43 protein-coding genes and 4 tRNA genes (1 of these 47 cut by a window edge) are annotated in these 44,543 nt (G+C 74.5%); 28 read left to right on the forward strand and 19 right to left on the reverse strand.

Going from position 1 to position 44,543, the window contains the following annotated elements; genetic code table 11:
• Both purF and ABD299_RS18070 read right to left on the reverse strand, forming a co-directional pair.
• On the reverse strand, positions 1–1,189 hold the 5' portion of the coding sequence (purF, locus tag ABD299_RS18065) for an amidophosphoribosyltransferase (RefSeq protein WP_344263650.1). It extends 434 nt beyond the left edge of the window; only the first 1,189 of its 1,623 coding nucleotides appear in the window; the start codon lies at positions 1,187–1,189; the stop codon falls past the left edge of the window.
• 37 nt (positions 1,190–1,226) lie between these two features.
• A complete protein-coding gene (locus ABD299_RS18070; RefSeq protein WP_344263651.1) occupies positions 1,227–2,036 on the reverse strand; it encodes a maleylpyruvate isomerase family mycothiol-dependent enzyme in 810 nt (269 codons plus the stop codon).
• A 140-nt stretch (positions 2,037–2,176) separates the two neighbouring features.
• Here ABD299_RS18070 and ABD299_RS18075 point away from each other — a divergent pair, with 140 nt between their 5' ends.
• Positions 2,177–2,689: a PH domain-containing protein gene (locus ABD299_RS18075; protein ID WP_344263652.1), complete on the forward strand. Its 513-nt coding sequence runs from the start codon at positions 2,177–2,179 to the stop codon at positions 2,687–2,689.
• Between the two features lie 82 nt (positions 2,690–2,771).
• Here the strand turns inward: ABD299_RS18075 and purL are convergent, their stop codons facing one another.
• From purL to purS, 3 genes are read right to left on the reverse strand one after another with little or no spacing between them, the layout of a single operon-like run.
• A complete protein-coding gene (purL, locus tag ABD299_RS18080; protein WP_344263653.1) occupies positions 2,772–5,051 on the reverse strand; it encodes a phosphoribosylformylglycinamidine synthase subunit PurL in 2,280 nt (759 codons plus the stop codon).
• Positions 5,048–5,728 carry a phosphoribosylformylglycinamidine synthase subunit PurQ gene (gene purQ / locus ABD299_RS18085; protein WP_344263654.1) on the reverse strand — a complete coding sequence of 227 codons (681 nt, stop codon included), beginning with the start codon at positions 5,726–5,728 and terminating at the stop codon, positions 5,048–5,050. The genes purL and purQ overlap by 4 nt, the downstream gene beginning before the upstream one ends.
• Positions 5,725–5,988 carry a phosphoribosylformylglycinamidine synthase subunit PurS gene (purS, locus tag ABD299_RS18090; RefSeq protein WP_344263656.1) on the reverse strand — a complete coding sequence of 88 codons (264 nt, stop codon included), beginning with the start codon at positions 5,986–5,988 and terminating at the stop codon, positions 5,725–5,727. The genes purQ and purS overlap by 4 nt, the downstream gene beginning before the upstream one ends.
• A gap of 320 nt (positions 5,989–6,308) precedes the next feature.
• Here purS and ABD299_RS18095 point away from each other — a divergent pair, with 320 nt between their 5' ends.
• From ABD299_RS18095 to ABD299_RS18140, 10 genes are all read left to right on the forward strand, one after another.
• Positions 6,309–6,626 (forward strand): histone-like nucleoid-structuring protein Lsr2, encoded by a 318-nt coding sequence (locus ABD299_RS18095; protein WP_344263658.1) that lies wholly within the window; start codon positions 6,309–6,311, stop codon positions 6,624–6,626.
• Positions 6,627–6,725: 99 nt separating this feature from the next.
• Positions 6,726–6,800 (forward strand) — tRNA-Gly (locus ABD299_RS18100).
• 63 nt (positions 6,801–6,863) lie between these two features.
• A tRNA-Gly gene (locus ABD299_RS18105) sits at positions 6,864–6,936 on the forward strand.
• A gap of 147 nt (positions 6,937–7,083) precedes the next feature.
• Positions 7,084–8,118, forward strand: a complete 1,035-nt coding sequence (locus ABD299_RS18110; RefSeq protein ID WP_344263660.1) for an ABC transporter ATP-binding protein — start codon at positions 7,084–7,086, stop codon at positions 8,116–8,118.
• Positions 8,115–8,966: an ABC transporter permease gene (locus ABD299_RS18115; RefSeq protein WP_344263662.1), complete on the forward strand. Its 852-nt coding sequence runs from the start codon at positions 8,115–8,117 to the stop codon at positions 8,964–8,966. The genes ABD299_RS18110 and ABD299_RS18115 overlap by 4 nt, the downstream gene beginning before the upstream one ends.
• Before the next feature lie 62 nt (positions 8,967–9,028).
• Positions 9,029–10,273 carry a sensor histidine kinase gene (locus ABD299_RS18120; protein ID WP_344263664.1) on the forward strand — a complete coding sequence of 415 codons (1,245 nt, stop codon included), beginning with the start codon at positions 9,029–9,031 and terminating at the stop codon, positions 10,271–10,273.
• Positions 10,270–10,884: a response regulator transcription factor gene (locus ABD299_RS18125; protein ID WP_344263666.1), complete on the forward strand. Its 615-nt coding sequence runs from the start codon at positions 10,270–10,272 to the stop codon at positions 10,882–10,884. Before ABD299_RS18120 ends, ABD299_RS18125 begins: the two co-directional genes overlap by 4 nt.
• Before the next feature lie 16 nt (positions 10,885–10,900).
• Positions 10,901–10,976 (forward strand) — tRNA-Gly (locus tag ABD299_RS18130).
• Between the two features lie 206 nt (positions 10,977–11,182).
• The gene (locus ABD299_RS18135) at positions 11,183–11,608 is read left to right on the forward strand and encodes a YciI family protein (protein WP_344263668.1); all 426 of its coding nucleotides are present in this window, start codon (positions 11,183–11,185) and stop codon (positions 11,606–11,608) included.
• A 116-nt stretch (positions 11,609–11,724) separates the two neighbouring features.
• Positions 11,725–12,993, forward strand: coding sequence for an RNA polymerase sigma factor (locus ABD299_RS18140; protein WP_344263670.1), 1,269 nt, complete (start codon positions 11,725–11,727; stop codon positions 12,991–12,993).
• 48 nt (positions 12,994–13,041) lie between these two features.
• On the opposite strand, the gene ABD299_RS18145 is transcribed toward ABD299_RS18140, so the two are convergent.
• The 4 genes from ABD299_RS18145 to purD form a co-directional block, all read right to left on the reverse strand.
• The gene (locus ABD299_RS18145; protein WP_344263672.1) at positions 13,042–13,956 is read right to left on the reverse strand and encodes a phosphoribosylaminoimidazolesuccinocarboxamide synthase; all 915 of its coding nucleotides are present in this window, start codon (positions 13,954–13,956) and stop codon (positions 13,042–13,044) included.
• Between the two features lie 112 nt (positions 13,957–14,068).
• Positions 14,069–15,589, reverse strand: a complete 1,521-nt coding sequence (locus ABD299_RS18150) for a N,N-dimethylformamidase beta subunit family domain-containing protein (RefSeq protein WP_344263674.1) — start codon at positions 15,587–15,589, stop codon at positions 14,069–14,071.
• A gap of 218 nt (positions 15,590–15,807) precedes the next feature.
• Positions 15,808–17,355 (reverse strand): hypothetical protein, encoded by a 1,548-nt coding sequence (locus ABD299_RS18155; protein WP_344263676.1) that lies wholly within the window; start codon positions 17,353–17,355, stop codon positions 15,808–15,810.
• 367 nt (positions 17,356–17,722) lie between these two features.
• Positions 17,723–18,979 (reverse strand): phosphoribosylamine--glycine ligase, encoded by a 1,257-nt coding sequence (gene purD / locus ABD299_RS18160; RefSeq protein ID WP_344263678.1) that lies wholly within the window; start codon positions 18,977–18,979, stop codon positions 17,723–17,725.
• A gap of 201 nt (positions 18,980–19,180) precedes the next feature.
• On the opposite strand from purD, the gene ABD299_RS18165 reads away from it, so the two are divergent.
• On the forward strand, positions 19,181–19,951 hold the full coding sequence (locus ABD299_RS18165) for an SLATT domain-containing protein (protein WP_344263680.1): 771 nt from the start codon (positions 19,181–19,183) through the stop codon (positions 19,949–19,951).
• Positions 19,952–19,991: 40 nt separating this feature from the next.
• Here the strand turns inward: ABD299_RS18165 and ABD299_RS18170 are convergent, their stop codons facing one another.
• Positions 19,992–20,642: a hypothetical protein gene (locus ABD299_RS18170; RefSeq protein ID WP_344263682.1), complete on the reverse strand. Its 651-nt coding sequence runs from the start codon at positions 20,640–20,642 to the stop codon at positions 19,992–19,994.
• A gap of 93 nt (positions 20,643–20,735) precedes the next feature.
• Positions 20,736–21,395 (reverse strand): GntR family transcriptional regulator, encoded by a 660-nt coding sequence (locus ABD299_RS18175; protein WP_425581364.1) that lies wholly within the window; start codon positions 21,393–21,395, stop codon positions 20,736–20,738.
• 152 nt (positions 21,396–21,547) lie between these two features.
• Here ABD299_RS18175 and ABD299_RS18180 point away from each other — a divergent pair, with 152 nt between their 5' ends.
• The gene (locus tag ABD299_RS18180; RefSeq protein WP_344263684.1) at positions 21,548–23,404 is read left to right on the forward strand and encodes a protein kinase domain-containing protein; all 1,857 of its coding nucleotides are present in this window, start codon (positions 21,548–21,550) and stop codon (positions 23,402–23,404) included.
• Between the two features lie 37 nt (positions 23,405–23,441).
• Here the strand turns inward: ABD299_RS18180 and ABD299_RS18185 are convergent, their stop codons facing one another.
• The 3 genes from ABD299_RS18185 to ABD299_RS18195 all read right to left on the reverse strand — a co-directional run bounded on the left by ABD299_RS18185 (position 23,442) and on the right by ABD299_RS18195 (position 25,922).
• Entirely contained in the window at positions 23,442–24,257 is an 816-nt protein-coding gene (locus ABD299_RS18185) for a class F sortase (RefSeq protein WP_344263686.1), read from the reverse strand.
• Positions 24,254–25,090, reverse strand: coding sequence for a DUF4397 domain-containing protein (locus ABD299_RS18190; RefSeq protein ID WP_344263688.1), 837 nt, complete (start codon positions 25,088–25,090; stop codon positions 24,254–24,256). The genes ABD299_RS18185 and ABD299_RS18190 overlap by 4 nt, the downstream gene beginning before the upstream one ends.
• Before the next feature lie 145 nt (positions 25,091–25,235).
• The gene (locus tag ABD299_RS18195; protein ID WP_344263690.1) at positions 25,236–25,922 is read right to left on the reverse strand and encodes an RNA polymerase sigma factor; all 687 of its coding nucleotides are present in this window, start codon (positions 25,920–25,922) and stop codon (positions 25,236–25,238) included.
• A 195-nt stretch (positions 25,923–26,117) separates the two neighbouring features.
• Between ABD299_RS18195 and ABD299_RS18200 the strand changes: the two genes are divergently transcribed.
• A complete protein-coding gene (locus ABD299_RS18200) occupies positions 26,118–27,152 on the forward strand; it encodes a B12-binding domain-containing protein (protein WP_344263692.1) in 1,035 nt (344 codons plus the stop codon).
• A 36-nt stretch (positions 27,153–27,188) separates the two neighbouring features.
• Here ABD299_RS18200 and ABD299_RS18205 read toward each other — a convergent pair whose 3' ends face one another.
• On the reverse strand, positions 27,189–27,860 hold the full coding sequence (locus tag ABD299_RS18205; RefSeq protein WP_344263694.1) for an ArsR/SmtB family transcription factor: 672 nt from the start codon (positions 27,858–27,860) through the stop codon (positions 27,189–27,191).
• Between the two features lie 75 nt (positions 27,861–27,935).
• Here ABD299_RS18205 and ABD299_RS18210 point away from each other — a divergent pair, with 75 nt between their 5' ends.
• Entirely contained in the window at positions 27,936–29,231 is a 1,296-nt protein-coding gene (locus ABD299_RS18210; protein ID WP_344263696.1) for an MFS transporter, read from the forward strand.
• Positions 29,232–29,285: 54 nt separating this feature from the next.
• Here the strand turns inward: ABD299_RS18210 and ABD299_RS18215 are convergent, their stop codons facing one another.
• Positions 29,286–30,794 (reverse strand): cryptochrome/photolyase family protein, encoded by a 1,509-nt coding sequence (locus ABD299_RS18215; RefSeq protein ID WP_344263698.1) that lies wholly within the window; start codon positions 30,792–30,794, stop codon positions 29,286–29,288.
• A 1,381-nt stretch (positions 30,795–32,175) separates the two neighbouring features.
• On the opposite strand from ABD299_RS18215, the gene ABD299_RS18220 reads away from it, so the two are divergent.
• The 4 genes from ABD299_RS18220 to ABD299_RS18235 all read left to right on the forward strand — a co-directional run bounded on the left by ABD299_RS18220 (position 32,176) and on the right by ABD299_RS18235 (position 36,571).
• Positions 32,176–33,414, forward strand: coding sequence for a transglycosylase family protein (locus ABD299_RS18220; RefSeq protein WP_344263699.1), 1,239 nt, complete (start codon positions 32,176–32,178; stop codon positions 33,412–33,414).
• A gap of 288 nt (positions 33,415–33,702) precedes the next feature.
• Positions 33,703–35,286 (forward strand): M28 family metallopeptidase, encoded by a 1,584-nt coding sequence (locus tag ABD299_RS18225; RefSeq protein ID WP_344263700.1) that lies wholly within the window; start codon positions 33,703–33,705, stop codon positions 35,284–35,286.
• 214 nt (positions 35,287–35,500) lie between these two features.
• Entirely contained in the window at positions 35,501–35,797 is a 297-nt protein-coding gene (locus ABD299_RS18230; protein ID WP_344263702.1) for a type II toxin-antitoxin system VapB family antitoxin, read from the forward strand.
• 99 nt (positions 35,798–35,896) lie between these two features.
• A complete protein-coding gene (locus ABD299_RS18235; RefSeq protein WP_344263703.1) occupies positions 35,897–36,571 on the forward strand; it encodes a LytR C-terminal domain-containing protein in 675 nt (224 codons plus the stop codon).
• An 8-nt stretch (positions 36,572–36,579) separates the two neighbouring features.
• On the opposite strand, the gene upp is transcribed toward ABD299_RS18235, so the two are convergent.
• Complete coding sequence (gene upp, locus ABD299_RS18240) at positions 36,580–37,212, reverse strand: uracil phosphoribosyltransferase (protein ID WP_344263704.1); 633 nt, start codon at positions 37,210–37,212, stop codon at positions 36,580–36,582.
• 106 nt (positions 37,213–37,318) lie between these two features.
• On the opposite strand from upp, the gene ABD299_RS18245 reads away from it, so the two are divergent.
• The 4 genes from ABD299_RS18245 to ABD299_RS18260 all read left to right on the forward strand — a co-directional run bounded on the left by ABD299_RS18245 (position 37,319) and on the right by ABD299_RS18260 (position 38,806).
• Complete coding sequence (locus ABD299_RS18245) at positions 37,319–37,489, forward strand: hypothetical protein (RefSeq protein WP_344263706.1); 171 nt, start codon at positions 37,319–37,321, stop codon at positions 37,487–37,489.
• Positions 37,490–37,570: 81 nt separating this feature from the next.
• Entirely contained in the window at positions 37,571–38,095 is a 525-nt protein-coding gene (locus ABD299_RS18250) for a tRNA adenosine deaminase-associated protein (RefSeq protein ID WP_344263708.1), read from the forward strand.
• Between the two features lie 62 nt (positions 38,096–38,157).
• A complete protein-coding gene (gene tadA, locus ABD299_RS18255; protein ID WP_344263710.1) occupies positions 38,158–38,664 on the forward strand; it encodes a tRNA adenosine(34) deaminase TadA in 507 nt (168 codons plus the stop codon).
• A gap of 55 nt (positions 38,665–38,719) precedes the next feature.
• Positions 38,720–38,806: transfer RNA gene (locus ABD299_RS18260), tRNA-Ser, on the forward strand.
• A gap of 185 nt (positions 38,807–38,991) precedes the next feature.
• Here ABD299_RS18260 and ABD299_RS18265 read toward each other — a convergent pair.
• Positions 38,992–40,236, reverse strand: coding sequence for a cation:proton antiporter domain-containing protein (locus ABD299_RS18265; RefSeq protein ID WP_344263712.1), 1,245 nt, complete (start codon positions 40,234–40,236; stop codon positions 38,992–38,994).
• A 202-nt stretch (positions 40,237–40,438) separates the two neighbouring features.
• On the opposite strand from ABD299_RS18265, the gene ABD299_RS18270 reads away from it, so the two are divergent.
• The 3 genes from ABD299_RS18270 to ABD299_RS18280 all read left to right on the forward strand — a co-directional run bounded on the left by ABD299_RS18270 (position 40,439) and on the right by ABD299_RS18280 (position 42,630).
• A complete protein-coding gene (locus ABD299_RS18270; RefSeq protein ID WP_344263714.1) occupies positions 40,439–40,603 on the forward strand; it encodes a hypothetical protein in 165 nt (54 codons plus the stop codon).
• A gap of 142 nt (positions 40,604–40,745) precedes the next feature.
• On the forward strand, positions 40,746–41,564 hold the full coding sequence (locus tag ABD299_RS18275; RefSeq protein WP_344263716.1) for an RNA polymerase sigma factor SigF: 819 nt from the start codon (positions 40,746–40,748) through the stop codon (positions 41,562–41,564).
• A gap of 199 nt (positions 41,565–41,763) precedes the next feature.
• On the forward strand, positions 41,764–42,630 hold the full coding sequence (locus tag ABD299_RS18280; protein WP_344263718.1) for an RNA polymerase sigma factor SigF: 867 nt from the start codon (positions 41,764–41,766) through the stop codon (positions 42,628–42,630).
• Between the two features lie 55 nt (positions 42,631–42,685).
• Here ABD299_RS18280 and ABD299_RS18285 read toward each other — a convergent pair whose 3' ends face one another.
• Positions 42,686–42,889, reverse strand: coding sequence for a hypothetical protein (locus ABD299_RS18285; RefSeq protein WP_344263720.1), 204 nt, complete (start codon positions 42,887–42,889; stop codon positions 42,686–42,688).
• Positions 42,890–43,108: 219 nt separating this feature from the next.
• Here ABD299_RS18285 and ABD299_RS18290 point away from each other — a divergent pair, with 219 nt between their 5' ends.
• Together ABD299_RS18290 and ABD299_RS18295 are read left to right on the forward strand one after the other, a co-directional pair.
• Positions 43,109–43,831, forward strand: a complete 723-nt coding sequence (locus tag ABD299_RS18290) for a Crp/Fnr family transcriptional regulator (protein ID WP_344263722.1) — start codon at positions 43,109–43,111, stop codon at positions 43,829–43,831.
• A 121-nt stretch (positions 43,832–43,952) separates the two neighbouring features.
• Positions 43,953–44,543 (forward strand): nucleotidyl cyclase domain-containing protein (locus ABD299_RS18295; protein WP_486388915.1); only part of this gene is annotated, 591 nt, incomplete at its 3' end.

Raw genomic sequence — 44,543 nt, forward strand, 5'->3', positions numbered from 1 at the left:
CGTCCACGACCACCAGCCGCTTGCCGTGGATGACCTCCTTCAGCGGGTTCAGCTTGAGCCGGATGCCGAGCTGCCGGATGGTCTGGCTGGGCTGGATGAAGGTCCGGCCCACGTAGGAGTTCTTCACCAGGCCGGAGCCGTAGGGGATGCCGCTGGCCTCGGCGTAGCCGATGGCGGCAGGGGTGCCGGACTCCGGGGTGGGTATGACCAGGTCCGCGTCGGCCGGAGCCTCCGCCGCCAGCCTGCGGCCCATCTCCACGCGGGAGAGATGGACGTTGCGGCCGGCGATGGTGGTGTCCGGGCGGGCCAGGTACACGTACTCGAAGACACAGCCCCGCGGCTTCGCTTCCGCGAACCTGCTGGCGCGCAGCCCGGCCTCGTCGACGGCGATCATCTCGCCCGGCTCGATCTCCCTGACGAAGGACGCGCCGACGATGTCCAGGGCGGCGGTCTCGGAGGCGGCCACCCAGCCGCGCTCCAGCCGGCCGAGCACCAGCGGGCGGACGCCCTGCGGGTCGCGCGCGGCGTACAGCGTGCCCTCGTCCATGAACACGAAGCTGAAGGCGCCCTTGACCCGCGGCAGCACCAGCGGGGCGGCCTGCTCCACGGTCAGCGGAGTGCCGTCCTCGGCGGTCTGCCCCGCCAGCAGGGCGGTGACCAGGTCGGTGTCGTTGGTGGCCGCGACCCGGTGCCGGGGCGAGCGGTCGCCCCCGGGCAGCTCGGTGACCAGTCCGGCGAGCTCGACGGTGTTCACCAGGTTGCCGTTGTGGGCCAGGGCGATCGAGCCGTGGCCGGTGGCACGGAAGGTCGGCTGGGCGTTCTCCCACACCGAGGCCCCGGTGGTGGAGTACCGGGTGTGGCCGACGGCCATGTGGCCCTGGAGGGAGCCGAGGGACGTCTCGTCGAAGACCTGGGAGACCAGGCCCATGTCCTTGAAGACCAGGATTTTCGAGCCATCGCTCACCGCGATGCCCGCGGACTCCTGACCACGGTGCTGCAGCGCGTACAGCCCGAAATAGGTGAGTTTGGCGACCTCTTCGCCCGGGGCCCAGACTCCGAAGACGCCACACGCGTCCTGGGGGCCCTTCTCGCCGGGAAGGAGGTCGTGGTTGAGTCGACCGTCACCACGCACGCCTCCGAGTCTAGGGCAGGTTGCCCGGTGGCGGAGAACCGGGCAGTTGTGAGACATCCCCCATCGGACCGCCCGGGGCCCGCGGGGCCACGGCTCAGGAGAGCACGGGAAGCTCACCGGCGAGCGCGCCGGCCCGCTCGCCGCTCGCTCTCAGCCGCCCGGTGGCGGTCGCCGTCCGCCAGGCCAGGCGACCGGTGGCCAGCCGCATCCAGGTGACCGGGTCGGTCTCCACGACGTTCGGCGGGGTGCCCCGGGTGTGCCGGGGGCCCGCCAGGCACTGCACCGCGGCGAACGGCGGTACCCGCAGCTCGGTGGAGCTTCCGGGGGCCTTGGCGGCCAGGGCGTCGGCGAGCACCCGCACGGTGATGGCCAGCGCCTGCCGGTCCAGGCGCACCGGGCGGCCGGTGGCCCGGGTCAGGTCGTCGCCGTGCACGACCAGCTCGACCACCCTGGTGACGGTGAAGTCGAGCGCCCGCATCGCGCCGAACCGGCCGGGCAGCAGCAGGTCCTCCCGGATGCCGGTCTCGATGACGGCTTCCAGTTCCTCGGCGGCCGCGTCCAGCGCGGCGGCCTGGTCCTCGCGGGCCCCGGCGTCCCGCCTGGTGGCCTCGTCCAGCTCGTCCGCCACCGAGGAGTTGGAGACCACCCAGCGGTTCAGATCCACCTCGGGGCGGGTGGCGGAGGGGGCGGGCTCGGCCAGCTTCCGGGGCAGCGCGTCGGTCTGGCCCGCGATGTGCGCGATGAGGGTGCGCACGTCCCAGCCCGGCAGCCCGGAGGCCTTGGCGCGCTGCGCGGCGTCGAGTTCATGAGCGGCCAGGCGGACGAATTCCACCTGCGCGAGGAGCGCGTCGCGGACCCGGTCGGGGTGGTAGGCGCGGGGCTTGCGCCGGACAGCACCAGACATGCCATGGAGCTTACGACGCCGCCGCGGCGCCCGCCGCAGCCTCGCCGTGTCCCGCCGCCCCCGGTGGTGAGCGGGGCCGCCCCGGCCCGGCCCGCGCATCGGCGTGTACGGCCGGGGCAGGCATGTGCCAGGATGCCGCCATGCCTATCGCGGACCGCTATCTCGCCGACGACGAAGAGCTGGTGTACTACACGCGCCAGCACTGGACCACGCTGGTCAGCGAGTTCCTGCTGCTGTGCCTGATCGCGGCGGCGGCCTCCGTCGTCATCTGGTTCCTGCCCACCGGGGAGGAGTGGGGGGCGACCGCGGTCTGGGTCGTGCTGGGCCTGGCGGCGATCGCGGCGGTCTGGCTGTGGCTGGTGCCGATGCTCCAGTGGCGGTCCACCGTCTACGTGCTGACCACCAAGCGGCTGCACAAGCGGACGGGCTTCCTGTCCAAGACCGGCCGCAGCATCCCGCTGGCCCGGGTGAACGACGTGTCGTACTCCGCCTCGCTGTGGGAGCGGATCATGCGCTACGGCACGCTGCACGTCCAGTCGGCCTCCGAGCAGGGGGTCATGGTCCTCAAGCACGTGCCGGACCCGGAGATGCTCAAGAGCGTGATCTACCGCCAGCTGGACCAGCTCGGCAGCGGCGAGTCCGCGGGCGTCTGAGCCCGGCGGCGACTTCTGACGCGCCGCTGCCCCCGGAGCCGGCGATCCGGGGGCAGCGGCGCGGTGGTGTCCGGGCGGTGCGTCAGCCGAACAGGGCCGGCAGGGTCTCCTCGTGGGTCCGGCGCAGCTCGGCCAGCGGGACGGAGAACTCGCCCTGCACCTCCAGCGCGTCCCCGTCCACCACGCCGACGCGGGTGGCCGGCAGGCCGCGGGCGCCGCACATGTCGGTGAAGCGGAGCTCCTCGCTGCGCGGGACGGCCACCACGGCCCGGCCCGCGGACTCGGAGAACAGGAAGGTGAAGGCGTCCAGCCCTTCGGGGACGACCAGCCGGGCGCCGTGGCCGCCGCGCAGGCAGGACTCGGTCACCGCCTGGACCAGCCCGCCGTCGGACAGGTCGTGGGCCGCGTCGATCATGCCGTCCCGGGAGGCGGCGACGAGGATCTGCGCCAGCAGCCGTTCCCGCTCCAGGTCCACCTTCGGCGGCATGCCGCCCAGGTGGTCGTGGACGACCTGGGCCCAGGCCGAGCCGCCGAACTCCTCGGCGGTATCGCCGAGCAGGTAGATCAGCTGGCCCTCGGTGGCGAAGGCCACCGGGGTGCGGCGGGTGACGTCGTCGATGACGCCGAGCACGCCGACCACCGGGGTCGGGTGAATGGCGGTGTCACCGGTCTGGTTGTACAGCGAGACATTGCCGCCGGTGACCGGGGTGCCGAGGGTCCGGCAGGCGTCGGCCAGGCCTCGGCAGGCCTCGGCGAACTGCCACATCACCGCCGGGTCCTCCGGGGAGCCGAAGTTGAGGCAGTCGGTGACGGCCAGCGGTTCGGCGCCGGAGGCGGCGACGTTGCGGTAGGACTCGGCGAGCGCCAGCTGCGCCCCGGTGTAGGGGTCGAGCTTGGCGTAGCGGCCGTTGCCGTCGGTGGCGACCGCCACGCCCAGGCCGGTCTCGTCGTCGATGCGGATCATGCCGGAGTCCTCGGGCTGGGCGAGGACGGTGTTGCCGAGCACGTACCGGTCGTACTGGTCGGTGATCCAGGAGGCGGCGGCCTGGTTCGGGGAGGCGACGAGCTTCAGCACCTGCTCGCGCAGCTCGTCCCCGCCGGCCGGGCGGGGCAGCGCGGCGGCGTCGTCGGCCTGGAGAGCGTCCTGCCAGTCGGGGCGGGCGTACGGGCGGTGGTAGACCGGGCCCTCGTGGGCGACGGTGCGCGGCGGGACGTCGACGATCTGCTCGCCGTTCCAGTAGATCTCCAGCCGGTCGCCCTCGGTGACCTCACCGATGACGGTGGCGATGACGTCCCACTTCTCGCAGATCTCCAGGAAACGCTCGACCTTGTCCGGCTCGACGATGGCGCACATTCGCTCCTGCGACTCGCTCATGAGGATCTCCTCGGGGGAGAGCGAGGCGTCGCGCAGCGGGACGGTGTCCAGTTCCACGCGCATGCCGCCGGAGCCGGCCGAGGCGAGCTCGGAGGTGGCACAGGACAGCCCGGCGCCGCCGAGGTCCTGGATGCCGGTGACGAGGTCCTCGGCGAAGACCTCCAGGGTGCACTCGATGAGCAGCTTCTCCTGGAAGGGGTCGCCGACCTGGACGGCCGGGCGCTTGGCGGGGCCGGTGGAGTCGAAGGTCTCCGAGGCGAGCACCGAGACACCGCCGATGCCGTCGCCGCCGGTGCGGGCGCCGTAGAGGATGACCTTGTTGCCGGTTCCGGAGGCCTTGGCGAGGTGGATGTCCTCATGCCGCATGACACCCACGCACAGGGCGTTGACCAGCGGGTTGCCCTGGTAGCAGGAGTCGAAGACGACCTCGCCGCCGATGTTGGGCAGGCCCAGGCAGTTGCCGTAGCCGCCGATGCCGGCGACCACGCCGGGCAGCACGCGCCGGGTGTCGGGGTGGTCGGCGGCGCCGAACCGCAGCGGGTCCATGACGGCGACCGGGCGGGCGCCCATCGCGAGGATGTCGCGGACGATGCCGCCGATGCCGGTGGCCGCGCCCTGGTAGGGCTCAATGTAGGAGGGGTGGTTGTGGGACTCGACCTTGAAGGTGACGGCGTAGCCCTGGCCGACGTCGACGACGCCGGCGTTCTCGCCGATGCCCACCAGCAGGGCGTCGGTGGCCGGGGCCTTCTCGCCGAACTGCTTGAGGTGGACCTTGCTGGACTTGTAGGAGCAGTGCTCGGACCACATCACCGAGTACATGGCGAGCTCGGCGCCGGTCGGGCGGCGGCCGAGGATCTCGCGGATGCGCGCGTACTCGTCCTCCTTCAGGCCCAGTTCGGCCCACGGCAGCGCGGTGTCCGGGGTGGCGGCGGCGTGCTCGACGGTGTCCAGGCGGCGGTCGGTGATGATCTCGCTGGGCTCGTTCACGATGCGGTGACCAGATTCTTGAGAACCGAGGTGAAAATTCCGAGGCCGTCGGTGGTGGGGCCGGTCAGCGGCTCGACGGCGTGCTCGGGGTGCGGCATGAGGCCGACGACATTCCCGGCCTCGTTGGTGACGCCGGCGATGTCGCGGCGGGACCCGTTGGGGTTGACGTCCACGTAGCGGAAGACGACCCGGCCCTCGGCCTCCAGCGCGTCGAGCGTGTACGCGTCGGCGGTGAACTGGCCGTCGTGGCTCTTGAGGGGAACGGTGATCTCCTCCCCCCGCGCGTAGTCGCCGGTCCAGGCGGTGGCGTTGTTCTCCACCCGCAGCCGCTGGTCGCGGCAGACGAAGTGCAGGTGGTCGTTGCGCAGCATCGCGCCGGGCAGCAGGTGGGCCTCGGTGAGGATCTGGAAGCCGTTGCAGATTCCCAGGACCGGCATTCCGGCCCGGGCCCGCTCGATGACGGTTTCCATCACCGGCGAGAAGCGGGAGATGACTCCGGTGCGCAGGTAGTCGCCGTAGGAGAATCCGCCGGGCAGCACCACGGCGTCGACCTGGCGCAGATCCTTGTCGCGGTGCCACAGGGCGACGGGCTCGGCCCCGGCCAGCCTGACGGCCCGCTGGGCGTCGCGGTCGTCGAGGGAGCCGGGGAAGGTGACGACGCCGACGCGCGCGGTCACGCCGTCACCTCGTCGGTCTCCTCGACGCGGACGGTGTAGTACTCGATCACGGTGTTGGCGAGAAAGGTCTCCGCCATCTCCCGGACCTTGTCCAGCGCGGCCTCGTCGGCCGGGCCGTCCAGTTCCAGTTCGAAACGCTTGCCCTGGCGGACTTCCCGGACGCCCTCGAAGCCCAGCCGGGGCAGCGCGCGCTGCACCGCCTGGCCCTGGGGGTCGAGGATTTCCGGCTTGAGCATGACGTCGACTACGACGCGAGCCACAGGTACTCCCGGTGGTGTTGGTGCTTGACGCTGCACCCGCCAGCCTACCGGGCCAAGGAGTCTACACGGGTAGATATCGCCGCGTTCGGTCACGTTCGGGTATCGGGGGCGAAAACCCCTGCAAGAATGGACGGAGAAAACGTAGGGTCCCGGTTGCGAGAAGAGCACGCGGGCATAATTCTGTCCGCGTGCACGATCAATCCGCCCGGCGTGCACAATAAAAGGCCAAGCTCCCGATCAATCGGATCGCGGGCACCGCCGGGTTCGCCGCACCCTTCTCGTGGCGGCCGGCAGCGATCCTCCCGAAAGGACCGATATCCGTGGCAAAGCGCGTAGTGGTCACGCTCACCGACGACATCGACGGCGGGGAAGCGTCGGAAACGGTCGCCTTCGGACTCGACGGAAAGACGTACGAGATCGATCTCAGCGACCGGAACGCCCAGGAGCTGCGCGGAGCGCTCGCGCTCTACGTGCAGGCGGCCCGGAAGAAGGCCAGGTCCGGCAAAACGTTCCACCGCACCGCGGTGGCCCCCGACCCGCGCGCGGTCCGCGCCTGGGCCGAGTCCAACGGCTTCGACGTCCCCTCCCGCGGCCGCATCCCCAAGCGGGTCTACGACGCCTTCAACGAGGCGCACTGAGCCGGTCCGCGCACCGACTTGCCACGCCCCCCGGGTGATCGGCTAGAGTCTGGAGCACGCCGAGGGGCAAGGCCGGAAGGCCACCACCCCGAAGGTCGTGCGGGTGTAGTTCAGTAGCAGAACACCCCCTTTCCAAGGGGGAGGCGCAGTGTGCAATTCCTGTCACCCGCTCCAGCCTCCGGCCGGCTTCACCGCCGGTGTGGAAGGTGCCGCTTCGCACGGAAACGCGCGGGGCGTGCGGACGTGGCTCAGTTGGTAGAGCATCACCTTGCCAAGGTGAGGGTCGCGAGTTCGAATCTCGTCGTCCGCTCGGCACGAAGACCCCGGTCGTCACGACCGGGGTCTTCGCCGTATTCCTGGCCGACCGGATCCCACCGCCCCGGCATCTGACATTTGTCATCCGCCTTCATGACAGCGCGCACTGCCGCCCGCCCGGTTCCGGCGAAAGGCTGGAGTCATGAACAGCGGCGAGAACATCATCGAGGTGAGCGGGCTGCGGCGACGCTACGGCCCGCGGGGTTCCGGCGGTTTCGAGGCCGTGGCCGGACTGGACTTCACCGTGCGGCGGGGCGAGCTGTTCGCCCTGCTGGGCACGAACGGGGCGGGCAAGACCTCCACCGTGGAACTGCTGGAGGGCCTTGAGCGCCCCACCGGCGGACGGGTGCGGGTGCTGGGCCACGACCCGTACCGGGAGCGGGCCGCGGTGCGCCCGCGCATCGGCATCATGCTGCAGGAGGGCGGCTTCCCCTCGGATCTGACGGTGACCGAGACCGCCCGGATGTGGGCGGGCTGCACCACCGGCGCCCGGCCCGTCGCCGAGGCACTGGAGGCGGTCGGCCTGACCGGGCGCGCCGGCGTGCGGGTGGGCCGGCTCTCCGGCGGCGAACGGCGGCGCCTGGACCTGGCGATGGCGCTGATCGGCCGCCCGGAGGTGCTGTTCCTGGACGAACCCACCACCGGCCTCGACCCCGAGGCCCGGCAGCGGACCTGGCAGGTGGTCCGCGACCTGCGGGACGCCGGCACCTCGGTGGTGCTGACCACGCACTACCTGGAGGAGGCCGAGGCGCTGGCCGACCGGCTGGCGATCATGGCCCACGGACGGATCGTGGTGTCCGGCACGCCGGCCGAGGTCACGGCCTCCCGCCCGGCCCGGATCCGCTTCCGGCTGCCGGACGGCGTCACCGCCGCCCAGCTCCCGGTCCTGGCCCCGGAGGCGGGGGACGACGGCCGGGTGGAGATCCGCACCACCGGGCTCCAGGACACCCTGACCGGCCTGCTGCTGTGGGCCCGCGAGCGGGGAGTGGAACTGGCCGGCCTGGACGCCCGCTCGGCGTCCCTGGAGGAGGCGTTCCTCGACATCGCCCGGGACGACGCGCACGGCGTCCACCCCGGCGCCCGTCCCGGCGATGCCCCCGGCACCGCGTACCGGGAGGCCCGGCCCGCCGAGCCCGCCGCACACCCCGAGCCGCAGAACGGAGCGACCGTCCGATGAACACCCTGGCCCCCGGCACCGGGACCCGCGCCCCGGCGGACCGGGACAGCACCCCTCCCCCGCCCGCCCCCGGCCCGTCCCCGGCACGGGCGTCGCTGCGCCGGCTGCGCGCCCTGGGCCGCGCCGAGCTGACCCTGCTGCTGCGCAACCGCACCAGCCTGTTCGTCGCCCTGCTGATGCCGGTCGGCATGGTGGCGCTGGCCTGGTCCTCGCTGCAGGGCATGGACCTGGACGGCACCGGGGTCAGCGCCGCCGAGGCCGTGCTGACCGGCGGCGTGGGCATCGTGCTGATCCTGGTGGTCTACCTCAACCCGCTCTCCGCCTATGTGGCGCGCCGCGAGGAGCGGGTGCTCAAGCGGCAGCGCACCGGCGAGCTGTCGGACGCGGAGATCCTGGCCGGGCCCGCGCTGCCGTCGGTGGCCCTGGCGCTGGCGCAGTGCGCGCTGCTGGTGCTGGCCGGCTGGACGGTGTGGGATCTGAGCGCACCGCAGCGGCCGGACCTGCTGATGGCCGGGCTCGCCCTGGGCAGCGTGCTGCTGGTGCTGCTGGCCGCCGTCACCGCGGCGTTCACCCGTACCGTGGAGAGCGCGCAGCTCACCGCCATGCCGCTGCTGATGGTCTCGGCCCTGGGCTCCGGGCTGTTCGTTCCGCTGGAGGTGCTGCCGGACACCGTCGCGGACATCTGCCGGCTGCTGCCGCTGACCCCGGCGATGGAGCTGGTGCAGGGCGGCTGGCTGGGCGGCCTGGAGGCGGGCGACGCCCTGCGCGCGCCGGCGCTGGCGCTGGCCTGGTCCGCGCTGGGGGTGTTTGCTGTACGGCGGTGGTTCCGCTGGGACCCGCGGCAGTGAGCGCGGCGGCTCATCGTGCCACGGTCCCGGCACGGCGGTTTCGAGGCGCGAGGAGTGACCTGATGCGTGCAGGGGGGTGGGACTGGCTGCACCGGTACCGCCGGTCCAGCCAGCGGGCGCGGGTGCACCAGTACACCCGCACGGTGCTCTACAGCTTCGTGCTGGTGGAGGCCGCCCTGGTGGTGCTGTGGGCGGTGGCGCTGCCGGCCGGGACGCCGCTGTGGGTGCGGGCGGTGATCGCCGCGACGGGCACCGGGCACGTGGCGCTGATGCTGCTGCTGTCCCGTGAGGGGCTGCGCCACTACCTGGGCCGCGGGCCGCGCCCGGACCGGCTGCTGGCCGCCGGCTTCGTGATGACCCTGCTGGGGACGGGCATGGCGGTGGCGATGCTGGCCGGCGGGCTGGTCCCGCGGGACGCGTCGGTGGTGGCGGCCTGGATGCCGCTGTTCTTCGCGGGGCCCGCCCTGCTGGCTCTTCCGGTCGGACAGGGATCGGCGCTGGCCGCGGTGCCGGTGGCGGCGGCCTGGGCGGGGGCGGTGGCCGCCGGGCTGCCTGCCGACGGGCACCTGGTGCTGCTGCTCACCCTGGTGCTGGGCGGCGCCGCGTTCGGGCTGTCGTACCGCTGCTCGGGCTGGACACTGAAGGTGGTCGACGAGCTCGACGCCGCCCGGGAGACCCAGGCCCGGCTGGCGGTGGCCGAGGAGCGGCTGCGGTTCGGGCGCGACCTGCACGACGTGCTGGGCCGCAATCTGTCGGTGATCGCGCTCAAGAGCGAGCTGGCGGTGCAGCTGGCGCAGCGCGGTTCGGACGCGGCCCTGACGCAGATGACCGAGGTGCAGCGGATCGCGCGGGAGTCCCAGCGCGAGATGCGGGAGGTGGTGCGCGGCTACCGGGCCGCCGATCTGACGGCGGAGCTGGCGGGCGCGCGGGGGGTTCTGGAGGCGGCCGGGATCGAGTGCCGGATCGAGAACCTGGGCGGGCACGCGCTGCCCGCCCAGGCGCAGTCGGCGCTCGCCTGGGTGGTGCGGGAGGGCACCACCAATGTGCTGCGGCACGCGGAGGCGGGGCGCTGCGTGATACGGCTGCGGCCCGCCGGCCCGGATGCCGGGGAGGGGGCCGGGGCGGTGCTGACGATGGAGAACGACGGCGTGCCGGACGGCTGTGGAGCCGCCGGTGACGGCGGCGGTGCCGGGCTGGCCGGTCTGCGGGAGCGGCTGGCGGCACTGGGCGGTTCGCTGACGGCGGTGCCCGCCGCCGGGGGGCGGTTCCGCCTGACGGCTCAGGTTCGAACGGAGGAGAACGGGTGACCGAGCCCATCCGGGTGCTGCTCGCCGACGACGAGCACCTCATCCGCGGGGCGCTGGCCGCGCTGCTGTCGCTGGAGGACGACCTGCGGGTGGTCGCGGAGGCCGCGTCGGGGCCGGAGGCGCTGGCGATGGCGCGCGCGCACCGGCCGGATGTCGCGGTGCTGGATCTGCAGATGCCGGGCAGCGACGGGGTGGCGGTGGCGGCCTCGCTGCGGACCGAGGTCAGCGAGTGCCGCACCATGATCGTGACCGGGCACGGGCGCCCGGGGCATCTCAAGCGGGCGCTGGCCGCCGGGGTGCGCGGGTTCGTGCCGAAGACCGTCTCCGCGCAGCGGCTGGCCGAGATCATCCGCACGGTGCGGTCCGGCAACCGCTATGTGGACCCCGAGCTCGCGGCCGACGCGATCAGCTCCGGCGACTCCCCGCTGACCGCCCGGGAGGCCGAGCTGCTGGAGCTGGCGGCGGACGGCGCCCCGGTGGCGGAGATCGCCCAACGGGCCCGGCTGGCACAGGGAACGGTCCGCAACTACCTGTCGGCGGCGGCGGCGAAACTGCACGCGGAGAACCGTCACGCGGCCGTGCGCATCGCACGGGAGCGGGGATGGCTATAATGAACCCGCACACCACGCGGACGTAGCTCAGTTGGTAGAGCGCAACCTTGCCAAGGTTGAGGTCGCCGGTTCGAGCCCGGTCGTCCGCTCCAGCGGAATCGCGCGATTCCCCGCTGTGGCCCCGGAGCCCCGCTCCGGGGCCACAGCGCTGTCCGGGGCCGGAAAAAAAACTTTGCGCGGGGTGTCGATCCGGGGGTCGGCTGTTCGACGCGGGGGTGAAGGACACCGAGGGCGGGCGTGAAGTCCGGTCCCGCCGGGGCACCCGGCCGGTGACGGAACAGCGAGAGGGAGGACGACGATGCGTTTCATGATGCTGATGAAGGCGACCGAGGAGTCCGAGGCCGGTGTGATGCCGAGCGCGGAGGCCATTGCCGAGATGGGCCGGTACAACGAGGAGCTGGTCAAGGCCGGTGTGATGCTGGCCGGCGAGGGGCTGCACCCCAGCTCCCGGGGGGCCAGGGTCGGCACCGGCCCGGATGGGAAGCGGACCGTGACGGACGGTCCCTTCGCCGAGACCAAGGAGCTCATCGCCGGCTTCTGGATGATCCAGGCCGCCTCGTGGGAGGAGGCCCTGGAGTGGGCGCGGCGGGTGCCCGAGGGGGAGGTCGAGCTGCGGCAGATCTTCGAGATATCCGACTTCCCCGAGCAGAGCATGACGCCGGAGAACGCCGAGCGCGAGGAGCGGCTGCGCGAGGAGGTCCAGCGGCAGCACAGCGGGGCCTGACCGTCCGGGGCCGGCGCCGGTGCGGATCCGGCCGGGCCCGGGTCCGCACCGGGTGAGGGGGCGGTGCGGGCCCGGCGACTTGCCCGTGGCGGCGGCGCCGGGTGAGGCTGTGCGGCGTGACGGAATCGGACGCGCGTCGCGCGGTGGACGCGGTGTGGCGCATCGAATCGGGCCGGGTGATCGCCGGCCTCACCCGGGTCTTCCGGGATGTCGGGCTGGCCGAGGACATGGCGCAGGACGCGCTGGTCGCGGCGCTGGAGCAGTGGCCCGGGGACGGGGTGCCGCGCAATCCGGGGGCCTGGCTGATGACCACCGCCCGGCACCGGGCGATCGACGCCGTCCGCCGCCGGGAGCGGCTCGCCCGCAAGGTGGACGAGCTGGGCCACGAGCTGGAGCTGGACAGGGGGGAGTCCGTGGCCGCGGACTTCGCCGCCGAGGTGGCCGCCGCGGTGGACGGGCGGATCGAGGACGACCTGTTGCGGCTGGTGTTCACCATCTGTCATCCGGTGCTGTCCCCGCAGGCCAGGGTGGCGCTGACGCTGCGGCTGCTGGGGGGTCTGCGGACGGACGAGATCGCCCGGGCGTTCCTGGTGGGCGAGCCGACGGTGGCGCAGCGGATCGTCCGGGCCAAGCGCACCCTGGCCCGGGAGCGGGTGCCGTTCGAGGTTCCGGAGGGGCCGCTGCTGGGCGAGCGCCTGGCCTCGGTCCTGGAGGTGGTGTACCTGATCTTCAACGAGGGGTACGCGGCGACCGCCGGGGACGACTGGATGCGTCCGGAGCTGTGCGGGGAGGCGCTGCGGCTGGGGCGGGTGCTGGCCGGGCTGATGCCCGGGGAGCCGGAGGTGCACGGGCTGGTCGCCCTGATGGAGATCCAGGCGTCGCGCTCGGCGGCGCGCACCACGGCGTCCGGCGAACCGGTGCTCCTGATGGACCAGGACCGCTCGCGCTGGGACCAGTTGCTGATCCGGCGCGGGCTGGCCGCGCTGGAGCGGGCCGAGGCTCTGGGGCCGCCGGGGCCGTACGGGCTGCAGGCCGCGGTGGCCGCCTGCCACGCGCGGGCGCGCACCGGCGAGGAGACGGACTGGGCGCGCATCGCCGCGCTGTACGGGGAGCTGGCGCGGCGGATGCCGTCCCCGGTGGTGGAGCTGAACCGGGCGGTTGCGGTGTCGCGGGCCGAGGGGCCGGCGGCGGGCCTGGAGCTGGTGGACGCGCTGGCCGGCGAGCCGGCGCTGAAGGAGTACCACCTGCTGCCGAGCGTCCGGGGCGATCTGCTGGCCGGGCTGGGGCGCATGACCGAGGCGCGGGCGGAGTTCGAGCGTGCCGCCGCGCTGACCCGCAACGGGCGGGAGCGGGCGCTGCTGCTGGCCCGGGCGGCCGGCTGCTGAGCCCGGCGGCGCGGGCGCACCCGCCGCCGGGCGGGTGCGCCGGGGAGGTCAGTCCCAGGGGATGCCGGTGAGGAGGCGGTAGGCCTCGGCGTACTTCTCGCGGGTGCGGGCCACGACGTCCTCGGGGAGCGGCGGGGGCGGGGTGTGCGAGGCGCGGTCCCAGCCGGAGGCCGGGGAGGTGAGCCAGTCGCGGATGTACTGCTTGTCGTAGGAGCGCTGGCGGTGCCCGGGCTGCCAGTCGGACTTCAGCCAGAAGCGGGAGGAGTCCGGGGTGAGGACCTCGTCGGCGAGGATCAGCGGGTCGTCCTCCCCGCCGTCGCCGGCGTGGCCGAACTCGAACTTGGTGTCCGCCAGGATGAGGCCGCGGTCGCGGGCCAGGTCCCGGGCGCGGCTGTAGACGGCGAGGGTGGTCTGCCGCAGCCGGGCGGCGGTGTCCACGCCGACGCGGCGGGCGACCTCCTCGTAGGTGACGTTCTCGTCGTGCTCGCCGACCTCGGCCTTGGTGGCGGGGGTGAAGATGGCGGCGGGCAGTTCGGAGCCGTCGGTCAGGCCGGGGGGCAGCGCCAGGCCGCAGACGGTGCGGTCGCGCTCGTACTCCTCCAGGCCCGAGCCGGTGAGGTAGCCGCGGGCGACGCACTCGATGGGGTAGACGGTCAGCTCGCGGCAGACCATGACGCGCCCGGCCCAGTCGTCCGGCGCGCCGGGCGGGACGTCGGTGGAGATCACATGGCCGGGGACCAGGTCGGCGAGCTGGTCGAACCACCACAGGGACAGGCGGGTGAGGATCCGGCCCTTGTCGGGGATGCCGTTGGGCAGGACCCAGTCGTAGGCGGAGATCCGGTCGCTGGCGACGATCACCAGTTCGCCGTTCTCGTTGCGGTAGAGGTCCCGGACCTTTCCGGTATGCAGGTGCACAAGGCCGGGCACCCGCGCGGGTTCGGGCTTCTCGACGAATCCTGGCACGTCCGCCTCCTGAGGGCTCTTGGTCGGTGGTGCGAGTACCACGGACCGCGCCGGACAATTCTTCCCGATGCGGAGAGGACCGGGGAGCCGGGTCCCCGGTGGCCCGCGCGGGTCAGGGGTCTTTGCAGATGCGGTCGAGAAGGTTGGCGGTGGCCTGCTGGATCCGGGGGTCCGTGTGGCCGGGGCGGTCCAGGGCCGGGGACCAGGCGAAGGTGCCGGAGGCGAAGACCCAGGCGCCGCTGGGCGCCCGGTACAGCGAGGTCTCCTGGTGGCGCAGCGTCCCGGTGTCGTCGCGGTAGGGGGAGTGGGCGAGCAGGATGCGGCTGTCGTACGCGGGCAGCGGGACGCGCGGGTAGTAGCGGTCGGCCTCCCCGGCGACCAGGCGGGGAAGCTCCTCCCCCTCGGTGACTCCGGTGGACTCCCACAGCCAGTGGCCGGTGTTGCGGGCGACGAGGGGGTGCGGCACGGGTACCCGGCCGCCGTACTGGATGCCGAGCACGGTCTGCTCGGGCGCGCCGCGCTCGCGCCAGAGGGCGGAACGCCCCGGGCTGTGGCGCTTGCGGCAGGTGAGCAGGCGGTCGGGGTCGCCCGAGGGCAGCGGGGCGAGCTCGACCTGCCAGAACATGGTGTTGGCGGAGAGGAACACCAGCGAGGTGCCGTCGTCGCGGGCCCGCTCCACGGTGGCGCGCATCGGCGCGGACCAGTACTCGTCGTGGCCGGGGAAGACCAGGCCGCGGTAGCGGGAGGGGTCCACGCGGCCGGCGTGCAGGTCGCGGGTGGTGGCGTAGGAGAGGTCGTAGCCGTAGCGCTCGGCCCAGCGGATGAAGTCGTAGGCGTGGCCGACGTGCAGGGGGAGGCCGGCGCCGGCGTAGGGGCGGTCGAAGCAGACGGTGAGGGCGGCGTCCTCCTCGCCGAGCAGCCGGCCCTCGCTGTCCCAGGCGTGGTAGAGGCTGGCGCCGGTGCGGCCGTCCTCGGGGAACAGGTTGTAGGCCTGCCAGGTGATGTCGGGCAGCAGCAGGAGCAGGTCGGCCCGCCGGTTGTCGCGGACGGTGAAGGGGACGTGGGAGCGGTAGCGGCCGTCGGCGGTGGTGAGCACGGCGACATGGGCGCCGGGCTGCCAGGCGGGGGGCACGGGCAGCCGCCAGGACAGCCACCAGTGGTGGCAGCAGACGGTGCGGCCGGCGACCAGGGGTGCGGGCTGCCGTGATCCCATCAGCTCGGGGCTGCGGGTCAGCAGGGTGGCGCCGTCGCCCCCGTAGTGGCCGATCCGGTAGATGTCGATGGTGAAGGGCTGCGGGGGGTCGACGGTGACCCGGAAGTCTATGGGCTCGCCGGGGGCGACGGCGTGGTCCGGTGCGAAGCCCTTGATCTGGCAGCGCACGTCGTCGGCGGTGCGGGGGCCGGAGGAGGGGCTGGGCGGGGTGTCGGGCCGCTCGGGGAGACGGAGGCTGCCCGGTTCGCGGGCGCCCAGGCCCTCGGCGTCCGGGTCCACGTACCAGGGGACCACCTGCCCGGTGCCGTCGAAGTAGTGCTCGCTGCCGCGGAGCCAGGGCAGCGGGCCCTGCCCGAACGGGTCCGAGACGGCGTGCGCGAGCGCCCCCGACTCCCAGCGCCGGATACCTTGCGTGGCCACCGACGGCCCCCTCCCTCACCGCACCTGCTCCCCGGACCCGGTCACCCCCCAGAGGAACACAGCATGAGCGCATGCGGTCACTGATCGTCGCGGATTGGCGAAATGGCGGGAGGCGATTGCCTGATAGTGACGGCCGGTACGGACGGATCGATCCCGTTCAGGAGTTTTTGCACTCCATCAGGTGAGCTGTCCGGAGGGCCGGGCGGGGCCCGGGCGGGTCACACCAGGCGGACGGGCTTGTCCGGACGGATGCCGGCCTCGGCGAGCCACTCCCGCAGCGGCTCGGGGTCGCCGTCGTCCACCAGGCCGCGGACGGGTTCGGTCAGGTCCCGGACGCGCCGGCCGCCGGAGCGCAGCACCGGTCCGTCCAGCCAGTCCAGGCCGGGTGCCGCGTCGGTGCTGTCGGCGGCCGCGCAGCAGACGGCCGCGGCGACGTGCTCGGCGAGCACCTCCCGGCCGGTCCGGGGCGGCGGGGCGGGCAGGGCCGGCGGGAACGGGCCGGTCCCCGCGCCGGTCTCCGCGGGGACCGGGGTGCCGGCGGCGCGGGCCGCCCCGGCGCCGACCCGGGCGGCCAGGGCGTCGGTGCGCCCGGCGTCCCCGGCCGCGTCGCCCAGCCGTTGCAGCAGGCAGGTCAGGGTGGGGGTGCGCGCGGCGTCCAGGGCGGTGAACAGCCGGGCGGCGCGCTCCCGCCAGATCCGGTCCACGACCTCCTCGGGGTAGGCGGCCCAGTCGACCGGTTCCCAGGGGGCGTCGGGCTCGGCGGGGATGCCGTGGAAGAGTTCGGCGGCCAGCAGCGACACCTCCTCGTCTACCCGGCCGGGCTCCTCCAGCAGGTCGCAGGCGGGGCGTTCGCCGAGCCGGGAGGTGAAGTCCCCGGCGAGCCGGTCGCGGCGGGAGAGTTCGGTGAGGGCGGCGGCGACCCCGGCGTTGAGCCGGCGGGGCCAGCGGCCGGTCTGCCAGGCGGGCAGGGCGACCTTGGTGAGCAGCCGGTCCCAGCCGGCGTAGGCGAGACCGACCTGCTCCTGGGCGGTGACGCGCACGCCGTAGTCGACGGTGCGGGCCCGGGAGGCGGCCGCGGCGGCCACCCCGCGTTCCATCTCCGCGGCGTGGCCGCCGGTGGACCGCAGCAGGGCACGGGCCACCGCGGCGGAGAGGGCGAGCAGGGGACCGCGGCGGCCGGCCCGGGCGGCGCGGGCGACGGTGGCGTCCAGGCCGCGCACGCAGCGGCGGGCGGCGGCTATGTCGGGGTGGGCGGAGGGCCCGGTGCCCGCCACCACGGGGGCGAGCAGGGCGCGCAGTTCGCCGACGCGCATCCACCACAGGAACGGGGAGCCGACGACCAGGACGGGGGGCACGGAGGCGGAGCGGGGGCGGGCGGGCCGTTCCTCCAGCCAGCTGTCGCAGTCGGGGGCGAGGGCGACACCGCCGGGGGCGGGGACGTCGAGGCGGTCGGCGAGGTCGCGTATGAGGGCGTGCAGGCCGGGGGCCGCGTGTTCGGGCACCTCGACGCCGGGGCCGGCCGGGGGCCGGGCGCGGGCGATGACGGTGGCGACCGCGCCGGCGCCGGCGAGCGCGAGGACGGCCGGGATCAGCAGGATCAGGCCCGCCGTGCCGGCGGCGCCGGGCAGCCGGCCGGTGACGGCACCGGCCAGCAGCACGACGGCGCACGCCAGCGGGAGCAGGACCAGGGCCAGCGCGGTGTTGCGCACACGCAGTACGGCCAGTGCGTGGTCCCGTGCGGACCAGGTGGCTTGTCGATGCCCCATGACCTGCCCTCCGTACGCGATGTCGACAGGTTTCCGGCCTGTTCTCCCACTGTGGCACCGGTGCCGGGCCCCGCAATGTGCGGTGGGCCGATCGCCGCACACGGCGTCCGGGCGGCCGTCCGGCCCGCGCGGGCGGCGCCACGGGCAGGCCGGACACCCCGCGTGGGCGCCCCGGCCGGCACTGCGCCGCACCCTAGTGGGGGCCGGGGCGGGCGTCAGCCGGACCGGGGCTTCGGTCACTCGATGGAGTTGCTTTGGGGAGAGGTTGGGGCGGCTAGGCGCGGGTTTCCGCCAACTTCACCGCGATTGGGACGAGTTGGCGGGATCGGTGCCGTCCCGGAAAGCCGGCGGAGGACCTGCCCGGCCGTCAGGAGGACTCGGCGGCGGCCGCGGCGATGTCGGTGCGGTGGTGCGAACCGGCCAGGCGGATCCGGCCGACCGCCCGGTAGGCGTGCTCCCTGGCCTCGGCCAGGCCGGCACCGGCCGCCGTCACCGACAGCACCCGGCCGCCGGCGCTCACGATCCGGCCGTCGTCGTCCCGCCGGGTGCCGGCGTGCAGCACATAGGCCTGCGGGGCGTCCTTCTCCGCCACCTCCGCCAGGCCCTCCACCGGGTCACCGGTGCGCGGGGCCGCCGGATAGCCCGCCGAGGCGATCACCACCGTGACGGCCGCGCCGTCGCTCCAGCGCAGCGGCGGGAACTGGGCCAGCTCACCGGTCGCCGCCGCGTACAGCAGCCCGGACAGCGGGGTCCGCAGCCGGGCCAGCACCACCTGGGTCTCCGGGTCGCCGAAGCGCGCGTTGAACTCGATGACCCGGATCCCCCGGGAGGTCACGGCCAGCCCGGCGTAGAGCAGCCCGGAGAACGGCGTGCCGCGGCGCCGCATCTCGTCCACGGTGGGCTGGAGCACCGACGCGAGCACCTCGTCGGTGAGACCGGGAGCCGCCCAGGGCAGCGGGGAGTAGGCGCCCATCCCGCCGGTGTTGGGGCCCAGGTCGGCGTCCAGGGCGCGCTTGAAGTCCTGCGCGGGCTGGAGAGGGACGACGGTGACGCCGTCGGTGACGGCGAACAGCGACACCTCGGGCCCGTCCAGGAACTCCTCGACGACCACCCGTCCGCACGACGCGGCGTGGGCGCTGGCCTCCTCGCGGCTGCCGGTGACCACCACGCCCTTGCCGGCGGCCAGGCCGTCGTCCTTCACCACGTAGGGCGGGCCGAAGGCGTCCAGGGCCGCGTCGGTCTCCTCCGGCGTGACGCAGACGTAGGAGCGGGCGGTGGGCACCCCCGCGGCGGCCATGACCTCCTTGGCGAACGCCTTGCTGCCCTCCAGCCGGGCGGCCTCGGCGGACGGGCCGAAGACGGGGATGCCGACCGCGCGCACGGCGTCGGCCACGCCGGCCACCAGCGGCGCCTCGGGGCCGATCACCACCAGGTCGCAGCCGAGTCCGGCCGCCAGTTCCGCCACCGCGGGGCCGTCGGCGGCATCGACCGGATGCAGCGTGGCCTGCTCGGCGATCCCGGCGTTGCCCGGGGCGCAGTGCAGCGCCGTGACGTCGGGGTCGCGGTTCAGTGCGTGGCACAGGGCGTGTTCGCGGGCACCGCCGCCGATGACAAGGATCCTCACGGGCAGCAGCCTAGCCGCGGACCTGCCGCCCTCCGGCACCCACTCTTTCGGGTGAGAAGGCATCAGCCCCCATACCGGATGCCCCTTCTCTTCCGGCTGGATATCCGGCAATCCAGGCATTGCGTCCCCACTTTCGGGGTAAGAAGGTGCTCCGCGTGATTACAGGGAGCCGGATGTGCTGCCTGTTGTAGGGAGTGTCGGGTGAGTCAGCCGGAGATGCAGTCTGGTGGATCCGCCGGTGGGTCCGACAGCGGTTCCGCCGGGGAGGGTGCGGGCACGGGCGCCGGGCGCCGGGGGGACCTGCTCGGCCGGCCGCTGCCGCGAGGAAACTGGAAGGAGCCCGCCGAGCGGCTCGACGAGCTGTACCGGCAGGCGGAGGAGCGCGCCGCGCGGACCGCCTGCTGGTACCTCGCCGACCGCTCCCGCAAGCGCCGGGCCGCCCGGCTGCTGCGTGCCGGGGCGGCCCTGGGGGTGGCCGCCGGGGTCACACTGCCATTGGTGGAGCTCGCGGGGGCCGGCGCCGGGACGGCCCGCTGGGGGTATCTGGCGCTGCTGGGCGCGGCGCTGTGCCTGGGCTGCGACCGGTGGTTCGGGTGCACCGCGGGCTGGATGCGGGACGTGGCCACGGCCCAGGCGGTCCAGCGCCGTCTCGAGGCGCTGCAGTACGAGTGGGCGGCCGAGTCCGTCCGGGAGGCGCTCGGCCCGGCGGAGGGAACGGCGTGCTCGGCGGCCGAGCGCCGCCTGGCGCTGCTGCGGCGTTTCCACGAGGACCTCTCGGAGCTGGTGCGCGCCGAGACGACGGAATGGATGGTGGAGTTCCGCTCGGGTCCGGGCCCGCTGCTGGCCCAGACCCGCCGGGCACCCGGCGCCGGGGAGAGCGGCTGTCAGGCTCCCCGCGGCCGGTACGGCGGGCAGCCGCAGCTCTCCCGGCCCACGATGCCGCGCCAGCGCCCGCCGGAGGGATCGTTCTGAGGGGTGGTTCCGAGGGGCGGCTGTGAGGGGCGGGCCGCGCTCAGCTGAAGACGATCATCGAGCCCTGGGCCAGGCTGCGGGTGGCGGCGGTGTGCAGGCCCAGCCAGACGTGCCGCTCGCGGGCGAACGGCCCGTCCCCGTAGACGGGGGGCTCGGCGGGCTCCTCCAGCCGGGTGGGGCGGCGCGGCGGCGTGGGGGGCGCGGGAGGGTTGTGCGGGTCGATGCCGAGCGCCGGGGCGACCGCGGAGAGCTCCCGCAGCAGGCCGTGGCTGGAGCCCAGCGGCCCGCCGCCGGCCAGCAGGGTGTCGTTGACCAGCGGGTGCGGGAAGTCGACCGGCACATACGCCCCGGCGTGATCGAAGTGCCAGACCAGGTGCGAGCCCAGCGCGGAGGTCTCGAACATCTCCAGCAGTTGCTGGTAGTCCCCTTCCTCCTCGGGCGCCGGCGTGACCGGCAGCCCGCTCAGCCCGAGCAGGTAGGCCCGGCGCAGCAGGTGCAGGGCCGCGTAGTCGAAGCCGGCGACGGGCGCCACGTCGCCGGACATGCCCGGCACGTAGCCGAGCACCGGCACCGGCGGCAGCCCGGCCTCGGCCAGGGCCGCGTCGTAGTCGGCGAGTTCCTCGGCGAACGGATTGTCGGGGCTGTGGCACAGCACATCGACGAGGGGGACCAGCCACAGGTCACAGGCCACTGGGCTCACCTTCGAGTCGGCGGACGGTACCGGCCAGGGTAGGCCCTCCCGGAGGGCGCCGGGCGGGCGCCGGTGTGCGGGGCCCGGGGAGATTCAGCTCCCGAAGATCTCGTCGGCCAGGGCGAGCGCCTGGGCGCGGTAGGCCCGCAGCAGGCGCTCTGTCTCCGTGGCGTCCCCGCGCTCCACGCTGTCGGCCAGCTCCAGATGGCCGGCCCACAGCCGGCCGGCCAGCCCGGGCCGGCCGCGCAGGTGCGGCACGGCGAAGGCCCAGCACTGCATGCGCAGCCGGTCCACGAACTCCACGATGCACGGGTTGCCCGTCAGCGCGCTCAGCTCCCGCCAGAACCGCAGGTCGTAGCCGATGAGGACGTCCAGGTCCCCGGCGAGCGCGGCCTGCCGCGCGGCGGCGGCGCGGCGGCGGATGGACACGAAGGCCTCCGGGTCGGGGGGCGGCAGCGCGCCGGCGGACCGCAGCCGCAGCAGCCCCTCGCCGACCAGGCTGCGGGCGTCCACCATGTGCCGGAAGTCGGCGGGCGAGTAGCGGCGGATGCGGAAACCCCGGTGCTGCTCGATCTCCAGCAGCCCCTGGGCGGCCAGGTCCACCAGCGCCTCGCGCACCGGCGTGGCGGACACGCCGTACTGCTCGGCGATCCCCCGGACGACGAGTTCCTCACCGGGCCCGAGCCTCCCCGCCAGGATCTCCTCGCGCAGCGCGTCGGCGAGCTGGGCCCGCAGGGTGGTGCGTTGAATCACGGTTCACCACCCTATTCCCGCGGTTCCCGCGCGCTCCCCCGGCAGCCGCGCACCGGCCGGGCCGGGGGGGCAGGACGGGAGTGCCCGGCGTCCGGGTGTCCCTCTATCCTCAGGGGGCCATCACAAGCGGTGAGGTACGGGGGAGGACACACGTGGAGCCACTGGAACCCGAGGATCCGCGCAGGATCGGGTCCTACCGCCTGCTGGGCAGGCTCGGTGCGGGCGGCATGGGGCGGGTGTACCTGGCGCGCTCCGAGCGCGGCCGGACCGTCGCCGTCAAGACCGTGCAGACGGCCCTCGCCCGCGAGCCGGACTTCCGCAGCCGCTTCGCCCGGGAGATCAGCATCGCCCGGCAGATCGCCGGCCGCTGGACGGCGCCGGTGCTGGACGCCGACACCGAGGCCGCCACGCCGTGGCTGGCCACCGGCTACATCGCCGGGCCGTCGCTGCAGCAGGTGGTCGACGAGGACTACGGGCCGCTGCCGGAGAACACGGTGCGGGTGCTGGCCGGCGGGCTCGTCGAGGCGCTGCGCGACATCCACGGGACCGGGCTGGTGCACCGCGACCTGAAGCCCTCCAACGTGCTGATCACCATCGACGGGCCGCGCGTCATCGACTTCGGCATCGCGCGGGCCCTGGACGCCGTCACCGACGGCGGACTGACCCGGCCCGGCGCCGTCATCGGGTCGCCCGGTTTCATGTCCCCCGAGCAGATCCGCGGCGAGCGGGTCACCGCCGCCAGCGACATCTTCTGCCTGGGATCGGTGCTGGCCTACGCGCTCACCGGACGGCTGCCGTTCGGCACCGCCGACAGCGGGGCGCACGCGCTGATGTACCGGATCGCCGAGGAGGAGCCGGACCTCACCGGGGTTCCGGAGAGCCTGCGCGAGGCCGTCGCGGCCTGCCTGGCCAAGGACGCCGCCGGCCGGCCGGACCTGGACACGATCGCGGAGCGGGTGGCACTGCCGGCCGGCGCGGCCGCCGAGGGGAGCCCCTGGCTTCCGGCCCGGGTGCTGGCCCAGCTCGGCAGGCACGCCGTGCAGCTCCTGGACAGCGAGGACAGCGAGGACAGCGGGGCCTCCCGGAGTCCGGCCGCGGCCCCCGCTCCTCCCCCGGCGCCGCCCGCCGTTCCGCGGCAGGCACCCGCGGCGGGCGCCCAGGCCGCCGCGGCGGTGCGCACCCCGCCGCCCGCCGCCCCGAGCCCCTACCACCCGGGACAGGGCTACGGGCCGGGCCACGGCTACGGGCCGGGGCAGGGCTACGGGCCGGGGCAGGGCTACGGGGTCGTGTACGGGCCCGGCCACCCCTCCCCGCCCACAGCCGCGGCCCCGCACGTCGCGGGCGGTTACGGCTACCCGCCGCCGGCCGCGCCCGGCCGCCGGCCCAGGCCGGTGCGCGGACTGTCGGTCGCGCTGTACTGCCTGCTCGGTGTGATGATGCTGAGCAACCTGACGGGCGTGCTCCTGTACCTGGCGCTGCTGGGCGAACTGACGGTTCCGCAGCGCCCGGGTGACGAGGGCTGGCTGGACATCTGGCAGGGCGGTATCGAACAGCTGCAGAACCTCCAGGCCGTGCTGATGCTGGTAATGATCGTGCTGTGGCTGGTCTGGTTCGGGCGGGCCCGGCACAACGCCGAGCTGTTCGCCCCGGGCTCGGTCCCCTACCCGCGGGCAATGGCGGTGTGGGGCTGGTTCATCCCGGTGGGCATGCTGTTCATCCCGAAGCAGATCGCCGACGGCATCTGGCGTGCCTCGGCAGGCGTGCGGACCGCCGGGCGATGGCCGTTGCACTGGTGGTGGGCGTTCTGGGTGGTGGCCTGGGTGCCCTTCCACATTCCCTACTTCTGGGTGCGACGCGACCTCGGTGCCCCCACCTTCGAGGCGTTGACGATGGTCGCCTGGGACGCGCTCTTCGAGCTGCTGCTCGTGCCGGCATGCGTCTTCGCGGTCGTCTTCGTGCGGCGGCTGACGTCGATGCAGTCCGCCCGCATCGAGGGCCGGGCGGGCTGAGGGCCGGAGCCGGCGGCGGCGGCCGGGGCGCGGCGGCTCAGCCGTCCCGGTCCGCGGCCTCCGGTCCGGCCGCGACGGCTGTCACCACCATGTTGCTGCGGTAGCCGCCGTTGTCCCGGTCGTAGGGCCCGGCACAGGTGATCAGGGTCAGCACGGGGCTGCCGTCGCGGCGGAACACCTCCTCGGGCAGCTCCTCCTTGGGCACCACGCGGCGGGCCGTCACCTCGTAGCGGACGGGCGGGGCGCCGGAGCGTTCCACGCTCACCTCGTCGCCGGGGCGCACCTCGTAGAGTGCCGCCAGGACGCCGAGGTCGCCGGTGCGGTCGTCCACATGTCCGACGATCACCGCGGAGCCGGCGGCGGAGCCGGGGGCCGGGCCGAAGCGGTACCAGCCGGTCCGGGCGGCGTCCTCCGGGATCTCCACGCCGCCGTCGGCCGCCACTCCGACGGGGTCCACCGCCGCGTCCACGCCCAGCCCGGGCATCCGCAGCCGGACCGGGTCGGGCGCTGCCGGCGGGTCCTCCCCGGCCGCGTCCGGGCCGGGGCCCGGCACCACCGCGCCGGGGGCCGGGCCGGGGGATGTGGCGGCGTCCCGGTCGGCCGCCGCCCCGGGCAGGGCACCGAAGTCCGGCGGCGGGGCGCCGTCGTCCGGCCGCAGCAGGGCGAGCGGCACGAAGGACAGGACGAGCAGCGCGGCGCACAGCACGGCGACCGCCCCGCTCTCGGCGAGCAGCCCGCCGGTGGCGCCCGGGACCGGCCACCGCCGGGGCGGCCGGAATCCGGCGGGCCCCCGGTCCGGGCGGGGGGCCCGGCCGGGGGCGCGCGCCGGTGGCCGCACGCTGTCGTCCGTCACTGCTCCACGGAGCGGCGGCGGATCATGAGGGCCCCTGCGACGGCCACGGCGCCGGCGGCGCTCCAGGCCAGCCACGCGGAGGAGGAGTTGGCCGCGGCCGCCACTCCGCTCTCGCCCGCGTCGACGCCGTCGGGCGCCGCGTGCGCGCCGCCCAGCGACTGGACCTTGAGTGCCAGGCTGTCCTCCTCGGCGCTGCCCCAGGCGTAGACGACGGTGCTGGTGCCCTCCTGGAGGTCCAGGTCGGCCGGGCCGATGACGACGTCGTCGGTCCCGGCGAGCACCACGTCGGCCGAGATGGTGCCGGCGGGCACCTCGGCGGTGGCCTCGTCGGGGTTCTCCAGGCCCTCGAAGACCGGTGTGCCGCCGGCGCGGACGTCGACGGCCGGGGCGGCGGCGACGTGCCGGACGGTCAGCCGGGCCTCACCCGCGGGCACCTGGGAGACGTCGTTGACGTAGGCGTTGAGCTCGGGGTTGCCGTCGGCCGAGAGGTGGGCGACCACGGTCGCGTTGGCACCGGCGGGCACGTCGACGGTCTGCTGGAGGGCCGGTTCGCCCTCCGGGTCGGCGCCCGCCTCGAAGATCTCCAGGTCGTAGGAGCCGGCGGGGAGGGCCAGCGGCTCGGTCAGCGTGCCGGGCTCGAAGTCCGGGATCAGTTCCTCGCCGTTGGCGTAGACGTCGACGGTCAGGCCGGGCACGGCGTGGAAGACGGAGACCAGTGCCTGGTCGCCGCCCTGGCCGGGCGCCGCGGCGACGGCCGGCGCGGCGGCCGACAGGCCCAGGGCGCACGAACCGATGGCGGCGGCGGCAACGGCTGCGCTGCGCGAAGTGATCATCGATGTTCCCTTCGTGACGGGCCCCGCGTGGTGCGGGGCGTCACCCGTTATTCGGGTGGAGGAACCGGAACGGATGCGGAGGATCGTGAGGAATCCGGAGAAAAGTTCCCGTCCGTCCGTCCGGCGGGGCGGGGGCCGGGGGGGATCAGTCGGCGCCGCGGCCGGGCTCCAGGCAGCGGCGCAGCCGGTGCAGGCCCCGGCGGGCGTGACTCTTGACGGTGCCCAGCGGCAGTCCGGTGCGGAGGGCTATCTGCGTCTGGGTGAGGTCCTCGTAGAAGGCGAGGTGCAGGACCTGGCGCTGGGCGGCCGGCAGCCTGGCCAGTTCCTGCGTCAGCAGCAGGCGGTCCAGCACGGCGTCCGGGGACTCCCCCGCGGCCGGGGCGGGGGCGTCGTCGGTGGCGGCCGGCTCCGGCCTGCGGGTGCGGGCGCCCAGCGCGTCGGCGGTCTTGCGCCGGGTGATGCCCACCAGCCAGCCGGCGAGCGTGCCGCGGTCGGGACGGTAGGTGTGGCGGCCGCGCCAGGCGGCCAGAAAGACCTGCTGGGTGACGTCCTCGGCCTCCCGGGCGTCGCCCAGTGCGCGGGCGGCCAGGGCGTGGACGAGCCCCGACCAGCGGCGGTGGATCGCGGCCAGGCAGTGCTCGTCGCCGCGTATCAGGCCCTCGGCCAGTTCCTCGTCCGAGGGTTTCCGGCCGGGGGCGGCGCGGGCGCCGGGGGTGGCGCCGGGGAGGGCCGGTGCGGCGGGGAGGCGGACGAGGGCGCGGGACCCGGCCGTCCGGACCGGGCTGCCGGTGTCGGCCGTCCGGGTTGCGTGGGGCGTCGGGGCAGCCACCATGGAATCGCTCCTCCCGCGGGGCCAGGAGTCCGGCCGGTGGGCCGGGACGGCGCCCGGTGGGCCGGGAGAACCCGGGCCCCGTGGTGCGGCCGCCGCCCGGCGCCCTTTGCGCCGCGGCTCTCTCATCGTGGGCCGGGTGCGCGGACCCGGCAACTCGCATCGTTTGTGCGTCGGTTCTTGCCGTATCCTGTGCGCATGACCGAGCCCGCCGCCCCGTCCGCCTCGCGGCCCACCGACGGCACGGGCCCGGGGCTGGCCACCGGGGCGGTGGCCCGGCGGATCGGGGTGGCACCCACCACCCTGAGGTCGTGGGACCGCCGCTACGGCATCGGCCCGGCCGGGCACCTCGGCGGGCGGCACCGCCGCTGGAGCCCGCCCGACATCGCCGTGCTGGAGCACATGTGCCGGCTCACCGCCCGCGGGGTGCCGCCCGCCGAGGCCGCCCGCCGGGCGCGGGCCGCGTCCGCCGGACAGCCGGAGGACGGGCAGGGCGGGCAGAAGAAGCAGCGGGCTCCGGGGAGGAGCGGCGCGCGGGTTCCGGCGGTGCCGGCACAGCAGCCCGGCGGGAGCAACGCGCTGCCGCTGGGCAGCGTGCGCCCGGAATGCCGGGGGCTGGCACGGGCGGCCGTCCGGCTGGACGTGCCCGCGGTCGACCGGCTGCTGGAGCAGGCCCTCGCCGCGCACGGGCTGGTGGTCTGCTGGAACGAGGTGATCGTGCCGGCGATGCGGGCGGTCGGCCGCAAGTGGGCCGCCTCCGGGGAGCGCTACGTGGAGGTCGAGCACCTGCTGTCCTGGCACGTGTCGTCCGCGCTGCGCCGCCGGGCCGCCGCGGCGGCCCCGGCGGGAGGTGGCGGGTGCCCGCCGGTCCTGCTGGCCTGCGCCCCCGGCGAGCTGCACACACTGCCGCTGGAGGCGCTCGCGGCGGGGCTGGCCGAGCGCGGCAGGCCCGCGCTGATGTTCGGTGCCGATGTCCCCGCCCGCGCCCTGGAGGAAGCGGTCCGCCGGACCGGACCGGCGGCGGTGGTCCTGTGGGCCCAGTCGCGGGGCACCGCGGACCGGGAGCCGGCCCACCGTATCCGTTCGGCCGTCTGGGGGATGCGCGGCGCCCGGGTGCGGGTGACGGTGATGCTCGCCGGCCCGGGCTGGGCGGGCGGCGGCCGGTTCACGGGCGTGGTGCGCCCGCGCGGACTGCGCGAGGCTCTGGACGCCCTGGCTGCGCCACGCGGGTGACGCGAGCCCGCCCGGGCGCGGATGCCGGGGCGGGGGTCAGGCGCCGCCCTCGACGGGGAGGCCGGCCAGCCGCCATTCGAGCATGCCGTCGGCCAGCCGCCGTGCGCCCCGCCCGCGGGAGGCCAGCAGACGCACCGCGTCGTGGGCGAGGACGCAGTTGGAGCCGCGGCAGTAGGCCACGATCTCGGTGTCCGAGGGGAGCTCGGCGAGCCGGGCCCGCAGTTCCTCCAAAGGCAGGGAGGCCGCTCCGGGAATGTGGCCGGCCGCGTACTCCTCGGCCGGGCGGACGTCGATGACCCGGACCGTGCCGCTCGCGAGCCGCTCCAGGAGTTCGTCCCGGGTGATGCCGTCGGTGTCGGACGGCCCCAGGTAGGCGGCCCGGGCCTGACGGGTCTCGGCCAGGTGGGTGCGCGAGACCCTCATCAGCAGGGAGTAGAGGGCGGCGACGTCGTCACCGGCCAGCCGGTAGTGGACCCGGGTGCCCTCCCGCCGGGTGGCAACCAGGCCGGCCTGCCTGAGCGCCTGGAGGTGCGAGGAGGCCGTGGTCAGGCCCAGCCCGGCGGCCCGGGCCAGGGCGTCCACGCTGCGTTCGCCCTGGGCCAGCAGGTCGAGCAGTTCCAGGCGTTTGCCGTTGGACAGCGCCTTGCCGGTGCGCGCGAGCGCGTCGTACAGGGCCGTCTTGCGTTCCGGGTCTCCCACGCTTCTCATCCTCCAAGGTTCCATGGAATAGCATAGAAGATGTCCGCCGCCCCGTCCCCCTTCCAGCAAGGACCAGATGATCACATGAGCGCTTCCCGTTTCCGCCCCGCCCGGCCCGCCGCGGACGGGCCGCGGCTGGGCCTGCGGGCCAACCTGCCCCAGTTCATGCTCCTGGTGGCCGTCAACGCGCTGGTCGGCGGCATGCTCGGGCAGGAACGGACCGTGCTGCCGCTGCTGGCCGAGGACGTCTTCGGGCTGTCCGCCTACACCACCGCCCTCACCTACATCCTCGCCTTCGGCGCCACCAAGGCCGTCACCAATTTCTTCGCCGGGACGTGGTCGGACCGCTTCGGCCGCAAGCCGGTGCTGATCGCCGGGTGGCTGGTGGCGATTCCGGTGCCCGCCATGCTGGCCTGGGGTCCGTCCTGGGAGTGGATCGTCGCCGCCAACGTCCTGCTCGGCGTCAACCAGGGCCTGGCCTGGTCCACCACCGTCATCATGAAGATCGACCTGGCCGGTCCCGAACGCCGCGGCCTGGCCATGGGCTTCAACGAGGCCGCCGGCTACGTCGCGGTGGCCGCCACCGCCATGGCCACCGGGGCCATCGCCGACCACGCCGGGCTGCGGCCCGCCCCCTTCCTGCTCGGGGCCGCCTACGTCGCCCTGGCGCTGGGCCTGTCCACGCTGGCGGTCCGCGAGACCCGGGAGCACGCCCGCGCGGAGGCCGCCCGCCACCGGGTCCCGGACGGCGCGGAACACCACGCGGACCTGACCACCGGTCAGATCGCCCGTCGCACCAGCCTCGGCGACCGGTCGCTGTCCTCGGCCTCCTGGGCCGGGATGGTGAACAACCTCAACGACGCCCTGGCCTGGGGGCTGTTCCCCCTGCTGTTCGCCTCCCACGGCCTGGACGTGGCCCGGATCGGCGTGCTGGCCGCCCTCTACCCGGCCGTCTGGGGAGCCGGGCAGATGCTCACCGGCTGGTGGTCCGACCACATCGGGCGCAAGCACCTCATCACCGCCGGAATGCTGCTCCAGGCCCTGGCCATCGCCCTGGTCGCACACGGCACCACGTTCTCCGTCTGGGCCGTCTCCCAGATCCTGCTCGGCGCCGGCACCGCCCTGGTCTACCCCACCCTGCTGGCCGTCGTCGGCGACGTGGCGCACCCGTCCTGGCGGGCCCGCGCGGTCGGCGTCTACCGGCTGTGGCGGGACGGCGGCTTCGCCGTCGGCGCGCTGCTCGCCGGGGCGATCGCCGACCTGTGGGGCCTGACCACCGCCATCTGGTCGGTCGCGGCCCTCACCGCCGCCGCCGGACTCCTGGTCGCCGTGCGGATGTACGAGACGCGCCCCGGCGGACACGCCCCCGCCCCGCGCTGACCCGCCGCGCCCGGCGTGGGCCCGCGCCCCCTGCGCGCCGGGCCCGCGCCGGGCTCAGGGCGGGCCGTCCCCCCGCTCCGCCTCCGCCTCCAGCACGGCGGGCAGATCCCGCAGCCGGCGCAGACCCGCCACCGGCCGGGCCATCCGGTGGTTGCGGGCCAGCCGCTCCCGGTGCCGGTGCACAAAGGCCCAGTACCCGGCGGTGAACGGGCAGGCCCGCTCCCCCACGCGCACGTCGGGCCGGTAGAAGCAGGAGCCGCAGAAGTCGCTCATCCGGTGGATGTAGGCGCCACCGGAGGTGTAGGGCTTCGTCGTCATCCGCCCGTCGTCGGCGTACTGCGACATCCCGACGACGTTGGGCAGCATCACCCAGTCGTACCCGTCCACGAACGACCGGTGGAACCAGTCGGTGAGCGCGGCCGGGTCCCAGCCGCGCTGCAGCGCGTAGCCGCCGAGCACCATCAGCCGGGGGATGTGGTGGGTCCAGCCGGTGTCCCGCACCTGGGCCAGCACGGTGGACAGGCAGCGCGCGGTCACCGCGTCCGCGTCCAGCTCCTGGAACCATCCGGGCAGCGGCGCCCGGTGGCCCAGCGCGTTGCTGTGCCGGTACTCCTCCCCCGCGTGCCAGTACATCTGGTGGACGTACTCCCGCCAGCCGGCGATCTGCCGCACGAACCCCTCCACCCCGGCCAGCGGCGCGCGCCCCTCTCGCCACTCCCGCTCGGCCCGTCCGACGCACTCGGCCGGGTGCAGCAGCCCCAGGTTGAGCGGGGCGGACAGCAGGCTGTGGCCCATCACCGGGTCCGCGGCGAGCATCGCGTCCTCCCACGGCCCGAAGGCCGGCAGCCGCAGGGCGGTGAAGCGCCGCAGCGCGGCGAGCGCCCCGGCCCGGGTGGCGGGGAAGCGGCGCGGGCCGTCCCGCCCGGTGAAGGACACCGTGCCCTGCCGCTCCCACCGGTCCAGGTCGTGCCGGACCCGCTCGTCGATCTCGTCCTCCGCGGGGCGGTAGGGCGGCGGCAGCTCCAGGGCCCGCGCGCCGCCGGGCGGCGGCTCGCGGTTCTCCCGGTCCAGGTTCCACCGGCCGCCGGCCGGCTCGCCGCCGTCCATCAGGAGCCCGTGGCGCACGCGCACCCAGCGGTAGAAGTCCTCCATCCGCAGCCGGCGCCCGTCCCGCCCGGCCAGCCAGTCCGCGAAGTCCTCCCGGTCCACCAGATAGCCCCGGGCGGGCAGCACCCGGACCCCGGGCAGCGACCGGGCCAGCGCCAGGGCGGGACGCGAGGACGGCCGGCAGACCGTCACCTCCGCGTCCCCGACCGCCTTCCGCAGCCCCTCCCGGTAGGTGCCGGCGCGGACGTAGCGGACGCGGTCGCCCAGTTCCGCGGCCCGGTGCCGCATCGCGGAGAGCACCAGATGCGCCTTGGCACGGTGGAAGCGGCGGCGGCGCAGCACGGCCAGCGATTCGATCATGACCAGCGGCGCCCCGGCGTCGGGCCCCTCCGGCCCCGGGGCGGTGAAGTGCGGCCCCAGCTGGTCGCCGAGGAGCCAGTGCGGACGTGGGGACATGCGCGGAGCCTTCCCGCGGAAGGAGAGTCCGCGCCGGACGAGGGGGCCGGCGCGGCCGGTGGGCAGACTATGCGGCCCGGCCGACGGGGCCGGGGCGGCGCGCCGCCGCCCGACGGGGCTTCCCCCCGGGCGGCGGCGCGGGGCCCGGCGGGCGTCTGTCCGCACACGGCGGCCGGGCGGTGCGCCCCCGTTCCGGTACGGGCGGGCCGTGGCGCCCCGCGCGGTGATTCCCCGAATGGGCGGGGCCCGACGCCGCCCGGCGGGACCGCCCGGCCGCCGGGCCGAATCCGGCGCGGCTCCCGGCGGCGCCGGGCCCGGTAAGCGTCGGGCCGGTGAGATGCCGTGAGATTTCCGTGGCGGCGGCTCGCCCGGCGGCACGGGGGCGGGGGTTTCCCGGCCGGCATCCGGCCCGGATTTCCCGCCGCATTCCGCCGGGCCGGGTTCCCGGCCGGCGGGACGGAGTCGACACGTTTCCCGGCTGACCGGTCCCGCCGCCCCGCCCGCCGGGTGGGCCGCGTCCGCTATCCCGGTCCCCCCGCGGGCGCTTGCCCGCGGGAGGCCCCGGGACGGGAAGGCGCAATACCTTCCCGCGGGGGCGGTGACGTGGCGGGCGCGGCCGGTTTCCGCCCGCCGGATCTTCCGCGCACGGAACCGGGCGCGCGGTGCCGCCGGATTTCCCGCGCCTCGGTTCGCCCACCGCTCCGACCAGGGACGCGAGCGGCACCGGGGCCGGGCGGCGGGCCGCGCGCATCCGCCCCGGGCTGTTTTCCGCTCCCGCGCGGTGGCCGGTTCGCGGCAGCGGGCACGCGGCCCGGCGGGAGAAACGGCGGCCGGAGGCACCGGCGGCACCGGAATTCGGCCGCCCTCCCCCGGCGGCGGCTTCGCCCCCGGTGGTCGTCCACCCGTCAATTCCGCGCGCTCGCGGTCGCCTTGTCTCCGCCTCGCGCACCGCTGCGGGAAGCACCGAGCGGTCCGGCGGGGACCGTGGCGGCGCTGTTCCCGGTGCCGGGCGCGAGGACGCCGTCCGCACAATGGGCGCCGCGCCGTTCCGGAGCTTCCCCGGTCCGCCGGCGGCGGGGCGCCGCCGAGAGATTTTCCGGCCGCGGCGCCGGCAGCGGTCCTGGGCGTTCCGCATTCCTTCCGCGCCTTCCGGCCCGCCTCGCGGTCCGGCCGCCGTGCGCCCCCCTGGCCTCCGCGCGCCCGTCCTGACCGCTCCGGAGGCGCACCGGGAGGCTCACCGGGCACGCGGCGGGGTCCGGTGCGGGCCGTGCGGCTGCTTGCGCCTTGTGACGACCGGTCACCGGCTGCGCTACTCGGTGCTGTTCCGCCGGGCCCGTCCCGGCGGGGCGGATCACTTGCCGTAGCGGAGAGGAACAGTCCCATGGCAGCTGCACGAGGAAGTCACCGCCGTCCGACGGCCGTCCAGCCCGGCCGGTCCGTCCGGCTGATCGCGATCGTCACCGCCTCGGGGGCGGGCATGTTCCTGCCCCTGCTGGCCGTCTCGACGGCGAGCGCCGCGCCCGTGGAGGTCTGGGAGAGGCTCGCCGAGTGCGAGAGCGGCGGGAACTGGAGCATCAACACGGGCAACGGCTACTTCGGCGGGCTGCAGTTCGCCCAGCCGACCTGGGAGGAGTACGGCGGCACCCGGTACGCCGCCCGCGCCGACCTGGCCTCCCGTGAGCAGCAGATCGCCGTGGCCGAGAAGGTCCTGGCCGGCCAGGGCCCGGGAGCCTGGCCGGTGTGCTCGGTGCGGGCGGACCTCACCCGGGACACCGCGTCGCCCGGCGCGGGCGGCGCACCCCCGGCCCGTGAGGAAACACCCCGTGAGGAGACCGCCCGCGAGGAGACCGCCCGCCCGGCCGCCCCGGCCGACGCGGCCGCCCCCGCGTCCTGGGGGGATTCCTACACGGTCGTGTCCGGGGACACGCTCTCGCACATCGCGCTGGCGGCCTCCGTGGACGGCGGGTGGCAGGAGCTCCACCGTCGCAACCGCGCGACCGTGGGCCCCGATCCGCATCTGATCATGCCCGGTCAGGAGCTGCGGCTGCCGGACGGGACGGAGTTCGTGGAACCGGCCGCGGCCGGTGAGGGACCCGCCGTGTCCGGTGGATCCGGGCAGGCCGCGCCGGCCGCACCCGAACCGGAGCCCGAGGCGGAGGCGGAGCCCGGGCCGGAGGCGGAGCCCGCGCAGGCCCGGATCCCGCAGCCCCCGAAAGCGGTTGCCCACGTCCCGGTGGCCGCCGCGGTGAGCACGCCCTACGGCGCCCCGGGAGCAGTGTGGTCCGGCGGCCGGCACACCGGTCAGGACTACGCCGTGCCGGTGGGGACGCGGGTGAGGGCCGTCGCCGCGGGGACGGTGGTGACCGCGGGCTGGGGCGGCCCCTATGGCTACGAGGTGCTGCTGCGTCACCCGGACGGCATCCACACCCAGTACGCGCACCTGTCCGCGCTGGGCGTGACGGCCGGTCAGCGGGTGGACGCCGGGCAGCAGATCGGGCGGTCCGGCGCCACCGGCAACGTCACGGGGCCGCACCTGCACTTCGAGGTGCGCACCGGGCCGCACTACGGCTCGGACATCGACCCGGCCGCCTACCTGAGGTCGCTGGGCGGGCGGGACTGACGTCCGCCGCGGGCGGGGGCCGCGTCCGTGCCGGGCGAGGGGCGGAGGCCCTCGCCCGGCCGGGCGGCCCGGCACCCGAGCGGGGGCCGGGCTTGGCCCATTCGCCTCAACCTGGAGGGCGAGTGGGACAAAAACGGTCAACGGTCGATCACATGCGCCCCAACTGTTCCCCGCGCGCCCCCTGAGCGCTACCTTCCCAGCCATGGTGTCCGTTCGCCGGACACCGCCACCTCCCCACCGAACACTCGGACCGCTGTGCACAGTTGTTCGCACCGGAAGGACCCGTTCGTGCACCCTCCGCTCCGCACGTCCAGACGTGCCATAGCCGTCGCCGCCACCGCCGCGCTGGCCCTCCCCCTGCTGGTCACCGCTCCCGCGGTGGCCCAGGCCGCCACCCCGGCGGCCCAGGCCGCCACCCAGCACAAAGACGCCAAGAAGGGCGAGAAGCTGGCCCGCACGCTGGTGAAGCGGACCAGCGCCCAGGGCGCCATGCGTCACCTCTACGCCTTTCAGCGCATCGCTGACGCCAACGACGGCAACCGGGCCGCGGGCACCCGCGGCCACGAGTGGTCCGCCCGCTACGCCGGCGGACTGCTCCAGGCCGCCGGGTACGACGTCACGTACCAGTACTTCGACTTCCTCTACCGGGAGGCCGTCGCGGAGAACATGCGGCAGCTCACCCCCGAGGAGCGGGACATCGGCATCCACCTGATGTCCTACACCGCCAGCACCCCCGAGGGCGGCATCGAGGCCGCGCTCGCCCACGTCCCCGTCGACGAGACGAACGGCACCGGCTGCGCGCCGGAGGACTTCGTCGCCGACGACATGGCCGGCAAGATCGCCCTGGTCATGCGCGGCGGGTGCACGTTCGCCCAGAAGCAGCAGAACGCCGCCGCGGCGGGCGCCGTCGGCGCCGTCATCTACAACAACGTCCCCGGCGAGCTGAACGGCACGCTCGGCGAGGCCGGCGCGGGCCTGGTGCCCACCGGCGGCATCTCCCAGGAGGACGGCCAGGCGCTCGCCGCCACCCTGGAGGGCGGCCAGGAGGTCACCGTCAACCTGGAGATCATCGAGTTCTCCGAGACGCGCCGCACGCCCAATGTGCTCGCCGAGACCCGCGGCGGCGACGCCGGCAACGTGGTCATGCTCGGCGGCCACCTCGACTCGGTCCTGGAGGGACCGGGCATCAACGACAACGGCTCCGGCTCCGCCGGGGTGCTGGAGGCGGCCCTCCAGCTCGCCCGCGCCGACAAGAAGGGCTCGCACACCAACAAGGTGCGCTTCGCCCTCTGGTCCGCCGAGGAGCTCGGGCTGCTGGGCGCCCACCACTACGTCGACAACCTCACCGAGGAGGAGCGCGACAGCATCGCCCTCTACCTCAACTTCGACATGATCGCCTCGCCGAACTACGGGCTCTTCGTCTACGACGGCGACGGTTCGGAGGGCCTGTCGGAGCCCGGCCCGGAGGGGTCGGCCCAGATCGAGCACGACATCAACACGTTCATGCGGTCGCAGGGCCACGAGCCGCGTCCGACCGCCTTCAACGGCCGCAGCGACTACGGCCCCTTCATCGCGGTGGACATCCCGGCCGGCGGCACCTTCACCGGCGCCGAGGGCGTGAAGACCGAGCAGCAGGCCGCGCTGTGGGGCGGCACCGCGGGCGTCGCCTTCGACGCCTGCTACCACGACGCCTGCGACGACATCAACAACCTCTCGCGGAAGGCGCTGGACATCAACGTCAAGGTCATCGCCAACGCCCTGGGCCGCTACGCCTGGGACACCAGCGGTCTGACCCGGCCGGTGCCGGCCGAGCCGAAGCACGGCGACACCGCCGACAGCGGCGGCCTGCACGACCACCACGACACCCACTGACCCCAGCGGGCCGCACCTCCGCGGGCGCCGTGCCGGACAGTGATCCGGCGCGGCGCCCGCGCGGCGTACGCGCCCCCCGGCGCCGCCCCGCGCGGGATGGTGCGCGGGCCGCCGGCGGGCGGCGCTCCCCCCGAAGCCGCAATGCGGCAGAAGTCCTCTTCACTCCGGTATGCGCAAGCTGCGCCCGTACCCCTTCCCCCGGTAGGCTCGGCCTGTGATCTTCAAGCGCATTGGGAACGGGCGGCCGTATCCGGAGCATGGCCGGGACAGCACCCGGCAATGGGCCGATGTCGCACCACGCCCGGTGCGGCTGGACCAGCTCGTCACCACCAAGGGCCAGCTCGACCTGGAGACCCTCCTCGCGGAGGACTCCACCTTCTACGGCGACCTCTTCGCCCACGTGGTGAAGTGGCGGGGCGACCTCTACCTGGAGGACGGCCTGCACCGGGCGGTCCGGGCCGCGCTCCAGCAGCGCCAGGTGCTCCACGCCCGGGTCCTGGAGCTGGACTGACGCCGGATCCGCGGGGCGATTGCCCCGTTCGGGGCCAGACCCGGCATTTCAGCTGATCATTGAGTAGGCATCCGCCGGGCGCGACATTACGCTGCGGCCATGAGCATGCTGACGCCTCCCGGCCTGAGCGGGAAGAAGTACCGCATCACGGGTGACCGCTACCCGCGTATGCGACGCCCGCGCCGCCGCAGGGCCGTGCTCGCCGTCGCCGCGGCCGCCGCCGGACTCGGCCTGCTCGGCTTCGGCACCCTCCAGCTCGTCGACATCTTCTCCGGCAACGCCGAACCCGTCGCCGAGGCCCGGGAGAAGGACGACGAGGAATGCGCGCCCGGTGCCCGAGCCGCCTCCGGTGAGGACGCCGGCGGAAGCACCGCGGGAGCCACCGCACCGGCCGTGCTCCCCGAGCCGGAGGCCATCACCGTCAACGTCTACAACGCCACGCGGCTCCCGGGCCTGGCCCGGGACACCGCCGAGGCCCTCGAGGAACGCGGCTTCGTGATCGGCGAGGTGGACAACGCGCCCGAGGAACTGCAGGACGGCGTGGACGGCACCGGGCTGCTGCTGGCCACCGAGGAGGGCCGGGAGTCGGGCGCCCTGGCGGTGCTCGGGGCCCATCTGGCCGGCACCGAGACCGGCCTGGCCACCGGCCGCGAAGGCCCGGAGATCGACCTGGTGCTGGGCAACGAGTTCGAGGAACTCGCCGACGCCGAGGCGGCCGGCGAGCGGCTCGCCCTGCTGGTCACCGCCGCCGCGGAACCCCCCTCCCGCTGCTGAACCGCCCCTCAGACCGTCCCGTACATGCGGTCACCGGCGTCGCCCAGGCCCGGCACGATGAAGCCGTCGTCGTTGAGCCGCTCGTCGACGGCCGCCGTCACCACCGTGACCGGCGCCCCCGCCAGCTCGCTCTCCATGCGCTCCACACCCTCCGGCGCGGCCAGCAGGCACAGCGCGGTGACGTCGTCCGCCCCGCGGGCTATCAGCTCCTTGATGGCGGCCACCAGCGTGCCGCCGGTGGCCAGCATCGGGTCCAGGACGTAGACCTGCCGGCCCGACAGGTCCTCCGGCATGCGGTTGGCGTACGTCGACGCCTGCAGCGTCTGCTCGTCGCGGATCATGCCGAGGAACCCGACCTCGGCGGTCGGCAGCAGCCGGGTCATGCCGTCGAGCATCCCCAGGCCCGCGCGGATGATCGGCACCACCAGCGGCCGCGGGTGGGACAGCCGCACGCCCGTGGTGGCGGTGACCGGGGTGGTGATGTCCACCTGGTCGGTGCGGACGTCGCGGGTGGCCTCGTAGGCCAGCAGCGTGACCAGTTCGTCGGCCAGCCGGCGGAAGGTCGGGGAGTCGGTGCGCTCGTCGCGCAGCGTGGTCAGCTTGTGCGCCACCAGGGGGTGGTCGACGACATGGGTCCGCATGCCCTCGACAGTAGCGAACGCCGGCGGCGCACTGGACTCCGGCGGCCACCGGGTGGACACTCCGAAGAAGGTGGCCGACCTGAGGAGACGGAGGAGGGGAGGTTCGATGCCACGCCCCGGACACCCCGAGACACCCGACCCCGAACGGCGGCGGCGCCGGGCGGCCTTCCTGCGCGAACTGCACGAGGCCAAGGCCCTCCAGGACCGCGTCAGGCCGCGGCGGGCCCGCACCGCGCGACTCCGCCGGGAGCAGCGCATGCGGACATTCCGCTGGTGAACAACTGCCGCGTTACCCGACAGCGCCCGCCTTTTCTGCCACGATGCCAGTGGCACTGCCGAACCGAGTGGGGAGAGTCAGGTGTACTTCACCGCACTGCTCGCGCGGACCGATGACGGTTGGGAAGCGAGCGACACAGAGCTCGACGACGTGGAAAGCCTCGACGAGCTGGCCGAGCTTGCCCGTGAGGCAGGCTCGGAGGACGAGCCCGTGCTCGTCTGCATCGAGCAGGAAGGCGCCTGGTTCGGCATCGTCCGCGTGGAGGGCGAGGACGATCCGAGGGTCTACGTATCCGACGCGGCCCGCGCGATGCGCAGCGCCTACGGTGAGATCCTGCTCACCGACGAGCTGCTGGGCCGTGAACCGGAGGACCCGCAGGCGCTGGAAGCACTGGTGGACCTGGACGGCACCGAGGACGGTGCCGTCGGGGACGACGACGAGCCGGACGGCCCGGAGTCCGTGCCGCCCGGCCCGCTGGGGGACGCCGGTCTGCTGGCGGACCTCGGCATCGACGCGGGCTTCGTGCTGAAGCTCACGGCCGACGACGCGCTGGGCGAGATCGCCGACGCCCTGGGCTGCGCCGAGTTCCTGGAGGCGGTCAGGTGACGCGGCGCTGAGCGCGGCGCCGCGAGGGCGGCGCGCCGGGAGAATCGTTCATCAGGCCGTCCATGACAACAGAGCAACGGGGTGAGGGTGCCGGGGTGAGCGATCCACTGCGCGATCCCTGGCGGCCCGCGATGCGCCTGGCCCTGGCGGAGGCCGAGCGGGCCCCGGCGACCGGGGACGTCCCGGTCGGCGCGGTCGTGCTCGGCCCCGGCGGGCCCGGCGGCGAACCGCTGGGCCGCGGCCGCAACGAACGCGAGGCCACCGGCGACCCGACCGCGCACGCCGAGGTGCTGGCGCTGCGGGAGGCCGCGGCCCGGCTCGGCAGCTGGCGGCTGGCGGGCTGCACCCTGGTCGTCACGCTCGAACCGTGCACCATGTGCGCGGGCGCGATCGTGCTGTCCCGGGTCGACCGGGTGGTCTACGGCGCCCTCGATCCGAAGGCGGGCGCCGCGGGTTCGGTGTGGGACGCGCTGCGCGACCGGCGGCTCAACCACCGTCCCGAGGTCATCACCTCGGTGCTGGCCGACGAGTGCGGGGCGCTGCTGACCGGCTTCTTCCGCGACCGCTGAGTCCGCACGCGATCCGGATTTCGGGCACCGGGCACGGTGGGCTAGGATTCCTCTCGGTAGCGTGTCCGAGCGGCCGAAGGAGCTCGCCTCGAAAGCGAGTGTGGGGGCAACTCCACCGTGGGTTCAAATCCCACCGCTACCGCTGCGATATGTCTCAGGACATCGGAATGGTCCCGGACCCACGAATGGGTCCGGGGCCCTTCTTGTTGTGGTGGCACGGGGCGCACAGGGGGTTCCGGGCCCTGTGGCGCCAAGGAGGCCGCGCTTTGGGGGGCCCGGTTGCCCCGTCACCGGGCGCGGGCGGGTGACCGGTGGGGTGAGGGGGCGTCAGGACGGCTTGTGGGGGGTGGTGTCCGTGGTCCGCTCGCGGGTGCGTTCGGCCGCCCGGCGGTAGAGGGCGAGGGCGGGGGGCGCGGAGAGGGCGTGCACCAGGGTGCTGGCGGCGACGACCATCGTGCCGGCGGGCAGCACCACCGGGTCGAGGTCGAGCCGGTCGGCCTCCAGGGTGAGGTAGAAGACCGCGGAGACCCCGATCGGCCCGAACCACCCCAGGTAGCAGGCGTCGCGCCACTTCAGGGCCAGCGGGCGGCGCAGCAGCAGGAGGACGGGCAGGCGGCGCAGCAGGAGCACGCCGAGGACCAGGGCCGGGCCGCGCCAGCCCAGCTCCGCCCACTGGGACCACGGCAGGACGGCGCCCAGGACGACGAACAGCGGGAGGACCAGGAAGCCGTTGACCGCCTCGTCGATCTTGTTGTCGTCGGCGCGCTCCTCGCCGGTGCTCGTCGCGTTGAAGGCGATGCCGCTGAGGAAGACGGCCAGGATGCCGTCGACGCGGAGCAGTTCCGCCGCGCCGAGGACGAAGAGCGCCAGCAGCAGGCTGAACAGGAGGACCGGGCCGGGGGTGACGGCGTCCCGGTCCGCGCCCCGGCGCAGCACCGACCCGCCGAGCAGACCCGTCGCCGCGCCCAGGGCGATGGCGCCGAGGATCTGCCACAGGGACTCCAGCAGGACGCCGCCGGCGGTGGCGGTACCGGCGACCGCCACGGCGATGAGGACCAGGGGCATGGCGAGGCCGTCGTTGGCCCCGGACTCCAGGGAGAGCAGCCGGCGGGTCCGTGCGGACACCGACCGCTCCGCGGGTTCTCCGGAAGCCACGCCGGAGGCGAGCACCGGGTCGGTGGGGCACAGCGCCGTGCCGATCAGCGCCGCCACCCCGAGTCCGGCCCCGAGGGCGAGGGCCGCCACCGCGGTGGTGCTGAGGGCCATCACGGGCATCGCCACCGCGAGGAGGAGCAGCACCGGTCCGGTCACGGTCCGCAGCTCGTGGAAGGGGTAGCGCAGGGCCACCGCCATCACCGAGATGGCCAGCAGGATCCGGGAGAGATCGTGCAGCTCGCGGTGCGACTCGGCCAGGGAGGGCAGGTCGAGGACGCCGAGCGCGACGGGTCCCAGGGCGATGCCGGTGAGCAGGCCGAGCAGCGGTCCGGAGACCGGCGAGCGCTGGATCCAGCCGGAGAACACGGCGACCACCAGGGCGAGGGCGCCCACGGTGGTGAGCAAAGTGTCCAGCATGCCCGGATGTGTGCCCGGTGGACCGCCGCGCACACTCCGCCGACCGGTGGGTCGGCGGAGGGGGCTGCGGGCGCGGCGGACCCGTACGCGGGCCGGCAGGGCGTGCGACGGGTCTCACACCACCGAGCCCGCGCCCGCGCGCGCCTGCTGGGTACACTCGCCCGACCGCCCCAGCAGCCGGTGGGCAACGGAGGCAGACACGATGGCGTACGCGAAGCGGATCGCGCTCTATCTGCTGCTCGTCCTGGCCCTGTACGCGATCATCGCCCATCCGGTGCGATCCGGCGAGTTCGTTCAGCTTGTCTTCGAGGCCGTCTCCGGTGCCGCGCACAGCACCGGCCGGTTCCTGGCGGGCCTGCTTCCCTGAGGCCGTCCCCCGCACGGGGGCCGCGGCAGCGTCCCACCACACATCAACACGGCGTTACCTGGTGCTTGCACACGGTGGTGATGTCTTGTGATGCTATGACCGCTCTTGGCAGGGAGTGCACCGTACAAGGGATGGTCGGCAGATGACAGCCACTCGGACCCTCCCCCAGACCCCGTCTGGGGACGCCCCTTCGCGCCGGGGCGCGGAGGCGAGGGCGCTCACCCAGGCGCTGTTCGAAGAGCTCGCCGGCCTGGAACCGGGCACGGCCGAGCACGGCCGGATCCGCGGGGCGCTGATCGAGGCCAACCTCGCCCTGGTCCGGTACGTGGCGATGCGCTTCCGCAGCCGCAACGAGCCGATGGAGGACGTGGTGCAGGTCGGCACCATCGGCCTGATCCACGCCATCGACCGGTTCGACATCTCCCGCGGGGTGCAGTTCCCGACCTTCGCCATGCCGACGATCATCGGTGAGATCCGCCGGTACTTCCGGGACAACGTGCGCACCGTCCACGTCCCGCGCCGGCTGCACGAGACCTGGGTGCAGGTGCACAGCGCGACCGAGGACCTGACCGTCGCCCTCGGGCGGACCCCCACCACCGCCGAGATCGCCGACCGGCTGCAGATCGCCGAGGAAGAGGTGCTGGCGAGCGTGGAGGCGGGCCGGGCCTACCGGGTCTCCTCCCTGGAGGCGGCCCAGGAGCGCGACGACACCATGCCGGGGCTGATCGACCGGATCGGCTACGAGGACCCCGAACTGGCGAGCGTGGAGCACCGGGAGCTGGTGCGCCACCTGCTGGTGCAGCTCCCCGAGCGCGAGCAGCGGATCCTGATGCTGCGGTATTACCGCAACCTGACCCAGTCACAGATCAGCGCGGAGCTGGGGGTCTCCCAGATGCACATCTCCCGGCTGCTGTCCCGGAGTTTCGCCCGGCTGCGTTCCGCGAACACGATCGACGCGTAACCCGGAGGGGGACACCGCCACGGGAACTCCCGCGGCGACTCTGCCGTTTTATCGACATGACGCTACATCGTGTTGATGACGTGTGACATTCTGCTAGAACCGCGTTTGGCGCGGCGGCAGCTCCGGTATTGACGAGACGGCGCAGTTTTCTCGACCGGAGGGCGCCGCCGCGACCCGTCCACAACCTCAAGGGGGTGGCATGTCCGTAGAACTGGGCAGCTCCAAGGTGCTCACCACGAGCGGCACGCCGCACGTTCCCGCTCCGCAGGTTCCCTCTCAGAACGGCCCCGCGGAGTCCGACAACCTCGACACCCGCACTCTCTCCCGGTCCCTGTTCCAGCGGCTGGCCACGCTCGACCCGGACAGTCCCGAGCACGGCTACGTCCGGGACACCCTGATCGAGCTCAACCTGCCGCTCGTCCGCTACGCCGCGGCCCGCTTCCGCAGCCGTAACGAGCCGATGGAGGACATCGTCCAGGTCGGCACGATCGGCCTGATCAAGGCCATCGACCGCTTCGACTGCGAACGCGGGGTGGAGTTCCCCACCTTCGCGATGCCGACCGTGGTCGGGGAGATCAAGCGGTTCTTCCGCGACACCTCCTGGTCCGTCAGGGTCCCGCGCCGGCTCCAGGAGCTGCGGCTGGCCCTGACCAAGGCGAGCGACGAACTGTCCCAGCGGCTCGACCGCTCCCCCACCGTTCCCGAGCTGGCCGCCTGCCTCGGCGTCTCCGAGGAGGAGGTCGTCGACGGCCTCGCCGTCGGCAACGCCTACACCGCCAGCTCCCTGGACTCCCCCTCCCTGGAGGAGGACGGCGGCGAGGGTTCCCTCGCGGACCGCCTCGGCTACGAGGACGTCGCGCTGGAGGGCGTGGAGTACCGCGAATCGCTCAAGCCGCTGCTGGCCAGGCTTCCGGCCCGCGAGCGGCGGATCATCATGCTGCGTTTCTTCGGGAACATGACGCAGTCGCAGATCGGCGAGGAGGTCGGCATCTCCCAGATGCACGTCTCCCGGCTGCTCACCCGCACCCTCGCCCAGCTTCGCGAGGGCCTCACCAGCGAGGAGTGACGCCTCCCGGACCGGCGGCCGGCCGCCGGTCCGGGCAGACACCGAAAAGCGCGGATCAGCTGAACGCCAGCCAGGCCACCACGGCCAGAGCCGTGATCCCCAGCGCGACGCCGATGATCACCCCGATCCTGGGACCTGCGGAGGCGGACCGGTCGGCACGCCGCTCCGGGGCCTCCTCGTCGACGAAAGCGCGGAACATCTGAGTGCTGCCTGCGGGGTCGTGCTGCGGGCCCTGCGGCGCCTGGGGGTTGTGAGCCATGTCTGGTGACCTTAGCGAATGCCCCGGCCGGCCTCACAGCCCGAGTGCACCACTTTGGCCATCCCTCCCGCCGGCGTGACGACCGCCCCGGGCCTCCCCCTCGCGCCCGCGCGCCCGCCGGGGCGGACACCTCCTCCCCTTCCCCCTTACCTGCCGCGCTATTTCCGCTACCGTGTGTGGCTCCCCGCCCCCGGCGGGCGGGAGGATCGGGGGTCGGTCATGGAGGAGAACACACGGGTGGGGCAGAGCAGGCCGTCGTTCCACGACCGGGTTCCGTACCTGGGGCGGCTGGAGGACAAGGACCGCGACGCGCTGCTGGGGCTGGGCCGGGTGGTGCGCTACCCGGCGCGCCACCACGTCATCAGCGAGTACGAGCCCTCGACGCACGTGCTGCTGATCCGCCGCGGACGGATGAAGGTCACCACGTCCGCGGCCAACGGCTACGTCGTCCTGCTGGCACTGCGGCGGCCCGGGGACATCGTCGGCGAGTCCGCGGCGCTCTCCGGGCTGTGCCGGTCGGCGACCGTGACCACCCTGGAGGAGGCGGAGTGCGTGGCTGTCGGCCGGGAGAGTTTCCTGTCCTTCCTCGACACGCACCCGGCCGCGCACACCCGGCTCAGCGGACTGCTCGCCGAACGCGTCCGGGCCGGTGACCAGCGCGCGCTGGAGTCCGCCGCCCTGTCGGTGCGGGAGCGGCTGGCGGTCCTGCTGCTGGAGCTGGCCCGCCGGCACAGCCGGCCGACCGACGACGGCGTGATGCTGACCGTTCCCCTCAGCAAACAGGAACTCGCCGGCTCCGTCGGAGCGTCACGCGAGGCGATCAGCCGGCTGCTGGCGGAGCTCAGGGACCGCGGCGTCGTCCGGACCGGCCGCCGCTCGCTGGAGGTGCTGAGGGAGGACGTGCTGCGCCAGCTGAGCTCGGGGGGCGCCACCCGGTCGTGACGGCCGCGGAGACGTTCTGTGCCATCGGTCACTGTTCCTGTGCGGCAGCGGTCCTCGTGCCCGGACGGGAGCCGGGACGAAGCTGGTCCGGCAGCACAGCACCGAACGCCGAGGGGCCGTCATGCCAGAACCCGTGCACCGCACATTCCTGCTCACCGACATCGAGAACTCGGGCGCCGCGGACGATGTCGTGCGCGCCGTGCGGCGCAATCAGATGTACGAGACGGTCCAGAGCACGCTGGAGGCTGCCGGTGTCCCGCACACCGACCAGCGGCTGGAGGACCGCGGGGACGGCGTCATGGCACTCATCGCCCCCGGCGTGCCGAAGACGGCGCTGCTGCGGGCGCTGCTGACCGAGGTACCGGCACGCCTGCACGGTTACAACCGTGTCGCGGCGGGCAGCGCCCAGGTGCGGCTGCGGATCGTGCTGGCGGCGGGCGAGGTGACACTGCACGCCCGGCCGGGCACCCCCGAGGGCGCGCTCGGCGCGGACCTCGACCGGGCCTTCCGTCTCCTGGACAGCGAGCCGCTGAGGGAAGCCCTGCGGCAGAGCACTCAGGACGCGGTGCTGTGTGTCTCCGAAGCCGTCCACGAGGGCGTGGTGCGGCACGACTATCCCGGCATCCCGGTGAGTTCCTTCCACCCCCTCACCGTGCGGGCGAAGGAGGGGCCGCTGCGCGCCTGGGTGCACGGCGCCCGGGCCGCGGGCGGG

The sequence above is a fragment of the Streptomyces sodiiphilus genome (assembly GCF_039529215.1).
GTDB classification, from domain to species: Bacteria; Actinomycetota; Actinomycetes; order Streptomycetales; family Streptomycetaceae; genus Streptomyces; species Streptomyces sodiiphilus.

What these genes read in the sequence shown, in the direction of transcription:
- ABD299_RS18115 (WP_344263662.1), top strand. Translation starts at nt 8,115, where the DNA reads ATGAACACCCTGGCCCCCGGCACCGGGACCCGCGCCCCGGCGGACCGG.
- ABD299_RS18135 (WP_344263668.1), top strand. Translation starts at nt 11,183, where the DNA reads ATGCGTTTCATGATGCTGATGAAGGCGACCGAGGAGTCCGAGGCCGGT.
- ABD299_RS18155 (WP_344263676.1), bottom strand. Translation starts at nt 17,355, where the DNA reads ATGGGGCATCGACAAGCCACCTGGTCCGCACGGGACCACGCACTGGCC.
- ABD299_RS18215 (WP_344263698.1), bottom strand. Translation starts at nt 30,794, where the DNA reads ATGTCCCCACGTCCGCACTGGCTCCTCGGCGACCAGCTGGGGCCGCAC.
- ABD299_RS18075 (WP_344263652.1), top strand. Translation starts at nt 2,177, where the DNA reads ATGCCTATCGCGGACCGCTATCTCGCCGACGACGAAGAGCTGGTGTAC.
- ABD299_RS18110 (WP_344263660.1), top strand. Translation starts at nt 7,084, where the DNA reads ATGAACAGCGGCGAGAACATCATCGAGGTGAGCGGGCTGCGGCGACGC.
- ABD299_RS18120 (WP_344263664.1), top strand. Translation starts at nt 9,029, where the DNA reads ATGCGTGCAGGGGGGTGGGACTGGCTGCACCGGTACCGCCGGTCCAGC.
- ABD299_RS18070 (WP_344263651.1), bottom strand. Translation starts at nt 2,036, where the DNA reads ATGTCTGGTGCTGTCCGGCGCAAGCCCCGCGCCTACCACCCCGACCGG.
- ABD299_RS18210 (WP_344263696.1), top strand. Translation starts at nt 27,936, where the DNA reads ATGAGCGCTTCCCGTTTCCGCCCCGCCCGGCCCGCCGCGGACGGGCCG.
- ABD299_RS18280 (WP_344263718.1), top strand. Translation starts at nt 41,764, where the DNA reads ATGTCCGTAGAACTGGGCAGCTCCAAGGTGCTCACCACGAGCGGCACG.
- upp (WP_344263704.1), bottom strand. Translation starts at nt 37,212, where the DNA reads ATGCGGACCCATGTCGTCGACCACCCCCTGGTGGCGCACAAGCTGACC.
- ABD299_RS18220 (WP_344263699.1), top strand. Translation starts at nt 32,176, where the DNA reads ATGGCAGCTGCACGAGGAAGTCACCGCCGTCCGACGGCCGTCCAGCCC.
- ABD299_RS18245 (WP_344263706.1), top strand. Translation starts at nt 37,319, where the DNA reads ATGCCACGCCCCGGACACCCCGAGACACCCGACCCCGAACGGCGGCGG.
- ABD299_RS18285 (WP_344263720.1), bottom strand. Translation starts at nt 42,889, where the DNA reads ATGGCTCACAACCCCCAGGCGCCGCAGGGCCCGCAGCACGACCCCGCA.
- ABD299_RS18275 (WP_344263716.1), top strand. Translation starts at nt 40,746, where the DNA reads ATGACAGCCACTCGGACCCTCCCCCAGACCCCGTCTGGGGACGCCCCT.
- ABD299_RS18290 (WP_344263722.1), top strand. Translation starts at nt 43,109, where the DNA reads ATGGAGGAGAACACACGGGTGGGGCAGAGCAGGCCGTCGTTCCACGAC.
- ABD299_RS18235 (WP_344263703.1), top strand. Translation starts at nt 35,897, where the DNA reads ATGAGCATGCTGACGCCTCCCGGCCTGAGCGGGAAGAAGTACCGCATC.
- ABD299_RS18265 (WP_344263712.1), bottom strand. Translation starts at nt 40,236, where the DNA reads ATGCTGGACACTTTGCTCACCACCGTGGGCGCCCTCGCCCTGGTGGTC.
- tadA (WP_344263710.1), top strand. Translation starts at nt 38,158, where the DNA reads ATGACAACAGAGCAACGGGGTGAGGGTGCCGGGGTGAGCGATCCACTG.
- ABD299_RS18200 (WP_344263692.1), top strand. Translation starts at nt 26,118, where the DNA reads ATGACCGAGCCCGCCGCCCCGTCCGCCTCGCGGCCCACCGACGGCACG.
- ABD299_RS18205 (WP_344263694.1), bottom strand. Translation starts at nt 27,860, where the DNA reads ATGAGAAGCGTGGGAGACCCGGAACGCAAGACGGCCCTGTACGACGCG.
- ABD299_RS18270 (WP_344263714.1), top strand. Translation starts at nt 40,439, where the DNA reads ATGGCGTACGCGAAGCGGATCGCGCTCTATCTGCTGCTCGTCCTGGCC.
- ABD299_RS18195 (WP_344263690.1), bottom strand. Translation starts at nt 25,922, where the DNA reads ATGGTGGCTGCCCCGACGCCCCACGCAACCCGGACGGCCGACACCGGC.
- ABD299_RS18190 (WP_344263688.1), bottom strand. Translation starts at nt 25,090, where the DNA reads ATGATCACTTCGCGCAGCGCAGCCGTTGCCGCCGCCGCCATCGGTTCG.